Raw genomic sequence first — 49317 nt, forward strand, 5'->3', positions numbered from 1 at the left:
CTGCGCGACTGGCTGAAGTGCTCGCACAGCGCCTTGGACTGCTCGACGCCCTCGGCCTCCAGCAGCTGCTTGAGCAGCGGCACGCACGACCCGCACGACGTGCCCGCCTTGGTGCACGCCTTCAGCCCCGCGACGTCGCAGCAGCCGCCGGCGATGGCGCCGCTGATGTCGCCCTTGGTGACGTTGTTGCACGAGCAGATCTGCGCGGCAGGCGGCAGCGCGCCGACACCGAGTTGACCTGCGCCACCCTCGCTTCCGGCCGGTGCGATGAGGGCCATCGGGTCGCCGGGCAGCTCTTCGCCGACCATCGGCCGCAGCACCCCGTAGGCCGACGCGTCGCCGACCAGGATTCCGCCGAGCAGCGTCTTGGCGTCGTCGGAGAGCACCAGCTTCGCGTAGGTCTGGTTCACCGCGTCGTTGACGACGACCTCGAGGGACTTCGGGGTGCGGCCCATCGCGTCGCCGAAGCTCGCCACGTCCACTCCGAGCAGCTTGAGCTTGGTGGACAGGTCGGCCTCCGGGAACTCGGCCGCACCGCCGAGCAGTCGGTCGGCGACCACCTCGGCGCTGGTGTAGCCGGGGCCGACGAGTCCGTAGCAGCGGCCCTCGATGGCGGCCACCTCGCCGATCGCGAAGATGGCGGGATCGCGAGTGGCACAGGACAGGTCGGTCAGCACGCCACCGCGCTCGGCGAGCTCCAGCCCGGCGTCGCGGGCCAGTTCGTCGCGCGGCCGCACACCTGCGGCGAAGATGACCACCGCGGCGTCGATGAAGCTCCCGTCGCTCAGCGCCACCCGCATCGAGTCGTCCTCGGCGGAGCGCTTCAGCGGCCGGTTGCGCTGCGCCGGCCTGATCGACTCGGTGCCGACGTCGGTGTGCACCGTGATGCCCAGCTCGGTGATCATCCTGCCCAGCAGGGCGCCGCCCGCCTCGTCGAGCTGCTGCGCCATCAACCGCGGCGAGCGCTCCACGACATGGGCGTCCAGGCCGAAACCGCGCAGAGCGTTGGCAGCCTCGAGGCCCAGCAGACCGCCGCCGATCACCACACCCACCGGGGTGCGGCCGGTCTCGCGGGCCCGCACGGCGTCGGCGCGGATCGCGTCGAGGTCGTCGAGCGTGCGGTAGACGTGGCAGGCGGGCAGATCGCGGCCGGGCACCGGCGGCACGAACGCGTAGGAGCCCGTCGCGAGCACCAGGGCGTCGTAGCCGATCGTGGCGCCGTCGGCAGTGGTAACCGTCCGGGCGTCCCGGTCGATGGCGGTGACCGGGCTACCCAGCTTCAGCGTGACGCGGTCGTCGCCGGCGTAGTCGTTGCCGGGCAGCGCCAGCAGCGTGCGGTCCCAGTGTTCGGTGTAGGCGGTCAGCCCGACCCGGTCGTAGGCGGCGTCGGCCTCCTCGGCCACGACTGTGACCTGCCAGGTTCCTGCCTCGTCGCGCGCCCTGAGGGCCTCGACGAACCGGTGTCCGACCATGCCGTGGCCGACGACCACGACGTTCTTCGTTGACGGCATGTCCCGAGGCTAGGGAGCCGATATTGCCGCAATGTCGCCCTGTGTGACGCTGCCATCACGGTGTGCTCACGGGCAGCGGGGCGGGGGTGTGAGCCGGCCCGAGTGTGAACGTCACGACGTTTTCGGGCCGATTGCGTCGTGACGTTCACACTCGGCGCGAGCGGTCACTTCCAGCGGTCGAGCAACTCCTTGGCCCGCTTGGCCAGCGCGAACTGCAGGAACGGCCCGAAGCTGATCCGGGCGACGCCGAGCGGACCGAACGACGCCGGGTCGTCCTCGTCGGGCAGCCCGATCGCGTTGACCGGCAGCGGCAGCTCCGAGGTGAGCCGGCGCAGCGTGTCCGCGTCGTGGCGGCCCACCGGATAGAGCACGTCGGCGCCCGCCTGCGCGGCCTCGGTCAACCGTGCGACGGCCCGTTCGACGCGGTCGGCGTCATCGCCGTCCTTGCGCAGGAAGAGGTCCGTGCGGGCGTTGACGACGACGTGCACACCCGCGTCGTCGGCGGCCTTGCGCAGCGCGCCCACGAGTTCGGCGTGGTCGGCCGACGACCGCAGACGGCCACCCTCGGCGTGCACGGTGTCCTCGATGTTGAGTCCGACCGCGCCCACCCCGAGCAGTCCCTCGATCAGCCGCGTCGGCGCCTCCCCGTAACCGGACTCGATGTCCACCGACACCGGCACGTCGACGGCCTCGGTGATCTGCGCGACCCGGGTCAGCAGTTCGTCGAACGTCATGCCCTCGTTGTCGGCCCTGCCGATCGAGTCGGCCACCGGATGGCTGCCCACGGTCAGCGCCGCGAACCCCGCGTCCACAGCCAGCTTCGCCGACCAGGCGTCCCACACCGTCGGCAGGACGACCGGGTCACCTGGGCGGTGCAACGCCAGCAGCGCGTCCGCCCGCGTCTTCAGAATTTGCTTGTCCACCACGAAATCACTCCATCTGACGTGATCTGTCTCACGCCGCAGTCGGTGATGTGGCTAGCATCAATTGCGTAATGTGATTCACGACACCCTTCAGCCCAAGGAGGTCACTTGTCCAGCACAACCGAGTTCAGCGAGCTGCACGAACTCATCGGCGGCCTGCGCCGATGCGTCGCTTCGCTGGCGTCGAAGTACGGCGACTCGCCAGCGATGCGTCGCATCGTCAATGATGCCGAACGCATCCTCAACGACGTCGACCGCCTCGACATCGACGCCGAGGAGCTCGAGCTCGGTCGCGGGATGAGCCGCCACCACCACATCGGAGAGAAGATCGCCATCCCCGACACCCAGTACGACACCGAATTCTGGCGCGGCGTCGACGACGAGGGCCTCGGCGGCACCCGATGAGCCAGCGCTGGTGACATCTGCCCGCGCACCGCTTGAAACCCACCGCCGCGGGTAACCGCCCGGTTGGTCGACCTCGACAGATCTGCGAAAGGCAACAGTGAGCGCACCCACCGCCGACCGAGACGGCACCGGCGTCTTCTCATCGACACGCGCGGAGATCAAGCAGCGCACCCTGCGCACCGACCGCTGGTGGCAGTCACCGCTCGTCGTCGACCTGGGTTTCGCCGCATTCGTGATCTACGCGACGGTGCGGGCATTCCTGCAGCGGGACTACTTCGTCCCCGAGTACCACTACCTGACGCCGTTCTACTCACCGTGCATCAGCACCGGCTGCCTGCCCGAGGCGAGCGGTTTCTGGCCCCAGTTCGTGCCGGACTGGCCGATCTTCCCGTACGCGCTGCTGTCGCTGCCGTTCCTGCTGCTGTTCCGGCTGACCTGCTACTACTACCGCGGCGCCTACTACCGGTCGGTGTGGCAGGCGCCAACCGCCTGCGCCGTCGCCGAACCGCACGCCAAGTACACCGGCGAGACCCGCTTCCCGCTGATCATCCAGAACACCCACCGCTACTTCTTCTACATCGCGGCGCTCATCTCGGTGATCAACACCTACGACGCGATCATCGCCTTCCACTCGCCCAGCGGCTTCGGATTCGGCCTGGGCAACATCATTCTGGTGGTCAACGTGGTGATGCTGTGGGTCTACACGATCTCCTGCCACTCCTGCCGCCACGTCGTGGGCGGACGTCTCAAGCACTTCTCGAAACATCCTGTGCGCTACTGGCTCTGGACGAAGGTCAGCGTGCTCAACACCCGGCACAAGCTGTACGCCTGGATCACCCTCGGCACGCTGATGCTCACCGACTTCTACGTCATGCTGGTGGCCAGCGGCACGATCTCGGACCTGAGGTTCATCGGCTGAGATCACCCGACCGACAGCGCAATTCGAGACAACAGGACATGGAAGACGAGTGAGGACACATGGCTGAGGCCGAGCTGGAACGGCACGAGTACGACGTCGTCGTGATCGGTGCCGGTGGCGCAGGACTGCGAGCGGTGATCGAGGCCCGCGAGCGCGGCCTGCGCGTCGCCGTGGTGACCAAATCGCTGTTCGGCAAGGCGCACACCGTGATGGCCGAGGGCGGCTGCGCTGCGGCGATGAAGAACGCCAACCCGAAGGACACCTGGCAGATCCACTTCGCCGACACCATGCGCGGCGGCAAGTTCCTGAACAACTGGCGGATGGCCGAGCTGCACGCCCAGGAGGCGCCCGACCGGGTGTGGGAGCTGGAGACCTACGGGGCGCTCTTCGACCGCACCAAGGACGGCCGGATCAGCCAGCGCAACTTCGGCGGCCACACCTACCCGCGGCTCGCGCACGTCGGCGACCGCACCGGCCTGGAGATCATCCGCACCTTGCAGCAGAAGATCGTGTCGCTGCAGCAGGAGGACAAGCGCGAACTCGGTGACTACGAGGCCCGCATCCGGGTCTTCCACGAGTGCTCCATCACCGACCTCGTCCTGGACAAGGGGCCGAGCGACGATCCGAGCGCCGAGCACGAGGCGACCGGGGCGCAAGGCAAGAACGAGGGCAGGATCGCCGGCGCGTTCGGCTACTACCGCGAGACCGGGAACTTCGTGCTGTTCGAGGCGCCCGCCGTGGTGTTGGCGACCGGCGGCATCGGCAAGTCGTTCAAGGTGTCGTCGAACTCGTGGGAGTACACCGGTGACGGCCACGCGCTGGCACTGCGGGCGGGTTCGAGCCTGATCAACATGGAGTTCATCCAGTTCCACCCCACCGGCATGGTCTGGCCGCTGTCCGTCAAGGGCATCCTGGTCACCGAGGGCGTGCGCGGCGACGGCGGAGTGCTGAAGAACTCCGAGGGCAAGCGGTTCATGTTCGACTACATCCCGGACGTGTTCAAGGGCCAGTACGCAGAGTCCGAGGAAGAGGCCGACCAGTGGCTCAAGGACAACGACTCGGCCCGCCGCACCCCTGACCTGCTGCCCCGTGACGAGGTGGCCCGTGCCATCAACTCCGAGGTGAAGGCGGGCCGCGGCACGCCACACGGCGGCGTCTACCTCGACATCGCCTCGCGCATGCCGACCGAGGAGATCAAGCGGCGGCTGCCGTCGATGTACCACCAGTTCATCGAGCTGGCCGAGGTCGACATCACCAAGGACGAGATGGAGGTCGGGCCGACCTGCCATTACGTGATGGGCGGCATCGAGGTCGACCCGGACACCGGGGGCGCCGCCACCGCCGGGCTGTTCGCCGCCGGTGAGTGCTCCGGCGGCATGCACGGCTCCAACCGCCTGGGCGGCAACTCGCTGTCGGACCTGCTGGTGTTCGGCCGTCGCGCCGGTCTCGGCGCCGCGGACTACGTGCGGGCCCTGTCCGACGAGCGGCCGAAGGTTTCGCAGGAGGCGGTCGACGAGGCCATCAAGATGGCACTGGCCCCGTACGACACCCACGAGAATCCGGAGAACCCGTACACCCTGCACGCCGAGCTGCAGGAGTCGATGAACGACCTGGTGGGGATCATCCGCAAGGAGGACGAGATCCAGTCCGCCCTCGACAAGCTCGACGAGCTGCGCGCCCGCGTGCAGAACGTCACCGTCGAAGGCGGCCGGGCGTTCAACCCCGGCTGGCACCTGGCCATCGACATGCGCAACATGCTGCTGGTCAGCGAGTGCGTGGCCAAGGCGGCGATGCAGCGCACGGAGAGCCGCGGCGGGCACACCCGCGACGACTATCCCGAGATGGACTCCAAGTGGCGCAACACGCTGCTGGTCTGCCGCACCGACGACGTCGCGACCGTGGACAAGATGGTGCCGGGCGTGACGGTGGAGGCCGAGGAGCAGGTGCCGATGCGCGAGGACCTGCTCGGCTGCTTCGAACTGTCCGAGTTGGAGAAGTACTACACCGACGGTGAACTCACCGCGCATCCCGAACGGAAGGGCTAGACATGGCTGCCTACACCGCAAACCTGCGTGTCTGGCGCGGCGACGTCAGCGGCGGTGAGCTGCGCGACTTCCAGGTCGAGGTGAACGAGGGCGAGGTGGTGCTCGACATCATCCACCGCCTGCAGGCCACCCAGACCCCCGACCTCGCCGTGCGCTGGAACTGCAAGGCGGGCAAGTGCGGGTCGTGCTCGGCCGAGATCAACGGCCGGCCGCGACTGCTGTGCATGACCCGGATGTCCACCTTCGGTGAGGACGAGACCGTCACCGTGACGCCGCTGCGGACATTCCCGGTGATGCGCGACCTCGTCACCGACGTGAACTTCAACTACGAGAAGGCCCGGGAGATCCCGGCGTTCACGCCGCCGAAGGACCTGCAGCCCGGTGAGTACCGGATGCAGCAGGAGGACGTGAACCGCAGCCAGGAGTTCCGCAAGTGCATCGAGTGCTTCCTGTGCCAGAACGTGTGTCACGTGGTGCGCGACCACGAGGAGAACAAGGAGGCGTTCGCCGGGCCGCGGTTCCTGATGCGCATCGCCGAGCTCGACATGCATCCCCTCGACGTCGCCGACCGTCAGAACATGGCGCAGGAGGAGCACGGCCTCGGCTACTGCAACATCACCAAGTGCTGCACCGAGGTGTGCCCCGAGCACATCAAGATCACCGACAACGCGCTGATCCCGATGAAGGAGCGTGTCGCCGACCGCAAGTACGACCCGGTGGTGTGGCTGGGCAACAAGCTGTTCCGGCGGGGCTAGCGCCGACGTCGTCGCCAATGTGAAACGTGGGCGGAAATCCTCAGGGATTTCCGCCCACGTTTCACTTTCGCGGCCCACCGCCGGGGGCTCATCGGCGTACCCTCGGCAACAGCGGCCAATCAACGACGAAAGGCAGCCAGTCCATGACTCAGATCCACAGCGTCAACGACATTCGCACCGCCATCCGCGAGCTGTCCGCCCGCGCAGCGCTGGCACGCAAAGAGGGCCGGCCCGGCGACGCGGACGAGATCGAGCAGCGGATCCAGCACTACCGCGAGGAACTCGCCGCCCGGCCCTGACGGGCATCAGTCACCCAGCCGCCGGAAGGCGCTGCGGTGGAACACGATCGGCGCCACGTCGTCGTGCACCCGGATGTCGTTGACCCGGAGCACGACAATCGTGTGGTCGCCGGCGGTCACCAGCTGTTCGATGGCGCTCTCCAGCCACACGCTGGTGCCCTCGATGAAGACGGCGCCGGTCTCGGTCGAGACGGTCTGCAGGCCCGCGAAGCGGTCACCGGTCTTGGCAGCCAGGGTGCGGGCGGCGGCGTCGTGGGCCTCCCCCAGCACGCTGATGCCCAACGACGGCAGGCCCTTGAGCTTCGGCCAGGTGGTCGAGCTGTTCTGCACGCAGAACGACACCAGCGGCGGATCCAGCGACACCGGCACGAAGGTGCTGGCCGCCAATCCGACCCGGGCGCCGTCCACCTCGGCGGCGATCGCGATGACACCGGTCGGGAAGTGTCCGAACGCTTCGCGCAGCAAGGCCGGACTCAGGTCTGTGGCGCTCATGTCCTTCCCATCTTCACACAGCGGTCGTCTGTCCATGATGGCCGTCGACGGCGGCGCCGACCACAGTCGCGATCGCCGTGAACGCAAGCCCGCGCGACCGCCGGCGCCCAGCGGATCACGGGGGCGGGAGAAGTCGTCGCGCGGCCGGTAACGTGACGCCGACCATGTGGATACCGCTGCTGATGATGGCCGTAGCGGTCAGCCTGGAACCGTTCCGAATCGGCATGACGGTGCTGATGGTCAACCGGCCCCGGCCGGGCCTGCAGCTGCTCGCCTTCCTCACCGGCGGGTTCGCGATGGGCATCGCGGTGGGCGTGGTGGTGCTGTTCGTCCTTCGGCCCGCGCTGGGCTCCGCGCACTTCACCCTGCCCCGGGTGCAGATCGCCATCGGCGTCCTGCTGCTGGCCAACGCGGCGCTGGTGACGGCCGGCCTGTGGGGCGGTCAGCGCGACGACGGGGCGCCGGGCCGATTCCGGGGACCGCTGGCGACCCGGGCGCGTCAGCTGCTCACCGGCGGTTCGCTGTGGACGGCGGGCGTCGCGGGCCTCGGCATCGCACTGCCGTCCGTCGACTATGTGGCGGCGCTGGCGCTCATCGTCGCCTCCGGCGCCACCGCCTCAGTCCAGGTCAGTGCCCTGGTGTTGTTCAACGTCGTGGCCTTCGCGCTGGTCGAGATCCCGCTGCTGGCCTACGTGGTGGCCCCCGACCGCACCCGCGCCATGCTGGCGGCGCTGTACGACTGGCTGCGGTCCCACGGCCGCCTGGGCGTCGCCGCACTGCTCGCCCTGGTCGGCTGCGTGTTGGTCGGCGCGGGGATCGCCGGACTGTAGGCCGCTACGGCTTCGGCGGGTTGTTCAGCACGAACTGCGCACCGGACAGCAGCTGCGAGATCGGATCGGTGCCGCCGCCGCCGAACGATGCGTCGGTGGACGGCGCGGTGACCTCCGCGGGGTCGTAGCCGTTGACCGGATCCACCGTGATCGGCGCGGTCGCCGGATCGTTGTTGCGCGAGTATCCGGCGTCGACCATGGGCAGCAGGACACTGTCCAGCCTGTTCAGCGTCGGCTCGTCGACCCCGAGGTACTTGAACGCCATCACCAGCGGCAGATGCTGCTCGGGCACCATGTACGACGTCGTCTTCGCACCCTTGGAGTTGACCGTCGTGCGGATGTTGCGCTCCGGCACCTTGATGTTGCTCGGGTCGGTGAACGCCACGGCGGTGTGGCCGGTCGCGAGACCCGCGATCGCGTTCACCACGCTCATCCAGTTGTTGTCCGGCTGATCCGGCCAGTCCGCGATGCTGTCATAGGGCGAGATGAATTGGTGTGTGTCGTACTGACTTTCGACCGGCGCCGGGATGCGGTAGTCCAGTGACGGAACGACGGCGCCGACCGGGAACATCTGGGTCAGGAAGCCCTCGCCGAACGCGTGCTTGCCCACCGGGTCGCCGAACATCGCGAAGCTGAGCTGATCCCGCGGCGGCGCATTCGGGTCGTTCGCGAGCTGCGCCTGCACCTCGTTGAGCACCATCGCGCCCTCGGACAGGCCCATCACCGTGCCCGGCCCGCCCGCCTTGATGGTCGCGATGGTGTGCGGCGCCCCCACGGTGACCGATTCACCGACGCTGGGACCGTCGAGACCCAACCCCGGCAGGATCTCCTCGCCGACCGCGCCGATCCCCGGGAAGAACCGTTCGAGCGTGTGGCCCTGCACCTGCCCCGCCGGGTAGCGGACGATCTGCTTCTGTTCCTGGTTGTCGGGGAACCACTTCTTGCCGGTGTCCATGATGTATTGGTCGTACGGGATGCCCAGCACGTGCGCGCCACCGAGCGCGTAGCCCTTGCCGGGCGTCCCGATCCCCGGCGGCGAAGGTGAGGTGTCGGGCGCCCCGCGATCGGCCGTCCAGCCGGGCTGCGGTTCTTCGGCCGCCGCGGTACCGGTGCCGCCGAAAACGCCTGTGGCACTTACCGCCATCAACGCAGTGACCGAGACGAGAAGCCTCCGCATTACCACTCCCGCCTATGCGTGTGCACTGATCCGAACCCTACCTTGTCTTCCATTCGCCCAGGTCAGGCGTCGAGCCGGACGAACTCGTCCTGCCGGTACTGCTCGACGCACGCTGCGCGCCGGATCTTGCCGCTCGTCGTGGTGGGGATCGAGCCGGGAGGCACCAGGACGAGATCCCCGACGTTGAGGCCGTGGGCGTTGGAGATCGCGGAGGTGACATCGCTCTTGACGCCGCTGAGCCAGTGCCCCGCCTCGACCGTCGACTCGCCGCGCTTCTTCACCTCGATGACGGTGACCAGCTTCTCGGTGCTGTTCACCGGGACCGCGATCGCGGCGACCCGGCCGCCGGTGATCTGTTGCACCGTCGCCTCGATGTCCTCGGGATAATGGTTACGCCCCCGGATGATCAGCAGGTCCTTGATGCGGCCGACGATGAAAAGCGCGCCACCGGAGACGAATCCGAGATCGCCGGTTCGCAGCCATGGCCCTTCGACGGTGCCCGGCGACGGGTCGACGATCGTCGCCCCGAAGCAACGCTGCTCCTCCGGCGGCCTGCTCCAGTAGCCGGACGCGACGTTGTCGCCGTGTACCCAGATCTCGCCGACCACGTCCTGCGCGCATTCCCGGTTGGTGTCGACATCGACGATCCGGACCACAGGTGACTGCGGCAGGATGTAGCTCGCCAACGCGGAGCCGGCTCGGGGGGCACACCGCTTGGCGCGGCCCGCGGACAATTCGTCGACGTCGAAGTGCGCGGCATCCGCCGACTCACTCCAGGTGCCGGTGGCCACGAACACCGTCGCCTCCGCCAGCCCGTACGACGGGCGCAGCATGTGGTCCCGGAAGTCGAAGTGCGCGAACCGGTCTGCGAACCGTTCCAGGGTTGCCGGCTCGACGCGTTCGGCGCCGTTGATGATGCCCACCACCCCGCCGAGGTCGAGTCCGGCGAGGTCGCTGTCCTTGGTCTTGCGGGCGGCCAGGTCGAAGGCGAAGTTGGGCGCCGCGGAGAAGGCACGGGGGTTCTCCGCCAACGCCCGCAGCCACCGGGACGGCTTCTCCAGGAACGCGACCGGGCTCATCAGCGCACCGGGATAGCCGCTCAGGATGGGGGCGCAGACGCCGAGCACCAGACCCATGTCGTGGTAGAACGGCAACCACGACACGAATGTGCCACCGGTGGCCGCGTTCTGAGCATCGGCGAAGAAGGTGCGCATCAGCTGCTCGAAATTCACCTGCAGGTTGCGGTGGGAGATGATGACACCGGTCGGCAACCGGGTCGAGCCCGAGCTGTACTGCAGATAGGCCGTGCTTGGATACCCGGCCGCCTCGAGGCCCGGCCCGTCGGCGGTGACGTCGAGATTCAACGCGTCGACCGCGACGATCTTCGGCGCGGTGTCCATCTGGGACTGATCGACGTAGTCGCCGACGTCCTCGGCGGCAGCGGACGTCGTGAGCACGACCGCCGGACTGGTGTCGAGGAAGACTGAACTCACCCGCTCGTGGCTCGAGCCGCGATGCGGCAGCGGCAGTGGCACCGCGACGAGACCGGCCTGCATGGAGCCCAGGAAGGCAAGGATGTACTCCATGCCCTGCGGGGCGAGGATCACCGCCCGGTCACCCACCGAGGCGTGCAGCCGGATCTCGCGCGCCACGTTCATGGTTCGGCGCGAGAGCTGCGACCAGGTCACGGTCTCGGTGATCCCGGACGGGTCATCGGCGTACTCGGTGAAGGTGAACGCGACGTCGTCGGGCCGCATGCTGGCGCGCCCGTGCAGCATCGACAAGATCGTGGATGCGGGGACATCCGTGTCACTGAAATCCGTGGGGAGCTTCGTCATCCGTACTCCTGATCGCTCCGCTTCGTTCCGAAGCCTTGCATACATCGTGTGTGTGCGCTCGCCGCCCATGGCTAGGCACTCGGTTCCGGTGTTCGAGACACCGTCGGTTGCGCCGCAATTCGCGACGGCCAGAAGTTCGCCCGTCCCAGCAGTGCGGCGATGGCGGGCACCGTGATGGTGCGCACCACGAACGTGTCCAGCAGGATCCCCACCCCGATCACGAAACCGCCCTGGATCACGATGCCGATGCTGGAGAACAACAGACCGGCCATCGAGGCCGCGAAGATCAGACCCGCCGCGGTGATCACACCACCCGTCGAACCGAGGGTGCGGATGATGCCGTATCGCATGCTGTGTGGAGACTCGTCTCGCATTCGTGACACGAGCAGCATGTTGTAATCGGCGCCCACCGCGACCAGCACCACGAACGCCAACGGCGGCACGCTCCAGTGCAATTGCTGGTCGAGGAAGAACTGGAACGTCAGCACGCCGACGCCGATGGCCGCGAAGTACGAGATGACCACGGAGCCGACCAGATACAGCGGTGCGACGACGGCGCGCAGCAGCACCATCAGCGTCAACAGCACCACGATGATGGTCGCGGCGATGATGAACCGGATGTCCTGCTGGTAGTAGTCGCGGGTGTCGCGCAGCGCGACCGGATAGCCGCCCATCGAGATGGTGGCGTCGGCGAGCGTGGTGTTCGGCTGGGCGTCCCTGGCGATGTCACCGATCTGGTTGACCTGGTCCATCGCCTCCGAACTGAACGGGTTCAGCTTGGTCTGCACGAGGTACCGCACCGAGCGGCCGTCCGGCGAGACGTACGCCGCGGCGGCCTTCTGGAAGTCCGGCAGACCCAGCACCTCGGCCGGGATGTTGAAGCCCGCCTGCGCCGGGTCCGCGGCGTTGTTCCTCATCGTCAGCAGGAATGTCGACGCCTCGTTGAGTCCGGCGGCGATCACCTTGAGCTGCTTGACCAGTTCGTCCACTCCGCCTGCCACCTCCCGGCTTCCGCCGGCCAGTTGGTTCGCGCCCTGCTGCAGATCCTTCAGACCCGCCTGCGCACCTCCGGGGGAGTTCAGCCCCATCGCGTTGACCGCCCTGGTGACGTTCGCGAGGGCGCTGTTGAGCTTCTTCACCGTCGCGTTGAGGGTCTGCTTGTCGTCGACGCCCTGGAGCTGGTGTGCGAGGTCGTTGATCTGGTCGAGCCTGCCGTCGTTGTTCGCGTCGTTCAGCCGCTGGAACTGGCTGCGGGTGGCGCTGCAGGAGGGGTTCGCGTCACAGACCTGGTTGTTCTGCAGCGCGGCGAGGACGGGCCCGATCCAGGCGAACATGTCCCTGACGGCGGCGAAGTTGATGCCCATCGAGTTGGCGAGCACGTTGACGCTCTGCACCAGTTTCGCCGCGACCTCGACGTCGCGCACCAGCTTGTCGCCGCCGTAGTCGGTGCGCACCGAGGAGAACGTGTCGACCAGGCTCTGGATGCTCGGTGCGATCTGGTTGATCTGGCCGCGCACCTCGGCGAGCCTGTCGGCCAGTGTGTCGGCGCCGGCGGTCAGCCGGCCGAGATCGCCGCTGCGCTGGCCGATCTGCGCCGAGCCGTCGGCCAGCCGGTCACCGACCAGGCCGGCCTGATACGTGGCCCGGAACTCCGGCGGCACGTCGCCGAGGGGCCGGGTGACGCCGCTGATCAGGCCGATGTCGGGCAGCTGTGCGACGCGCGACGCCAGCTGCTCGAGGTCGGCCAGCGCCCGCGGGTTGCGCAGGTCGTGCGGTGACTGGATGAGGATGTACTCGGGGATCGACTGGCTGATCGGGAAGTGGCGTTCCAGCGCGGTGTACCCGATTGAGCTCGCGGCCGAGGCAGGCACGACCTTGCGGTCGTCGTAGTTGTAGTTCGCGAAGACGGCGATGCCGGCCAGCAGACCCAGCACGAGCACACTCGCCACGAGGTGCGGCACCGGCCTGCGCACGATGCGGATCCCGGAGCGCCGCCAGAACCGCGCGGTCAGTTCACGCCTCGGCTTGACCCAGCCGCGCGGTCCGGCGAGCACCAGGATCGCGGGCAGCAGCGTCAGCCCGGCGAGAAATGCCACCGCGATGCCGATCGCGGCCGACACCCCGACCGTCCGGAACACCCCCATCTGCGTGAAGCTCAACAGCAGGAAGGTCAGGCCCACCGTGGTGGCGGACGCGGTGATCACCTTCCCGATCGAGATCATCGCCGCCTTGACCGCCTGGTCGTAGTCCTTACCCGACCGCAGGTAATCGTGATATCGGCTGATCAGGAACACCGCGTAGTCGGTGCCGGCGCCGGCCATGATCGCGCTCAGGAAGACGATGGACTGGTTCGAGACGCCCCAGCCGGTCAGCTGGGAGAACGACGCCACCACCGCCTGCGCGATCACCAGGGACGACCCGATGGTCACCAAGGGCAGCAGCATCGTGACCGCACTGCGGTAGACCAGCAGCAGCACGGCCAGGACCAGGACGGCGATGGCGATCTCGATCGGCAGCCGATCCTTCTCACCCGCGACGGTGAGGTCGGCGACCGTGGCGGCGGGGCCGGTGAGGTGCACGTCCACCGAACTGCCTGCGACGGCGGTCTTGATGACGTCGGCCACCCGGTTGAACGATTCGAACGCCCGCGGGGTGCCCAATTCGCCTGCGAGACCGACCGGCAGGACCCACGTCGTCTTGTCCTCACTGGTGAGGAACTGACGCAGTTGTGGGGTGCCGACGAAGTCCTGGACCGACACCACGTCCGTCACGTCGTCACGCAGCGCGTCGACGAGCTTTCGATAAGTCGCCTCGTCGGCGGGTTTCAGCCCGTCTTCGTTGATCAACGCCACCAGCAGCAGGTTGTCGTTGCCGGGTTCCTTGAAGGCCTCGGTCATCTTCGCCGCGGTGACGCTCGACGGCGCGTCGCTCGGCAGGATCGCGAGCGGATTCCTCTCCGCCATCTCGCCGAGGGACGGGGACGACAGCGGCAGGACGACCGCCAGTGCGATCCACACCCCGATCACCGCCCACGGCCAGCGCACAACGAGGTCGGCTAGCCGTCGCATGTCGCCCTCATCCTCGCGCCGAATTCGCGCATCGCCGATTTCCCATGGCCATCATTTGCCCGCCGCTATGCGACGCGCCCCCAGTGCCCGGTGTCAGCAACCCGGCTCGTCACCGAGCTCATCGCCTCCATGTATCGCGTCACCGACTTCTCGGCGACGGCGTTGTCCGGATGCATGATCGCCATGACCGTGCCCTCGCCGTACCGGAAGATGTAGATCGTCAACTGGTAGGAGAACCGGTTGTCGGGATACATGCCGATGTTGTTCGCCAGGCCCATCTCGCCGGCCGCGAGAATGGCGTTTAGCGGTGCCGCGCCACCGTGCAAGAAGTTCGACACCGGGAAGTTCGGCCGCGGCCAGTTGAGCCACGGCGCCAGTTCCAGGACCCGGTAGTACGGCACCCTCGCCATGTCCAGGCCCGAGTCGAATGACGTCTGCGCTGAGCCCGCGGCATCGCTGAAGGAGGTCGCCGCGATCGGCACCGTGATCGGTATCAGGCCGGTGAACCAGCCCTGGGTCATGAAATTGTCGCCACCGGTGCGGGAATCCCTCGGGGTGAGCCCGTAGTACGTCAGCGCACCGGTGAATTCGTGCTCCACCAGGCCAAGGCAGGCGAACAGTCCGCCGACGAACCGGGCCCCCGCGGCGCTGCAGGCCGATTCGAACCGATCCGTCTGAGCCGCGTCCATCAAGACCTGAGAGGACCAGGCGCTGCTCATCGACTCGTTCGGATCACCGAGCGGCAGGGGGAATTCCGGGAAGCCGTCACTGTTGTCCTCGGCGAACTCGATCCACGCACGCACGCCGGGCGAATCCAGCGTCAACGTCGAGGTGAACTCACGCTCGCGAACACAGAAATCGTCGAAGCTGCCGGCGTCGGGCAGCGTGAGTGCCTGACCGGTGCCACTCATGGCGGAGTACATGCCGTTGGCTTCCATCATGGTCGTGCCGATAAGGGTGGCGTCTCCGTGCACGTGATCCATGGCGGCGAAGAACGTGAAGTGGTCTTCGTGCTGGACGATCCCGAACGTGAAGCAGGCCCACTCCAGCGGATTCGGGATTGCCACGACGTGGTCGCGGATCTCTTCGACCGTCATCTCGCCCTGATCGACCGGCATGAATTCGATGGCGTCCGGATTTTCGATAGCGTGCCTAATGAATTTGCCAGAATCGATCTGCTCGAACCAGCTCCGGAAGGTGTCGTGTCGCCGGATGTAAGAGTTGACGGCATGGTCCATCGCGGCTATGTCGCACGTGCCCGCCACCTCGCAGCTGGCGATGATCTGCCGGGAGAAGTTGAGGCCCGCAGCCTCCCGTTCGCAGTAGTTACGAAGGTGCTGGCTCTGCATGTAGCTAACCGGCACCGAGCTGACCGGAGCGCGGCTCGCTGTTTCCTGAGCGGCGGCCGTCGGATGCCAGGAAGTGACCGATCCCGGACTCAGTGACCATTCACCAAGTGCGCCAACAGTTATCTTCCCGATGCGCAAAACCCGGTCCCTTCGCTCACTTCTCCTCGGCCCGATTTCCGGGCTCGGCAAATCGTGCCGCGGCATCAACGTACCCGAGGTTCGGCCGCACCCGCCGTGCACGACCGGAGCCGGGACACGGAAGCGCGCATACCTCGGGTAGGCGTGCCATAGTGTGCGTCGGAGTTCACTCGATCTTGGTTCACGCGGTCGTTACTACTGTCGAGTAGGTTAGCTTGACTACTGCGTAAATTACCGCAAGGCCCCTCAAGGAGACAACCGCATGGGATCCGCTCAAAATCCGTCCGAGCCGACTCAGCGGTTTGCCATCGTTGGCTATGCGGCGCGTTTTCCCGGCGCGCCGGACGCTGACGGCTTCTGGGACGTGCTGCGCGAGGGCCGCGACGCGGTGTCGGAGATCCCCGCCGACCGCTGGGATGCCGACGCGTTCTTCGACCCGGAGCCCGGAGCCCCCGGCAAGGTAGTGACCCGCCGTGCCGGGTTCGTCGACGACGTGACCGGCTTCGACGCGCCGTTCTTCGGCATGTCGACGCGCGAGGTCAGGATGATGGACCCGCAGCACCGGATCCTGCTCGAGACGGCGTGGCGCGCGGTGGAGCACTCGGGCACCGCACCCACGGCCCTCGCCGAGACCAACACCGGTGTGTTCGTCGGCCTGGCCACCCACGACTACCTGGGGATGGCGTCCGACGAACTGACCTACCCCGAGATCGAGGCCTACCTGGCCATCGGGACGTCGAATGCCGCGGCCGCCGGCCGGATCAGCTACCGCCTGGGACTGCAGGGTCCCTCGGTGGCCGTCGACACCGCCTGCAGTTCGTCGCTGGTCGCGATCCACCAGGCATGCCAGGCGCTGCGCCTTGGCGAGTGCGACCTCGCGCTGGCCGGCGGCGCCAACGTACTCCTCACTCCCGCAACGATGATCACCTTCTCGAACGCGCAGATGCTCGCGCCCGACGGCAGGTGCAAGACCTTCGACGCCGCCGCCGACGGCTACGTGCGTGGCGAGGGCTGCGGTGTCATCGTCATCAAGCGCCTCGAGGATGCGCTCCGCGACGGTGACCGCATCCGCGCGGTGATCCGCGGCAGCGCGATCAACCAGGACGGCGCATCAGGCGGCCTGACCGTGCCGAACGGTGTTGCGCAGCAACGAGTCATCACCGATGCGCTCAAGCGCGCCGGCCTCGAACCCAGCGACGTCGGATACCTGGAGGCGCACGGCACCGGCACATCGCTCGGCGACCCGATCGAAGCGCAGGCCGCGGGCGCGGCGTTCGGCGCCGGACGCGACCCCGGCCGGCCGCTGCTGATCGGTTCGGCGAAGACCAACATCGGGCACCTGGAGGCGGCCGCGGGCATCGCGGGCGTCATCAAGGTCGTCCTCTCGCTCGAGAACGAGACCCTGCCCAAGCACCTGCACTTCGAGAACCCGTCACCGCACATCCCCTGGGACCGCCTCCCCGTCGAGGTGGTCACCGAGACGATGCCCTGGAAGAGCAACGGCCGGCCGCGCATCGCGGGCGTCAGCTCATTCGGATTCGCCGGCACGAACGCCCACGTCATCCTGGAGGAGGCGCCCGAAGAAACAGCACGGATCTCCGCGGCTCCGGTGCCCGATGTCGCCGCCGGGGCGGCTCCGGTGCCCGATGTCGCCGCCGGGGCGGCTCCGGTGCCCGATGTCGCCGCCGGGGCGCGGTTCAGCATCCTGCCGCTCTCCGCGCACACGCCCGCCGCACTGGTCCAGCTCGCCGACCGGTACCGCGGCTTCTTGAGCTCGCACCCCGAGGCCACTCTGGCCGACGTGTGCTTCACCGCCGGGGCGGGGCGGGCGCACCTCAAACACCGTGCCGCGCTGGTGGTCGACTCGCGAGAGTCCGCCGTCGAGCTGCTCGGCGCGCTGGCCGACGACCGCCCGGCACCGGGTCTGGTGCGCGGGGACTCCCAGGACGTTCCCAAGACGGCGTGGCTGTTCACCGGCCAGGGCAGCCAGTACCCCGGCATGGCCCGCGAACTGTTCGACACCGAACCGGTGTTCGCCGAGACGCTGAACAGGTGCGCGGCGGCAGTGGCCGAGGCTCTCGAAAAGCCCTTGCTCGACGTCGTTTTCGACCTCGACAGCCCCGACGCCGACGCGACGCTGCGGCAGACCTCGTATGCACAGCCCGCCCTGTTCGCGGTCGAGATGGGTCTGGCACGCCTCTGGCAGTCATGGGGATTCGACCCGGACGTGGTGCTGGGTCACAGCGTGGGCCAGTACTCCGCGGCGTGCGTGGCCGGCGTGTTCAGCCTCGAGGACGGCGCGCAGCTGATGGCCGAACGGGGCCGGCTGTTCGGAAGCCTGCCCGCGGGCGGACGGATGGTCGCGGTGTTCGCCGCCGCCGAGCGCGTCGAGGCCATCACCGACGAGTTCCCGGCACTGTCCGTCGCCGCCTACAACGGCGCCAACACCGTGCTGTCCGGACCCGCACACGATCTGGAGAAGGCGGTGGCCGGACTCGCGGCCGACAACGTCCGGTGCGACTGGCTCGACACCAGCCACGCGTTCCATTCGGCGCTGCTCGACCCGATCCTCGACCACTTCGAGTCGTACGCCGAGCGGTTCACGTACGCGGCGCCGCAACGGATCCTGATCGACAACCGCACCGGCGCCGCGCTCGGCAGGAGCGTCAAGCTCGACGGCGCATACTGGCGCCGCCACGCACGCCAACCGGTTGAGTTCGCAAAGAGTGTGCGCACCCTCGCAGGCCTCAACTGCAAGTTGCTGGTCGAGATCGGCCCGCGACCGGTGCTCACCGCCGCAGCGCTGAGCACCTGGCCCGACCCGGCCACCGCACCGCGCGTGGTCACCTCGTTGCGCCGGAACACCACCGACCACCGGCAGATCACCGAGGCCGTCGCCGACTCGTACGTGCTGGGCCACCTGCCCGACTTCGCCGCCATGGCGCAGCCGCACGCCCGCAAGCTCGACCTGCCCACCTACCCCTTCGAGCGTCGCCAGTACTGGTTCTCCGACGATCGGCCAGACAGCCGCACCGACGACCGGGGCACCCGCGAGCAGCTCCCACCCGCCGCCCGCACCCAGGCCGTCCGCCTTCTCGAAGACGGCCGGATCGACGAACTCGCCGCACTGCTCGACGGTCCCGGCGGCGATCAGCAGACCCTGCAGGTGCTGACCAGGCTTGCCGCACAACACAATCAGCAACGGTCGACGCAGTCCGTCGCCGACGGCCGCTACGAGTTCCGCTGGCTGGAATCCCCCGCGCCGGTCTCCGCCGGCGGGCCCGCCGGAGCCCACAGCTGGATCATCGTCGGCGACTCCGCCGACGCCGTCGCGCCCCTGGTCGCCGCACTCGACGCGCGCGGCCACCGGCACCGGACCGTCGGACTGCCGGTCTCCGATGCCGACTCCGAACAGCTCGTCGACGCGTTACGCGCCGCGGCAGCCGATGACTCGACGCTGCGCATCCTGCACGTCGCGGCACTCGACTCGGATTCCGACACCGGGCCGTCGATGCGATCACTGCTGCGGATGCAGCATCGCATCCTGGTCGGGACGCGGCGCCTGTTCCGCGCCGCGGCCGCGGCCGAACTGCGCAGCCCCATCTGGCTGGTGACCCGCGGCGCGCAGCGCATCACCGACGGCGACACCGTCGCACCGGATCAGAGTGCCCTGTGGGGATTCGGCCGCGCCGCGGCGCTGGAACTGCCGCACGTGTGGGGCGGACTGGCCGACCTGTCGGCCGGCAGTGGCGATAAGGCCGGCGAATGGTCCCGGTTGGTCGACCGGATCACCTCGGCGCACGACCCGGCTTCCCGGGAGGACCAGCTCGCGCTCCGCGACCAGGCGCTCTACGTCCCGCGGCTGGTGCGGCGGACGGAACCTGCGAGCGGCGCACCGCTGCAACTGCGCGCTGACGCCACCTATCTGGTGACCGGTGGGCTGGGATCGATCGGACTGGAGACCGCCGGATACCTCGCCGCCAACGGCGCACGACATCTCGTGCTGACCAGTCGCCGCCCGCCCAGCGACGCCGCCCGGCAGCGGATCGACGCACTGAACGAACAGCACGGCTGCGAGGTCCGGGTCGTCACCGCCGACGTCGCCGACGCACACGACGTCGCGCGCCTGCTGGCCGGCATGCAGGCGGGACTGCCCCCACTGGCCGGCATCGTCCATGCCGCCGGCGAGATCGGCACCACCCCGCTGAGCGATCTGGACGACGCCGAAGTGGACCGCGTCTTCGCCGGAAAGGTCTGGGGTGCTTGGCATCTGAGCGAAGCCGCCGCCGACCTGAAGCTCGACTTCTTCATCAGCACCTCGTCGATCGCCTCGGTGTGGGGCGGATACGGTCAGACCGCCTACGGCGCGGCGAACGCGTTCCTCGACGGGCTGGCCTGGCGGATGCGCGAGCAGGGCGTCCCGGGGGTCAGCGTCAACTTCGGACCGTGGTCGGCGGGTATGGCCGACGCGGACTCCCGCGCGCGGCTCGAGCAGCGCGGCGTACGGACGCTGTCGCCAGCCGATGCCCTGGCAGGTCTGGCCGACGTCGTGGCGGCCTCCTCGGCGAACGGTCCCGTGCAAGGAGTGGTCGCCCGGATCGACTGGGCCCGCTTCCTGCCCCTCTACCAGCAGGCGGGACGGCGGGCGTTCCTCGCCGAACTCGAGCGCGAGGTGCCCGCCCCGGCGGCCGACTCGGCGCCGGTCGTGACACCGTCGGGCAGGACCCCACTGGTCGAGCGGCTCACGAATGCGCCGCTGCAGCAGCGCAAGCGGCTGCTCACCGATTACCTGCGCGACGCGGTGGCGGAGGTGACGCGCGTCGACGCCGCCGAGATCCGTGAGGACGCCGGCTTCTTCGACCTCGGCATGGACTCGCTGATGGCCGTCGAACTCCGACGCCGCATCGAGCAGGGCGTCGGCAAGGACATCCCCGTCACCCTCGTGATGGATCACCCCCGGCTCTCCGACGCCGCCGACTGGCTGCTGGGAGACGTGCTCGGCCTCAGCGAGCAGGCGGCAGGCCCGTCCGAACCCCGTCCCGCGGCCCCGACGCGCGCGGACGATCCGATCGCGATCGTCGCCGTCTCGTGCCGCTTCCCCGGCGCACCGAACCCGGAAGCGTTCTGGGAGGTGCTCTCCGGCGGTGTCGACGCGATCCGCGAGGTCCCCGAGGACCGGTTCGACATCGACGAGTTCTACGACCCCGACCCGGATGCCCCCGGCAAGACCTACACGCGCTTCGGCGGATTCCTCGACGGCATCGACGGCTTCGACCCCGAGTTCTTCGGCATCTCGCCGCGCGAGGCCGTGTGGATCGAGCCGCAGCAGCGACTGATGCTCGAGACCGCCTGGGAGGGACTGGAACGCGCCGGTTACTCGCCGGCGTCGCTGCGCGGCAGCAAGACCGGCGTCTTCGTCGGCGTGGCCGCCAACGAGTACGCCCACCTGCTGTCGTCGGAATCCATCGACAAGATCGAACCCCACTTCATCACCGGCAACGCGCTCAACGCGATCTCCGGCCGGGTCGCCTTCGCGCTCGGGCTCGAAGGTCCGGCCGTGGCGGTCGACACCGCATGCAGTTCGTCGTTGGTGGCGGTCCACCAGGCCGTCCAGGCGCTGCGCTCCGGCGACTGCGACATGGCGTTGGCAGGCGGGGTGAACGTCCTGATCAGCCCGGTGACGGTGGTCGCCGCGTCGCGCGCCAGGATGCTGTCCCCCGTCGGGCGGTGCAAGACCTTCGACGCCTCCGCCGACGGCTACGTGCGCAGCGAGGGCTGCGGGGTGCTCGTGCTGAAACGGCTGAGCGACGCCGAACGCGACGGCGACCGGATCTGTGCCGTCATTCCCAGCACCGCGGTGAACCAGGACGGCGCCTCCAGCGGCCTGACGGTGCCCAACGGTGGCGCACAGCAACGGCTCATCGGCACGGCGCTCACCCGCGCCGGGCTGACCGGCGGCGACGTCGACTACCTCGAGGCGCACGGCACGGGCACCCCGCTCGGTGATCCGATCGAGGTCCAGGCCGCCGCGGCGGCCTACGGCGGCTCGCGGGACGCCGACCGGCCACTGCTGATGGGATCGGTCAAGACGAACATCGGTCACCTCGAATCCGCCTCCGGCGCAGCTGGTCTGATCAAGGTCGTGTTGTCGCTGCAGCACGAGCTGCTACCGCAGAGCCTGCACTTCGACAACCCGTCGCCGCACATCCCATGGGCCTCGCTGCCCGTGCGGGTCGTGGACAAGGCGATCCCGTGGCACGCCAACGGCAGGCCGCGGCGCGCCGGCGTGAGCTCCTTCGGGTTCACCGGCACCAACGCCCACGTGCTGATCGAGGAGGCGCCGCAGCCGGCCGCCGCCGACGTCGCTGCGGACGACGCCGAAGTTCCGGCGCCCGCCGGGCAGACCGGCCACGACGCACCCGTCGACGTACTGGCGCTGTCCGCACGGTCACCGGAAGCGCTCACGGCACTGGCCAGCCGGTACGAGGCCTGGTTGAGCACCCATCCGGACGCCGACCTCGCCGACGTCTGCGTCACCGCGGGCACCGGCCGTTCGCACTTCGAGCACCGGGCCGCCCTGGTGGTCGACTCGATCGCCTCGGCGCGCGACGGCCTGGCCGAACTGGTGCAGAACCGCCTGCGGCCCGGTGTCGTACGCGGTGAGCACACGCACAATCCGACAACGGCCTGGCTGTTCACCGGACAGGGCAGCCAGTATCCGGGCATGGCGCGTGAATTGTTCGACACCGAGCCGGTTTTCGCCGAGACCGTGACACGCTGCGCGGAGGCCGTCGAGGGCATCCTGCCCTACCCGCTGCTCGAGGTGCTGTTCGCGGCCGATCGCGAGACCGGAGAGCGGCTGCGGCACACGTCGTTCGCGCAGCCGGCGCTCTTCGCCGTCGAGATGGGCCTGGCCAGGCTGTGGCAGTCGTGGGGAATCAAGCCCGACGTGGTGCTAGGGCACAGCGTGGGCCAGTACGCGGCGGCATGCGTCGCCGGTGTCTTCAGCCTCGAGGACGGCGCACGACTGATGGCCGAACGCGGCCGGATGTTCGGCAGCCTGCCCGAAGGCGGTCGGATGGTGGCGGTGTTCGCCGACGCCAAGCAGGTCGAGCAGGTCGCCGGTGAGTACCCGCGCGTCTCGGTCGGCGCCTACAACGGACCCAACACGGTGCTGTCGGGACCGGCCGAGGATCTCGAGAAGATCGTCGCCACGTTCACCGACGACGCGATCCGCTGCACCTGGCTGCAGACCAGCCACGCCTTCCACTCGCAGCTGCTGGACCCGGTGCTCGACGAGTTCGAGTCCTACGCCGCCCAGTTGACGTTCGCCGCACCGACTCTCCCGCTGGTCTGCAACCGAACCGGCGCCGTGCTCACCGCCCAGACACCGCTCGACGCCCAGTACTGGCGGCGGCATTCCCGTCAGCCGGTGCAGTTCGCCGAGAGTGTGCGCACCGTGGCGGCCCTCGGATGCTCGGTGCTGATGGAGATCGGTCCGCAACCGGTGCTGACCGGCGCCGCCGTGCAGGTCTGGCCGGAGCACCTGGCCGCCCCGCGGGCGATCGTCTCGCTCCGCAAGGGTGTCGGCGACCGGCGGCAGATCGCCGACGCGCTGGCCGCCGCCTATGTGGGCGGCCACCAGCCCGACTTCGCGGCGCTGCACCGCGGGCTCCGCCGCAGGCTGGAACTGCCCACCTATCCCTTCCAGCACCGCCGTTTCTGGCCCAAGACGTCCGCGATCACCGGCTCCGACAGCAACGGCGCCGGCGTCTCCGGAATCCTGGGTAGTGCCAAGGACCTCGCCTCGGGCGACGTCGTCTACACGAGCAGGCTGTCGGTCAGATCGCAGCCGTGGCTGTCCGATCACGTCATCTACGGCACCGTCGTCGTCCCCGGGGCGACGTACGCGGCGATGGCGCTGGCCGCCGTCGGTCCGCCGGCGCGCGTGAAGGAGGTCTTCTTCTACGAGCCGATCATTCTGCCGGAGAAGGCGTCTCGCGAGGTACAGCTGACGCTGCACCCGGCAGGCGACGGCGGCGAGTCGAAGTTCCAGGTGCACAGCCGTCCGTACGGTGAGCGCGACGTCGAATGGTCGTTGAACGCCGAAGGCGCCGTGGTGACCGGTGTCTCCGGCGCCGGCGACGATCCGGATCCCGAGCAGGATCCGGTCGACGAGGCCATCGAGCGGTGCACCCGCATGCGTCCGCAGGAGTTGTTCGAGACCTTCGCCGACCTGGAACTGGCCTGGGGGCCGACCTGGTCGGGTTCGCTGAAGTCGCTGTGGCTCGGTGACGGTGAGGCGATCGGCGACATCCTCGTCGGACAGGAACTCGCCGAGCACCTCGGAACCGAACCGATGCACCCGGTCCTGATGGACCTGTGCACCGGTGTCGCCTTCCCGGCATTCCCAGCACTTCTCGCCGCCGAACAGGGCGTCAACGACCTGTTCCTGCCGCTGCGGTACGGGCAGGTCACGCTCAAGGAGAAAATGCCCCGGCGGTTCTACTGCCGCGCGAGGTGGCACAACAGCGGCCTCGACAGCGAGACGCAGGTCTTCGATCTCGACTTCCTCGACCGCGACGGCAGCCTGCTCGGCGGGATCCGCGAGTTCACCGTCAAACGCGCACCGCGCGAGGCGCTGCTGCGCGGCCTCGGCGGCGACGCCACCCGGCTGCTCTACACCCTCGGCTGGCACGAGGTGCCGACACCGCCTGCCGACGCAGACGCTGTCGCGCCCACTGGCACATGGCTGATCGCGGGATTCGGCGAACTGGCCGCCGAGGTGCCGGGCTGCATCCCGTTCGACCGGCAGGCCGATCCGGAGCTCCTGGGACAGGTGCTGGCGCAGGCCGTCGAGCGCGGCATGCCGTTCTCCGGCGTCGTCTGGCGCAGCACCGGGCCGAGTGCGCAGGAGTCGAGCGCCGACGCGAGCGGGCGGCTCGAGGCCGAGCTGTCCAACCTGCTCAGCGCTGTGCACACAGTGCAGAACGACGGCATGAAGCTGCCGGGCGGACTGTGGATCGTCACCGAGCGGGCCGTGGCCACCGAGTCCGGTGAACCGGTGGATGCGGTTCAGGCGGCGCTGTGGGGCTTCGGTCGCACCACGATCAACGAGGAACCGGCGCTGCGCGCCAGGCTGGTCGACTGCGACGGGTCACCGGAGGCGGTGCGGGCACTGGCCGCGATGCTGGCCACCCCGGTCGAGGAGCCGGAGATCGCAGTGCGGCAGGGGAAGCTGCTGGCGTCCCGGTTGGTGCCGTGGGCGCGCAGCGGCAATCTCACCGTGCCGCGCGGGAGCGACTACGTGCTGGCGCCGACGGAGCGCGGCGCGATCGACAACCTGCGGATCACCGAGAAGGACGTGCCGCCGCCGGACGAGGGTTACGTGCAGGTCCGCGTCGAGGCCGCCGGCCTCAACTTCCGCGACGTGCTCAACGTCCTCGGTCTCTACCCGGGCGACCCCGGACCGATCGGCGGTGACTTCGCCGGCGTCGTCACGCAATTGGGCGAGGGTGTCGGCGACGTCGAGGTGGGGCAGCGTGTCTACGGCTCCATGCAGGGTGCGTTCTCCAGCCGGTTCAATGTGCCGTCGCAGTTCCTGGCGCCGATCCCGGACGGGGTGAGCGCGGTGCAGGCCGCGACGATTCCCGCCGCGGCGCTGACGGTCCGGCTGTCGTTCGACTGGGCGCAGCTGAAGCCCGGCGACAAAGTGCTGATCCACGCGGCCAGCGGCGGCGTGGGCCTCGCGGCGGTCCAGATGGCACAGCGGTGCGGCGCGACGGTCTTCGCCACGGCCAGCACCTTCAAGCGCGCCACGCTGCGCAAGCTGGGTGTGGAATACGTCTACGATTCGCGCACAACCGATTTCGCCGATCAGATCCTGGCGGACACCGGCGGTGCCGGCGTTGACGTGGTGCTCAACAGCCTGACCAGCGAAGGGTTCATCGAGGCGACGCTGAAGGCCACCGCCCGCAACGGCCGATTCGCCGAGATCGCCAAGCGCGACATCTGGTCGCCGGAGCAGATGACCGAGGCCCGACCCGACATCGACTACGAGATCGTCGCGTTGGACACGGTGATGCTCACCGACCCCGATCGCATCCGCGACCTGCTCACCGAGGTGTCGGACGGACTGGCCGACGGTGAGTGGACTCCGCTGCCCGCGGAGATCTACCCGCTGACCGAGTCCAGGGCGGCGTTCCGGCGCATGCAGCAGGCGCGCCACATCGGCAAGATCGTCGTGCAGATCCCGAACCCGTTGCAGCCGAAGCCCGATCGGAGCTACCTGATCACCGGTGGGCTCGGTGCGATTGGTCTGCACACGGCGTCGCATCTGGCCCAGCTCGGCGCCGGTGACATCGTGCTGACCAGCCGGCGTGCGCCGGATGCGGCGGCGCAGAAGGTGATCGAGGAGATCACCGAGCGCTACAAGTGCCGCGTGCACGTCTTCACCGCGGACGTTGGTGAGGAGTCCGACGTCGTCGCGCTGCTCGACCGGATCCGCGCGGAATTGCCGCCGTTGGCCGGTGTGGCGCATCTGGCGGGTGTGTTGGACGATGCGCTGCTGTCCCAGCAGAGCCTCGAGCGGTTCCGGACGACGCTGGCGCCCAAGGCGTACGGCGCGTACCACCTGGACCGTCTGACAGCCGACGACGACCTGGACTTCTTCATCGTGTCCTCGTCGGTGTCCAGCCTGTTCGGGTCGCCCGGTCAGGCGAACTACGCCACGGCCAACGCATGGCTGGACGGTCTCGTCGCGCAGCGACGGTCCCGGGGCCTGCCCGCCACCGGCATCAACTTCGGGCCGTGGGCACAGGGCGGCATGGCATCATCGGAGGCCGCGACCGCCAACATCAGCGCCCAGGGCCTCGTCCCGCTGGATCCGGCGGCGGCGCTGAGCGCACTCGGCGAGGTCGTCGCGAACGGGACCGGCCAGGCGACCGTCATCCGGGCCAACTGGCAGCGTGCGGCGAAGGTGCTGGGCAGTTCGCGGCCACCGATCCTGGACCTGGTGCTGCCGAGCGCCGTCGGCGAGGTGACCGGTGACAGTGAGCTGCTCAAGCAGCTGCAGGAGATTCCCGTGCCGCAGCGTGCGGGCTTCGTGACGGAGTTCCTCCAGAAGGAGGTGCAGAACTTCCTGCGCCTGGCGTCGCCGCCCGCCGCGACGAGCCGGTTCCTGGACCTCGGCACGGACTCACTGATGGCGATCGAACTGCGCAACAGGTTGCACAGCCAGTTCGGCGGCGCGTTCACCATCAATGCGACGGCGGTGTTCGACTACCCGACCATCGGGGGGCTCGCCGAGTACCTGGTGGGTCAGCTGCCCGACGCGGAGGCGGCGGCAGAGCCGGCGCCCGCGGAGGCACCGGTGCCGGCAGCCGTCGCCGCATCCGGGCCGGAGTGACTACTCGGCCCAGCGGGCGGCTTCGGCGGCGGCGCCCAGCGCCGAGCGCAGCGGCACCTGCAGACCGTCGTAGATGCCCGGCTTCTGCTCGACGAGCCAGTTGAGGGCGCCGAGCAGCCGGTTGGCGGCGGTGGTGTTGCCGCCGTCGGCGCGGGTGCCGCCCGGCACGTCCGCGCGGGTGACGATCGTCAGCTGCGGGTCGCCGTCGATGATGACGCGGTGATCGCCGACGCCGCCCCGATGAGCATCGTCGGGCTGCGGCCAGTCCGGCGCGCAGGACGGGTGGATGCGGGTGATGTGCTCGATGACGATCCGCCTCCTGCCGCCGGACCACCCGACGACCTTGAGGAAGAAGGCGCCCTGCGTGCCCTTCTCGAAGCGGCCCATCACGGTGTCCACCGACTCGTCGAGGGGTAGCCGCTCGACCTCCTCGGTGATCTCGTCGATCTCGATCCCCAGGCCGCGGCCGATGAGCCGGACGTTGCCGCCCCAGACCATCGTCGGGATGGTCGGCAGCAGCATCATCGGGGTCTCGTCCATCGAACCGCCGAAGCCGCAGGACACCTTCACCGCGAACGGCTGGTTGTAGGTGGAGTAGTCGAAGATCTCCTGGCAGGTGATCGTGTCGATGCGGGTGCACAGGCTCGCGGCCGTCACCGCGAGGGCGTCGTTGCCCCATCCGGGGTCGACGCCGCTGACGAGCAGGGTGGAGCCGCCCTCCTCGGCGGCGGCGGTCAGCCGCTGCACCCACTCCGGCGGGGCGGACGCCGGGTCGTAGAGCGAGTACAGCGACGGCGTCACCACGTGCAGGCCGGCACGCAGGCACCGCTCGATGTCCGCGATCGCCTCTTCGGGCCGGATGTCGCCGGAGGCCATGTAGGCGACGGCGTCGCACTCCGTAAGCACACCGTCGACGTCGTCGGTGGCCGCGACCCCGGTGGGCGCATCGAGCCCGGCGAAGCCGGCGGCGTCGCGGCCGACCTTCTCGGCGGTCGAGGTGATGACGGCGGCGAGCTGGAGGCCGGGAAAAGCGGCGGCCGACCGGATCGCGGTCGAGCCCATGTTGCCGGTTCCCCACACTGCGACGCGAAGCATTGGAACACCCTAGCGGCCCGGACGTGACCATCGTCACACCGGGTCATCTGCGCAGGTCAGGGGTGCGAAATCGGGGTTTGGCAGCGTCCGGCCAACCGCCTGGTTGATTAGCCGGTGGAAATTGCTCGCGCGAGCTTTGCGTTGAAGTTACCGGGCGGTATAGTGACCATTAGTTACTGGTGGGTAACTTAACCGAAGTACCCAACCGCAGGTGGCAATTCTCGTCGAGGAGGACATAGTGAGCCACTACAAGAGCAACGTCCGGGACCAGGTATTCAACCTGTTCGAGGTGCTCGAAGTCGACAAGGCCCTCGGTGAGGGGGTGTACAGCGACCTGGACGCCGACACGGTCAAGGAGATGCTGGGCGAGATCGCCCGCCTGGCCGAGGGTCCGATCGCCGCGTCGTTCGAGGACGGCGACCGCAATCCGCCGGTGTTCGACCCCAAGACGCACACCGTGACGTTGCCGGAGTCCTTCAAGAAGTCGGCGCGTGCCGTCATCGACAACGACTGGGACAAGGTCGGTGTCGAAGAGGAACTCGGCGGCATGCCGATGCCCCGCGCGCTGGTGTGGGCGCTGCACGAGCACCTGCTCGGCGCGAACCCGGCGGTGTGGATGTACGGCGGCGGCGCCGGCTTCGCCAGCATCTTCTACAAGCAGGCCACCGACGAGCAGAAGAAGTGGGCGCAACTCGCCGCAGAGCGCGGCTGGGGCGCCACCATGGTGCTGACCGAGCCCGATGCCGGTTCGGACGTGGGCGCTGGCCGCACCAAGGCCGTCAAGCAGGACGACGGCTCGTGGCACATCGACGGCGTGAAGAGGTTCATCACCTCCGCCGACTCCGACGATCTGTTCGAGAACATCTTCCACCTGGTGCTCGCCCGCCCCGAGGGCGCGGGCCCGGGCACCAAGGGTCTGTCGCTGTTCTTCGTGCCCAAGTTCCTCTTCGATTTCGAGACCGGTGAGCTGGGCGAGCGCAACGGCGCCTTCGTCACCAACGTCGAGCACAAGATGGGCTTGAAGGTCTCGGCCACCTGCGAGCTGACCTTCGGCCAGCACGGTGTGCCCGCCAAGGGCTGGCTGGTCGGCGAGGTGCACAACGGCATCGCGCAGATGTTCGACGTCATCGAGCAGGCCCGCATGATGGTCGGCACCAAGGCCATCGCCACGCTGTCGACCGGCTACCTGAACGCGCTCGAGTACGCCAAGGAGCGGATCCAGGGCGCCGACATGACGCAGATGACCGACAAGACCGCTCCGCGCGTCTCGATCACCCATCACCCCGACGTGCGCCGTTCGCTGATGACCCAGAAGGCCTACGCCGAGGGGCTTCGCGCGCTGTACCTGTACACCGCCACCTACCAGGACGCGCCGGTGGCCCAGGCCGTGCACGGTGTCGACGGCGAGCTGGCGCTGAGGGTCAACGACCTGATGCTGCCGATCGTCAAGGGTGTCGGTTCCGAGCAGGCCTACGCCAAGCTGACCGAGTCGCTGCAGACGTTCGGTGGGTCGGGCTTCCTGCAGGACTACCCGATCGAGCAGTACATCCGCGACGCCAAGATCGACTCGCTCTACGAGGGCACCACCGCCATCCAGGCGCAGGACTTCTTCTTCCGGAAGATCGTCCGCGACAAGGGTGTGGCGCTGGCGCACGTGGCCGGGCAGATGGAGGAGTTCGTCAAGAACGAGTCGGGCAACGGCCGGCTCAAGGCCGAGCGCGCCCTGCTGGCCACCGCTCTGACCGACGTCCAGGCGATGGCAGCCTCGCTGACCGGTTACCTGATGTCGGCGCAGGAGGATCCCAAGGAGCTGTACAAGGTCGGTCTGGGTTCGGTGCGCTTCCTGATGAGCGTGGGCGACCTGGTGATCGGCTGGCTGCTGCAGAAGCAGGCCGCCGTGGCCATCGAGGCGCTCGACGCCGGCGCGACCGGCGACGACAAGGCCTTCTACGAGGGCAAGATCGCGGTCGCGTCGTTCTTCGCGAAGAACTTCCTGCCGCTGCTGACCAGCACCCGTCAGGTCGTCGAGAACCTCGACAACGACATCATGGAGCTCGACGAGGCTGCATTCTGATCTGATCCAACCAAGAGGCCCCCGGATCCGTCCGGGGGCCTTTTGCGTGGGGGCGTGAGATCCACGCCGTGCACGAGAAGTGCGGGAAGGGTGCTGCGAGAGATCAATCTCGAGAGCCTGCGGGAGGGCCGGCGGCAGTCTTGGGCGGCGCCGCGGGGATGCAGGCGGAAGAAGACATGAGGGCGGGTTCGGGAGGACTCATGGGGGCGTCTCTCTCGCGAGATACACGCCGCCGGCTGTTCACCCCTCGCCGGCTGTTCGGATCAGTCGCTCCCGAACCCGTCGTACGGCTGACTGTACGCCTCTGACACCCCTCGTACCAGAGGAAATACGTCGAACCGAAGTAAGTGGCCCCGTGTTGCCGTCGGGTCGGGGGGTCAGACGGCAACACGGAGCTATCCCCTGTATCGATCGGTTCGCCGGAGGCGTTACAGCCGCGCCGAATTAATCTTCACGAGTCGATATTCGGTGCCTCAGGCCTCGAGAATCGCCGCCACGCCCTGCCCACCGGCGGCGCAGATCGAGATCAGCCCGCGCACCGGCCGGCCGGTCTCCTTCTTCTTCTCCGCCAGCTGCTTGGCCAACTGGGCGACGATCCGCCCGCCGGTGGCCGCGAACGGATGCCCGGCGGCCAGTGACGACCCGTTGACGTTGAGCTTGGTTCTGTCGACACTGCCCAACGCTTTATCCAAGCCGAGGCGCTCCTTGCAGTACTCCTCGGACTCCCACGCCTGCAGGTGCGCCAGCACCACCGAAGCGAACGCCTCGTGGATCTCGTAGAAGTCGAAGTCCTGCAGGCTCAGGCCGTTGCGTGCGAGCAGCCGCGGCACCGCGTAGGTGGGCGCCATCAACAGGCCGTCGGCGCCGTTGACGTAGTCCACCGCGGCGGTCTCCCCGTCGACGTAGTACGCCAGCGGCTCGATCGAATGCTGCTGCGCCCAGTCCTCGCTGGCCAGCAGCGCCACCGAGGCGCCGTCGGTCAGCGGCGTGGAGTTGCCCGCGGTCATGGTCGCGTCGCCGAACTTGACCCCGAACACCGGCTTGAGCTTGGCCAGCTTCTCCGCCGACGAGTCCGCCCGCACGTTGTTATCGCGGTACAGGCCGAGGAACGGGCTGACCAGGTCGTCGAAGAAGCCGCGGTCATAGGCGGCGGCCATGTTGCGGTGGCTCGCGGCGGCCAGTTCGTCCTGCTCGACGCGCTTGATGCCCATCTCCTTGGCGGTGATGGCGGCGTGCTCGCCCATGGACATACCGGTGCGGGGCTCGCTGTTGACCGGGATCTCGATGCCCACCGACGCGGGCAGCTTGCCGACCAGCTTGAGCCGGTCGACGTTGGACTTGGCGCGGCGCAGGCCGAGCAGGTTCTTGCGCAGGTTGTCGCCGAACGCGATCGGGGCGTCGGAGGTGGTGTCCACCCCACCCGCCGCGGCCGCCTCGTAGCGGCCCAGCGCGATGCCGTCCGCGGCGGCCAGCGCCGCCTGCAGCCCGGTGCCGCACGCCTGCTGGATGTCGAACGCCGGGGTGTACGACGACAGCGCGCTGCCCAGCACGCATTCGCGCATCAGGTTGAAGTCGCGGCTGTGCTTGAGCACCGCGCCGCCGATCACGGCGCCGAGCCGCTCGCCCTCGAGGTTGTAGCGCTCGATCAGCCCACCCAGGGCGGCGGTGAACATGTCCTGGTTCGAGGCGTTGGCGTATGCGCCGTCCGACCGTGCGAACGGGATCCGGTTTCCGCCGAGGACGGCGACCCGCCGGCGGGAATTGGTGTCAGCCACGTTTGTCTGCCTCCGTTGTCGGTTATCCAGGGCTATTCGTCAGGGTCCTCTACGGGGCCATAGTACCCACGCTTCTTACTCTGGAGTAAGTTCGTACCCATGCCTTCGGATCTGTATTCCCAAATCGTCCACTCGGCACCCGGCTCGTTCCTCGCCAAGCAGCTCGGCATCCCGCAGCCCGAAACGCTGCGCCGCTACAAGGCCGGCGAACCGCCACTGCCCGGCGCGCTGCTGATCGGCGGCGACGGCCGCGTCGTCGAACCACTGCGCAGCGCACTGGCCGATGACTACGAGGTGGTGTCGAACAACATCGGCGGCCGCTGGGCCGACAACTTCGGCGGCCTGGTCTACGACGCCACCGGCATCACCGAACCCGAGGGCCTCAAGGGGCTCTACGAGTTCTTCACGCCCGTGCTGCGCAACCTCGCGCCGAACGCCCGCCTCGTCGTCGTCGGCACCGACCCCGACGCGATCTCGACCCCGCACGAGCAGATCGTGCAGCGCGCCCTCGAGGGCTTCACCCGCTCGCTGGGCAAGGAGCTGCGGCGCGGCGCGACGGCGTCGCTGGTGTACCTCTCCCCCGACGCCAAGCCCGCCGCCACCGGCCTGGAGTCGACGATGCGCTTCATCCTGTCCGGCAAGTCCGCCTACGTCGACGGCCAGGTCTACCGGGTGGGCGCGGCCGACGCCGCGCCGCCGTCCGACTGGGACAGGCCGCTCGCCGGCAAGGTCGCGCTCGTCACCGGTGCTGCGCGGGGCATCGGCGCCACGATCGCCGAGGTGTTCGCCCGCGACGGCGCCACGGTCGTCGTCGTCGACATCGAGGGCGCCGCCGACGATCTGGCGAAGGTCCGCGACAAGGTCGACGGCACCGCGCTGACGCTGGACGTGACGGCCCCCGACGCCGTGGACAAGATCGCCGAGCACCTCCGCGAACACCACGGCGGAACCCTCGACATCCTCGTCAACAACGCGGGCATCACCCGCGACAAGTTGCTGGCCAACATGGACGAGGGCCGCTGGGATTCGGTGGTCGCCGTCAATCTGCTTGCGCCGCTTCACCTCACCGAAGGTCTTGCCGACAACGGGGTGCTCGCCGAGGGCGGCCGGGTCATCGGCCTCTCGTCGATGGCCGGCATCGCGGGCAACCGCGGGCAGACCAACTACGCGACCACCAAGGCCGGCATGATCGGGCTGACCGACGCGCTCGCCGAGAAGCTGGCGGACAAGGGCATCACGGTCAACGCGGTGGCGCCCGGATTCATCGAGACGAAGATGACCGAGGCGATCCCGGTGGCCACCCGCGAGGTGGGCCGCCGGCTCAACTCCCTCTACCAGGGCGGCCAGCCCGTCGACGTGGCCGAGACCATCGCGTACTTCGCCAGCCCGGCCTCGAACGCGGTGACCGGCAACACGATCCGCGTCTGCGGCCAGGCAATGCTGGGGGCCTGAGACGTGACGCAACCCTCCGGACTGCGCAACCTGGCGCGTGCCGCCGCAGGCGCCCTGCCGTTCGTGCCGCGGGGCGACACCCTGCCCGACCGCACACTGACCGTCGACGAGCTGAGCATCGACGCCGCCAACGTCGCCGACTACGCGGCGGTCACCGGCCTGCGGTTCGGTGACCGGGTGCCGCTGACCTACCCGTTCGCGCTGACGTTCCCCACCGTGATGGACCTCGTCACCGGTTTCGACTTCCCTTTCGCGGCAATGGGTTCGGTGCACATCGAGAATCGCATCACCCAGCACCGGCCGATCCTGGTGAGCGACACCGTCGGGGTGTCGGTGCATGCGGAGAACCTGCGGGAACACCGCCGCGGACTGTTGGTGGACATCATCACCGACGTCAAGGTGGGCAACGACCTGGCCTGGCACCAGGTCACCACGTTCCTGCACCAGCAGCGCACCAGCCTGTCCGACGAGCCCAAGCCGCCGCCGCAGAAGCGGCCCAAGCTGGGCCCGCCGAACGCCGTGCTGCGCATCACGCCCGCGCAGATCCGCAAGTACGCCTCGGTCGGCGGTGACCACAACCCGATTCACACCAATGCGGTGGCCGCCAAGCTGTTCGGCTTCCCGAGCGTCATCGCGCACGGGATGTTCACCGCGGCCGCCGTATTGGCCAACATCGAGGGGCAGCTGCCTGACACCGTCGAGTACGCGGTGAAATTCGCCAAGCCGGTGATCCTGCCCGCCAGCGCGGGCCTGTACGTCAGCCGCGGCTCCGACGGCGGCTGGCAGCTGGCGCTGCATCACCTCAGCAAGGGCGACCCGCACCTGACGGGCACGATCACGGCGCTGAAGTAGCAGCCGTTGCTCCGCGTCAGGTGTGCGCGTCGGCCACCGACGGGGCGTCCTCGTGGGCCGGAGTGCCCTTCAGGCCGCGCCAGAACAGGTTGATCATCAGCTCGGCGGCCTCGTGGACGTCGGCGTCCCCGGTGCTGACCCGGGCGGCCACCGCCTCGCCCGCGCCCACGAGCGCGACGGCCATCATGTCGAAGTCGGTGTCCGGCTCGGGGTGCCGGGTGCCCGACCGCAGCAGCCTGCCGACCAGGTCGACGATCCGGTCGCGGCCCTCGCGCACGGTGTGGGCGAACGCCTGCGAGCTGGTGGCCTGCGTGTAGAGCACCATCCACGATGCCCGGTTGGCATCGATGTAGCTCAGGAACGACACCACCGCGTTGCGCAGCAGGTCCTTCGGGCTCTGCGAGAAATCGATCTTGCTGCGCACCTCGTCGACGAACCGGGTGAGCTCACGGGTCAGGCACGCGCCGAAAAGCTCTTCCTTCGATCCGTAGTACAGGTAGAGCATCGGCTTGGAGATCTGCGCCTCCGCCGCGATCGCGTCCATGGACGTCTCGTGATAGCCGTTCACCGAGAACATCTGCACGGCGGCGTCGAGCATCTGCTGCTCCCGGACCGCCCGGGGCAACCGCTTCGTTCCGCCTGCCATGACCTCAGGGTAAGCAATGGGTGGCCGGACGGCGTCCGCGGCGCGGTGGTTGAGCGAGAATCACAGCATGGCGCTGCCCGACGTGTTCCGCGGTGTCGAGGCCGACGTGCCGCGGGCGCTGGCCGACCGGCTACGAGAGATCGAACTCATCGACCACCACGTGCACGGCGCATTCGCGGTGCCCGTCGACCGGCCGGACTTCGAGGCGTCGCTCAACGAGGGCTCCCCCGACCCGGTGCCGGAGTTCATGACGCAATTCGACTCACCACCCGGCCTCGCGGTGCGCCGATGGTGCGCGCCGCTGCTCGGCCTGGCGCCGCTGGCGGGCGCCGACGAGTACTGGGAGCGACGCAGCGCGTTCAGCGCCGAGGAACTCGCCACCCTGATGCTGCCCGCCGCGAGGGTGGCGCGGTGGATCGTCGACCCCGGCTTCAAGGGCGACCGGATCACCACACCGGGCGGGCTCGCCGCCCTCAGCGGCAGGCCGGCGTCGCAGGTGGTGCGGTTGGAGACGCTCGCCGAGGACCTGCTGGCCGGCGGGGCCACACCCGAACAGTTCCCCGACGCGCTGCGGGCGGGCCTGGCGACGGCCGCGGAGACGGACGGCGTCGTCGGCGCCAAGACGATCGCGGCCTACCGCACAGGGTTCGACATCGACTGGACCCGGCCGACCGATGCCGACGTCGTGGCCGCCGCCGGTGAACTGGGCGCCCGACCGGCGCCGCTGCGGCTCGACAGCCCGGTGCTGACGGCGTTCGTGGTGCACGAGGCGGCCGCACACGGCCTGCCGCTGCAGGTACACGTCGGATTCGGCGACCGCGACCTCGACCTGCACCGCACCGACCCGCTGCTGATGCTGCCGCTGCTGCGCACGATGGCGCCGGTGCCCGTGCTGCTGCTGCACTGCTACCCGTTCCACCGCCAGGCCGGCTACCTCGCCCAGGCCTTCGACCACGTCCACTTCGACGTCGGCCTCGGCATCAACTTCCTCGGCGTGCGCTCGACGGCGCTGGTGGCCGAGGCGCTGGAGACCGCGCCGTTCGCCAAACAGCTGTACTCCTCGGACGCCTTCGGCCCGCCCGAATTGCACGTGCTGGGCTCGGTGCTGTGGCGCCGCGCGATGGGCCGGGTGCTCGGTGACTGGGTGCGCTCCGGCGACTGCAGTGTGGACGACGCGGTGCGCATCGTCGACATGATCGGCGTCGAGAACGCCACGCGCGTCTACGGTCTCTAGCTCAGCAGCGCGGGTTGGGGCCCTTCGCCGCGGCCATCCGCAGCACCGACGCGTCGACCGCCGCGGGGGTCAGCTCGCCCGCAGCCAGCGCCTTCTCCAGCCGGTCGAGCACCGCGGGGACCTCGCCGGTGCTCACCCACAGTGCGGTGTCGGCGCCGGCCTGCAGGCTGCGCAGCACCGCCTCGGCCACCCCGAACCGGTCGGTGATCGCCTGCATCGACGAGAGGTCGTCGGTGAACACGGGGCCGCCGAACGGCGGGCCGCCGTACTCGCCCGAACGCAGCAGCGCGTAGGCCGCCGGGCTGAGGCTGGCGGGGTCGCTCCCGGTCAGCCCGGGGACCTGCATGTGGCCGACCATCACGGCGACCGGCGCCTGGGTGGTCAGCGTCCGGTACGGCACCAGGTCGTTGGCCTGCAGGTCGGCCAGCGGCGGAGTGGTGACGCTGCCGGTGTGCGAGTCACCCGAACCGTGCCCGTGGCCGGGGAAGTGCTTGAGCACCGGCAGCACGCCCGCGTCGCGCAGCCCGCGGGCGTAGGCGCCTGCGTAGTCGGTGACGGTGATCGGGTCGGCGCCGAACGAGCGGTCGCCGATCACGGTGTTGTCGGCGTCCTCGGTGACATCGACGACCGGCGCGAAGTCGATGGTGATGCCCAGCCCGCGCATCTTGCGGCCGCGGTCGAGGGCGATGCCGTACACCTGCTCGGGCGACTGGCTGGCCGCCAGCTCGCGCGGCGACGGCTGGCTGCCGATCAGCCCGGCGAGCCGCGAGACCCGGCCGCCCTCCTCGTCGACGCTGACCGCCAGCGGCAGCGGGCCCGCCGCGCCCGAGATGTCGCGCAGCTGATCGCCCATGATCGACAGGTCGGTCCAGCTGCCGATCATGATCCCGCCCACGTGGTGGGCATCCACCACCGCCCGGGCGTCGGCGGCGCCGGTCACCCCGACCATCAGCAGCTGAGCAAGCTTGTCGCGGGTCGACATGCCCGCCAGCACGTCGCCACAGGCCGGTGCCGCGGGCGCCGCGGGCAGCGGGCCCTTGAGCGGCACGTTCGGTGCCGCCTGCGGGACGACGCTGTTGACGGGGCTCGGCTGCGGCGTCGAGACGGGCTGCTCGCCGGCCGGCGCACATGCCAGCAGCAGCCCGGCCATCGCCGCCAGCGCGCTCACGCGGGACAAGACCATAGGGCTCGACACTAGTAGCACGTGAACGCGTAATCGATCCCGTGGTCGTCGAGCCACGTCCGTTCGCCGCCGGCCATGATGGCGTCGACCCGGCTGCACACCAGGTCGACGACGTCGGCGTGCGGACCGGCGTGCAGTGCCCGCCGCAGGTCGGGGAACCTTTCGGGCGCGACGGTGATCCAGTATTCGTAAGTACGGCCGGGCTCGCCGAGGTACGCGAGATCGTGCCCGCTGAACACCAGCGCTCCCGCCGCGTCGAGGCCCACCCAGACCGTGCAGCGGCCGCCGCGCCAGAAGACCCGTTCCCCGTCCGTCACCTCCCATATTCTTGCGGTGTCCACGATCGGGAGTGAGGTGCCATGACCGCCGAAGCGCAGGATTCGGCCGCGCGCGTCATGGTGATCGCCTTCGACGGGACACTCAACGCCCGCCGCGCGGTGCGCTACGCCGGCCGGTTCCTCTCGGCCGAACGGGCCGTGGTGCTGACGGTGTGGTCGCCGGTGCTGCGCGGGCCCGGCCCGGTGTCGGTGGACCTCGACGGCCCGCCCGACCCCGACAATCCGGACGACGTCGACATCGCGTGGGCCGACGCGCAGCGCACCAACGACGACGGGGTGGAACTCGCGACGGCGGTCGGCCTGCCCGCCGAACCGATGTGCCTGGCGATGGCGGGCACCGTGTGGAACACGATCATCGACGCCGCGGACTCCCTGGACGCCGACCTGATCGTCACCGGCACCCGCGGCACCACCGGGGTGCGGTCCCTGCTGCAGTCCAGCGTCGCCGACCGCGTGCTGCGGCACGGCCACCGGCCGGTGCTCATCGTGCCGCCGGGGCGCTGACCTGCCCGTGCTACGTTGGCGGCATGGACAGGTTCATCGTGCCTTCCGCGGCCAGTATCGTCGTCGGCCTGCTGTTGGGTGCGGCGGCCGTGTTCGGCGTGACACTGATGGTGCAGCAGGACAACAGGCCTCCGCTGCAGGCGGGCGATCCGGCGTCATCGGTGCTCAACCGGGTCGAGTACGGCGACAGAAGCTAGCCCCCGGGTGGCCCGGGAGGATGGGCCGCCCACACCACCCGAGCGGTTCGAGCCGTTGTCACGGCGCTGGTTGTGGGTGGCCGCCGCGGCGGCGCTGATCCTGACGTTCGCCCAGTCGCCCGGCCAGATATCGCCGGACACCAAGCTCGATCTCACCGCGAACCCGCTGCGCTTCCTTGCCCGCGCGGCCAACCTGTGGAACAGCGACCTGCCGTTCGGCCAGGCGCAGAACCAGGCATACGGCTACCTCTTCCCGCACGGCGCGTTCTTCCTCGCGGGCGACGTCGTCGGCCTGCCCGGCTGGGGCACCCAGCGGCTGTGGTGGGCGCTGCTGCTCGTAATCGGCTTCTGGGGCGTGCTGCGGGTCGCCGAGGCGCTGGGCATCGGCACGCCGACGTCGCGCATCGTCGGCGCCGTCGCGTTCGTGCTGTCACCGCGCGCGCTGACCACGCTCGGCGCACTGTCGTCGGAGACGCTGCCGATGATGCTGGCGCCGTGGGTGCTGCTCCCGGTGATCCTGGCGTTGCGCGGGTCCGGGCCGGTCCGGCTGCTCGCGGCGCGTTCGGCGGTGGCCGTGGCGCTGATGGGCGCGGTCAACGCGGTCGCGACGCTGACCGGGTGCCTTGCCGCGCTCATCTGGTGGGCGTGTCACCGGCCGAACCGGCGATGGTGGCGGTTCACCGCGTGGTGGTTCGGCTGTGCGGCCCTCGCGGTTGCGTGGTGGGTGGTGCCGCTGCTGCTGCTCGGCCGCATCAGCCCGCCCTTCCTCGACTTCATCGAGTCGTCGGGCGTCACCACGCAGTGGATGTCGCTCACCGAGATGCTGCGCGGCACCGGCAGCTGGACGCCGTTCGTTGCGCCCGGCGCCACCGCGGGCAGCTCCCTGGTGACCGGGTCGGTCGCGGTGCTGGCGACGACGCTGGTGGCCGCGGCGGGTCTCGCCGGCCTGGCGATGCGGTCGATGCCCGCGCGCGGTCGGCTGATCACGGTGCTGCTCACCGGGGTGGCGCTGCTGGCCGCCGGTTACTCCGGCGGCTTGGGATCCCCTGTGGCACAGGCCGTCCAGGCATTCCTCGACGCCGACGGGACACCGCTGCGCAACCTGCAGAAGCTCGACCCGCTACTGCGGGTGCCACTGGCGCTCGGGCTGATCCACCTGCTTGGCCGCATCCCGCTGCCGGGCAGTGCGCCACGGCCGGTGGTGCGCGAGGCCTTCAGCCATCCCGAGCGCGACAGGCGGGTGGCGGTGGGCATCGTCGTGCTGGTGGCGCTGGCGGCGGGGACGTCGCTGGCGTGGACGGGCCGGCTGGCGCCGCCGGGCGCGTTCGACGGGATCCCGCCGTACTGGCAGCAGACCGCCGACTGGCTCGACGAACACAACACCGGCACCCCCACCGCAGGGCGGGTGCTGGTGGCCCCCGGCGCCCCGTTCGCCACCCAGGTGTGGGGCAGCAGCCACGACGAGCCGTTGCAGGTGCTCGGGAACAGTCCGTGGGGTGTGCGTGACTCGATCCCGCTGACACCGCCGCAGACCATCCGCGCGCTGGACTCCGTGCAACGGCTGTTCGCCGCCGGGCGACCATCCGCGGGGCTGGCGGATACCCTTGCCCGACAAGGCATTTCCTTTGTCGTTATCCGCAACGACCTGGATCCGGAGACGTCGCGCTCGGCCCGGCCGGTGCTGGTGCACCGCGCAGTAGACGGCTCCCCCGGCCTGACCAGGGTGGCGCAGTTCGGCGACCCCGTCGGCCCGGGCACCCTCGACGGCTTCGTCACCGACAGCGGTCTGCGCCCGCCCTATCCGGCGGTCGAGATCTACCGGGTGGACGCCGGAGCGGGCGCACCGAACCCCGCGGCGCCGTACCTCGTCGACACCGACGCGATGGCGCGGGTTGACGGTGCACCCGAGGCGCTGCTGCGGCTCGACGAACGCCGCCGCCTGCTCGGCCGGCCGCCGCTGGGGCCGATGCTGCTGACCGCCGACGCCGAGCGCGCGGGGCTGCCCGCCCCGCTGGTCACCGTCACCGACACGCCCGTCGCGCGCGAGATCGACTACGGCAGGGTCGACGACCACGCCTCGACGATCCGCGCACCGGGCGACACCCGGCACACGTTCAACCGCGTCCCCGACTACCCCGTCGACGGCGCAGACCCGGTGTACGCCCGGTGGACCGGCGGGCGGATCACCGTGTCGAGTTCGGCGGCCGACTCGACCGCGCTACCCAACGTCGCACCGGCCACCGGACCCGCATCGGCCGTCGACTCCGACACCTCGACCAGCTGGGTGTCGAATGCGCTGCAGGCCGCCATCGGGCAGTGGCTGCAGATCGACTTCGACCGCCCCGTCACCAACGCGACGCTGACCATCACCCCCAGCGCCACCGCCGTCGGCGCCCAGGTGCGACGGCTCGAGGTGTCCACGATCAACGGCACCAGCTCGGTGCGCTTCGAGGAGGCCGGCGAGCCGCTGACGGTCGCGCTGCCCTACGGCGAGACGCCGTGGGTGCGGATCACCGCGGCCGCCACCGGCGACGGGTCGGCGGGTGTGCAGTTCGGCCTCACCGACCTGTCGGTCACCCAGTACGACGCGAACGGCTTCGCGACGCCGATCACGGTGCGCCACACCGTCGACGTGCCGGGCCCACCGGCCGGATCGGCGGTCGCGCAGTGGGATCTGGGCTCCGAGCTGCTGGGCCGGCCGGGCTGTGTCGACTCCCCGGACGGGGTGCGGTGCGCGGCGACGATGGCGCTCGCGCCCGAGGAGTCGGTGAACCTCAGCCGCACGCTGACGGTCCCGCAGGCCGTCGCGGTGACCCCGACGGTGTGGCTGCGCGCCCGGCAGGGCCCGAAGCTGGCCGATCTGGTCGCTGCGCCGGGCGCCGCAAGGACCACCGGCGACGCCGACCTCATCGACGTGCAGGGATCGGCGTTCGCCGCGACCGACGGCGATCCCCGGACGGCGTGGATCGCTCCGCAACGCGTGGTGCAGCAACGCAACCCGCCCACCATCACCGTGCGCCTGCCGTCAACGACCGACGTTGCGGCGCTGCGCATCACGCCGAGTGCGGTGGAACCGCCGGCGCGACCCACGATGGTCGCGGTCAACCTCGGTGACGGACCACAGGTGCGCCGCTTGTCCGGTGAGGACGAGACCCAGACCATCGACCTGCACCCGCACCGCACCGACACGGTGACCGTGTCACTGCTGGACTGGAACGACGTGATCGACCGCACCGCACTGGGATTCGATCAGCTCAAGCCGCCGGGCATCGCCGAGGTCGAGGTGCTCGACCGCCGCGGAATGCCGATCGGCACGCCCGACGCCTCCGCTGACAGGTCGCGCACGATCACCCTGCCCTGCGGCCGAGGACCGATCATCGGCGTGGCCGGGGAGTTCGTGCCGACGTCCGTCCGCACCACCGTCGGGGCGCTGCTCGACGGCGAGCCGATCGCCGCGCGGCCGTGCCGCACCGACCCCATCGCGCTGCCCGCGGGCCAGCAGGAGCTGGTGATCAGCCCCGGCCCGACGTTCGTGGTGGACGGCGTGCAGTTGGCCGGCCCGCGTGCCGACGAGATACGGCCTGCAGCAACAACTCCCGTCCAGACCGGGAAATGGAGCGCCGACCGGCGAGAGGTCGACGTGCCCGACGCGGCGACCTCGCGGGTGCTCGTGGTGCCGGAGAGCGTCAACCCCGGCTGGCACGCCCGCACCGCCTCCGGGGAGGAACTGGAGCCGGTGACCGTCAACGGCTGGCAGCAGGGCTGGGTGGTGCCCGCAGGCACTTCCGGAACGGTGACGCTGGCCTTCGCGTCCAACGCGCTGTACCGCACCGGCCTGATCGCCGGGCTGTGCCTGCTGCCGGTGCTGGCGCTGCTGGCCTGGTTGCCCGCGCGACGCCGCCCCCGCCAAGACGACCCGGCAGTGCCGTGGCGGCCCGGCCCGTGGTGGGCTGGCGCGGCCGCGGTCGGCGTCGGTGGTGTCGTCTCCGGTGTGGCCGGCGCGCTGGTCGTCGGGGCCGCGCTGGCGGTGCGGTACGTGCTGCGGAACCGCGCGCGAATGCTCGACAGGATCACGGTCGGCACCGTCGCCACCGGCCTGATCGCGGCGGGCGCCGTGTTGAGCCAGACCCCCTGGCGCTCGGTCGACGGGTACGCCGGGCATTCGGTGGGTGTGCAGTTGCTGGCGCTGATCTCGGTGGCGACGCTGGCCGCGTCGGCGGTGCCGGATCGCCGCGAACCGGACCCGCCCGGCGCCGCACAGCCCTAGCATCGACGGTGATGCCGCAGCTCAACACCGCACGCGGAGCGCTCGATACCGCCGACCTCGGCGTCACGCTGATGCACGAGCACGTGTTCATCATGACCACCGAGATCGCGGTGAACTACCCCGAGGCGTGGGGCGACGAGCGCACCCGCATCGCCCGGGCGATCGACCGCCTCGACGAGCTCAAGTCGCGCGGGGTGGACACCATCGTCGACCTCACCGTCGTAGGCCTCGGCCGGTATGTGCCGCGGATCGCCACCATCGCCGCGGCCACCGAGCTCAACATCGTGGTCGCCACCGGCCTGTACACCTACAACGACGTGCCGTTCCGGTTCCACTTCCAGGGCCCGGGCACCGCGCTGGGCGGACCCGAGGTGATGACCGAGATGTTCGTCCGCGACATCACCCACGGCATCGCCGACACCGGCATCAAGGCCGCGATCCTCAAGTGCGCGACCGACGAACCCGGACTCACCCCCGGCGTGGAGCGGGTGCTGCGCGCCGTGGCGCAGGCGCACCGCCAGACCGGGGTCCCGATCTCCACCCACACCCACGCCGCCACCCGCCGCGGGCTCGAACAGCAGCGTGTCTTCGCCGAGGAGGGCGTCGACCTGTCACGCGTCGTCATCGGCCACTGCGGCGACACCACCGACCTGGCCTACCTCGAGGAGCTCATGGCCGCTGGGGCGTATCTCGGGATGGACCGCTTCGGCGTCGACGCCTACCTGTCGTTCGAGGACCGCGTCGCCACCGTCGCCACGCTGTGCGCGCGCGGCCACGCCGGGCAACTGGTGCTTTCGCACGACGCCTCCTGCTACTTCGACGCGCTGCCCGAGGCGACGCTGCCGGTGGCGATGCCCAACTGGCACTATCTCCACATCCACAACGACGTGCTGCCCGCGCTGCGCCGGCAGGGTGTGACCGAGGAGCAGATCACCACGATGCTGGTCGACAATCCGCGCCGGATCTTCGAGCGCCGGGGCGGGTACTGATGGCGCCGGTGGACCCGATCGGCACGCAGGTTTCGCAGCTGGCCGCGCAGGATCCCGGCGCACCCGCGGTCACCTGCGCCGGGCGCACCCTGACCAGGGCGGAGCTGGACGCGTCGACCAACCGGCTCGCCCGCGCTTACGCCGAACTCGGTGTGCGACAGGGCGATTACGTGACGGTCGTGGTACCGAACTCGATCGGCTGGGTGCAGGCCGTGCTGGCCGCATGGAAGCTCGGCGCGGTGCCGCAGCCGCTGTCGGCCCGGCTACCCGACGCCGAACTGGCCGCGCTGCTCGCGCTGCGGCCGCCTGCGCTGCTGGTCGGCCGGGCCGATCCCAACGGCGTCGCACCCAGCGTCCCGGCCGACTTCGAGCCCGACTCGACGGTGTCGGCGGACCCACTGCCGGAAGCGGTTTCGCCGGTGTGGAAGTCGATGGCCTCGGGCGGCAGCACCGGCAGGCCCAAACTCATCGAGGCAGGTAACGACAGCCGGGTGCCCGCGCTGATCGGTGTGCCGCTGGGCGCCGAACAGGGTGACGTCAACCTGATCTCGGTGCCGATGAGCCACAACACCGGGTTCACGACCTTCGCGATCGGCCTGCTGATGGGCCACCACATGGTGGTGATGCCGCGGTTCGACCCGCACGAGTTCCTGCGCCTGGTCACCGAGTACCGGGTCACGTTCCTGACCACGGTGCCGACGATCATGCAGCGGCTGCTGCCGGTGTACCGGGCCGCCGTGGAAGCCGACCCGGCCGCCTACGACCTGACGTCGATCCGGCGGTTCTGGCATCTCGCCTCGCCGTGCCCGCCGACGGTCAAGCGGGCGTGGATCGACCTGCTCGGCCCCGAAGTGGTATGGGAACTGTACGGCGGCACCGAATTACAGGCGCTGACGTTCATCTCCGGCGACCAGTGGCTGAGCCATCCGGGATCGGTGGGCACGGTGGTCGCCGGCGAGATGACGGTGCTCGACGACGACGGGAACACCTGCCCGCCGGGAGTGACGGGCGAGATCTACATGCGGCGCGCGCCCGGGAGCGCACCCACCTACCGCTACGTCGGCAGCACCGCGAAGAGCCGCGACGGCTGGGAATCGCTCGGCGACCTGGGCTACTTCGACGACGACGGCTTCCTCTACCTCAACGACCGGCGGGTCGACATGTTCACCGTCGGTGGCCGCAACGTCTATCCCGCCGAGGTCGAGTCGGCGTTGTCGGCGCATCCAGACGTGTTGTCCTGCCTCGTGGTCGGGATCCCTGACGACGACCTGGGTCAGGTGCCGCACGCGCTGGTGCAGCCCGCACCGGAGTCGGCGCTCGACGAGGCGGCGGTGACGGCGTTCGTCGCGGAGCGCCTCGCCGGATACAAGGTGCCCCGCACCGTCGAGTTCACCGACCAGCCGCTGCGCGACGACGCAGGCAAGGCCCGTCGGTCGGCGGTGCGCGACGCCGTCATCGCGAGGGCGGCGCGCTGACCCGGCGACCCGGCCGCGGCGCCGCCATGGTTCGGTACACACCATGAGCCCACAACTGAACCGGCGCCACGCCATCGGAATTGCCCTCGCGCTGACGGCCGGCGCCGCCGTCCGGCCCGGCCTCGCCGCGGCCATGCCCCCGATCGCCGATCCCGAAGTCCAGGGCCTCGAGGAGCGGTTCAACGCCGAGATCGGGCTCTACGCCATCGATCTGGTGTCGTCGGCCACGCTGATGAACCGGCCGGACCAGCGCTCGGCGATGTGCTCGACGTTCAAGGCCTATGCCGCCGGACGGCTGCTCCAACTCGCCGACCAGGGCGCACTGCGGCTCGAGGCCACACCGGTGCAGGTCGCCGCGGCCGACATCGTCGCCAACTCGCCTATCACCGAGAAGCGCGTCGGTACCACGATGACACTGGCCGAGCTGTGCGCCGCCGCGCTGATCAACAGCGACAACACCGCGGGCAATCTGCTGCTGCGCGCGATCGGCGGCCCGCAGGCGATCACGGCCTTCGCCCGCTCGATCGGTGACGATCAGACCCGACTCGACCGCTGGGAACTCGACCTCAACGACGCCGACCCCGGGGACCCCCGTGACACCACCACCCCCCGCGCGCTGAACGGCGGCTACCGCGCACTGCTCACCGGTGGCGTGCTCACTCCGCCGTCGCGGCAGCGGCTGCTGGACTGGATGCTGGCCAACGTGACCTCCGGCACCCGGTTCCGGGCCGCCCTGCCCGCGGGGTGGACCAGCGCCGACAAGACCGGCGCCGGCGACTACGGCACCACCAACGACTCCGGCCTGCTGCTCGGCCCGGCCGGCCAGCGGCTGCTGGTGACGGTACTGACCCGCTCGCGCGACGGCCGGGAGAAGGTACCGCCGCTCAACGACGCCGTCGCCGAGACCGTGCGCGTCACGCTGCGCAGGCTGGGGCACTGACGCGTCAGTGCGAGATCGGTTCCGCGGCCCCGGTGACGGCACTGTCGAGCGGCGGCACCGGCCTTCCGTCGACCCTGGGCCGCCGGTACTCCCAGCGCCGCAGCGCCACCCGGCACGGCGATTCGACCAGCGCATAGCTGACGGCGGCGATCGCGAATCCGAAGACGAGTGTGAGCGCCAGCACCACCGGCATGTGTCCGGTGAAGGCGAACTCCCCGATCACCGGGAACACCATCGCCAGGGCGGCGAGGTGCCAGACGAACAGCCCGTAGGACCACCGGCCCAGCGTCACCATCACGGCGCTGCCGAGCAGGCGGTGCGGGGTGTCCGGCCGGTCGAGCACCAGCGGCGCCAGCAGCGCGGCGGCCAGCACCGCGCCCATCGCCGTCTTCACCATGAACTGGTCGGTGGTGCCCGGGGTCAGCCCCTCGGGGCCCGCGACCGGCGACGCCGCGACGAGGTAGGCCGCCACCGCGACGACGGCCATCAGGATCCGCCTGCGTGCCAGCCGGTGCGGCCAGGACACCGGGGACACCGTCAGCTCCGCGAGCAGCATCCCGGCGGCGAACCAGGAGAAGAACGCCGGCGGCCAGTTCAGCGAGTTGACGCCGAGGGGGGTGCTGATCGGGATCAGCGCCCAGCCCAGGCTGGCGAGCGCCGCCGCCACGATCACCGGGATGCGTGCCCGCACCGGCACCCGCCGCGCCAGCAGCGCGAGCAGCGGCAGCACCAGGTAGAAGCTCACCTCCACCGACAGGCTCCACATCTGGGTCAGCCCGGCGGTCAGGGTCAGCGGCACGTAGATCTGCGTCAGCGTCAGGTTGGCCAGCCACACCGTGAGGTCGGCCCTGGCGTCGGGCAGCAGGGTGAGGATGACGACGACCGCGACCAGGTAGCCCGGCATGATGCGGACGACCCGCGACCGCAGGTAGTGGCCGGTCGGCGGGACCGGGCGCAGGCCCCTTGCGGCCGCGGCGTGCCCGCGCCACAGCAGGAACCCCGACAGCGCGAAGAACACCGCCACCGCGAGGTCGAAGCGGCCGAGCAGACGGCCGTCCGCACCGCCGGTGTGCCCGGTCTGGAACGCCACGTGGGTGACGACGACGCCGATGGCCGCGCAGGCGCGCATGCCTTCGACGGCAGGCAGGAAGTCGCGCTGCCCTCCCGATCCGGTCGCGGTGGCCACGGCGACCAGTGTGCCGGGCCGGCGAACGGGTAGTACCTCCACACCCCCCCCGAGCGGCCCGCGGGCCGCAACCTCGTAGTAAGTACCCGCCTTATTGTCTGCTGTTAGGGTCAGACGGGTTTTGCCGCGACCTCAGGCCATCCGGCCGGAGTCCAAGCCGAAGGAGGCACGGTTTGAACCGCGCAGTGGCGCTGCGTATTGCGGCTTGCGGACTCATGGGGCTCGGAGCTGCCCTTCTGATCGCCGCCCTGTTGCTGTCGACCTACACCAAGAGCAAGGTGGCGAAGGTCCCGTTGGACATCGACGCCACTCTGGTCAGCGACGGGTCGGGCACCGCCTTCGATCCGGCATCGCTGCTCGGTGAACGTTTCGTGGTCGACCGCGACGTGCCGTTGAGCCTGCAGCAGCAGGTCAGCGTCGAGGCCCCGTCCAACGCAGACGTGGTGACCCTTCAGGTCGGCTCGACGCTGCGGCGCACCGATCAACAGCAGGACAACGGACTGCTGCTGGCGATGGTGGACACCGTGACCCTCGACCGGTCCTCGGCGATGGCCGTCTCCAGCGAGAGCAATCCGGGTGGTGCGGTGCAGAAGCCCCGTGGCATCGACGACGACCAGCCGCCGACCAGCATCGCGCTGCCGCACGAGGGGCTGACCTACCGCTTCCCGTTCGACACCGAGAAGAAGACCTACCCGCTGTTCGATCCGATCGCGCAGAAGGCCTACGACGCCAACTACGACGGCGAAGAGGACGTCAACGGGCTCACCACCTACAAGTTCACCCAGAACGTCGGCTACGACGACGAGGGCAAGCTGGTCGAGCCGGTGAAGTACTCGTCGCTCTACGAGGACGACGCCGACAGCCAGGTCACCGCGCGGGCCGCTCTGTGGGGCGTTCCCGGCGACCCCGAAGAGCCGATCACGATGAGCCGCTACTACGCGGCGCAGCGCACGCTGTGGGTGGATCCGGTGTCGGGCTCCATCGTCAAGAACGAGGAGCACAGCTACCACTACTACGCGCGGCAGGCCCTCGAGCCCGAGGTCACCTTCGTCGACTACAAGGTGGCGTCCACCGAGGAGACCGTCGAGACGCAGGTCGCCGCGGCACGAAGCGAGCGCGACCGGGTGTCGCTGTGGGGCCGCATCCTGCCGATCACGTTCACTGCGGTGGGGCTTCTCGCCCTGGTCGGCGGCGCACTGCTCGGTTCGTTCAGCATCCGCGCCGAGTCGGCGCTGATCGACCCCGGACTCGACGAGGCCGATCACGGCTTCTTCGACACCATGGGCATCCAGGTGCCCGGCGCCGAGGCCAAGACCGAGAAACTCCCGGCGCAACGGCCGACCGACCTGCCGCCCGACAGACCGGTCTGATCGGGGCGCTCGTGCTGCCGGCGTACGCGCTGGCACTCGCGCTGGTGGTGACCGGGCCGCTGCTGGCGCCGGGATACCTGCTGCTGCGCGACGCGGTCTCCACTCCACGGTCGCACCTCACCGACGCCGCCCTCGGACTGTCCGACGCCGCACCCCGGGCGCTGCCCCAGGACTTCGCGGTGGCGCTCGGCTCCCATGTCGTCGACGGCGGCGTCGTGGTCAAGGCGCTGCTGGTGGCCGGCCTGTGGCTGGCGGGCTGGGGTGCGGCGCGGTTAACGGCGGCGGTGCTGCCCGATGCCGGGCGCGCCGGCCAGGCCGTGGCGACCACGCTGACGATCTGGAACCCGTACGTCGCCGAACGCCTGCTGCAGGGTCACTGGAGCCTGCTGGTCGGATACGGCTGCCTGCCGTGGGTCGCGGCGGCGGTGCTGCGCCGGCGCGAGGGTGCGGGCTGGTGGTGGCCGCTGGCGTTCTGGCTGGCGCTGGCGGGCCTGACACCGACCGGTCTGATGCTGGCCGCGACGGTCGCGCTGGCGGCGGCGTGTGCGCCGGGCGTGCGGTCCTGGCGGGTGCCCGCGGTGACG

31 protein-coding genes and 1 pseudogene (1 of these 32 only partly in view) are annotated in these 49317 nt (G+C 69.7%); 19 read left to right on the plus strand and 13 right to left on the minus strand.

The features are described from left to right. Both nirB and H7I41_RS04985 read right to left on the minus strand, forming a co-directional pair. A protein-coding gene (nirB, locus tag H7I41_RS04980; protein ID WP_264011462.1) for a nitrite reductase large subunit NirB crosses the window boundary here: on the minus strand, nucleotides 1–1511 show its 5' portion. The gene continues 1063 nt to the left of window position 1, outside the view; 1511 of the gene's 2574 nt are visible here — the first part of the coding sequence; the start codon lies at nucleotides 1509–1511; its stop codon lies beyond the left edge, outside the window. Between the two features lie 164 nt (nucleotides 1512–1675). Continuing rightward, on the minus strand, nucleotides 1676–2434 hold the full coding sequence (locus H7I41_RS04985; RefSeq protein ID WP_264011463.1) for an isocitrate lyase/PEP mutase family protein: 759 nt from the start codon (nucleotides 2432–2434) through the stop codon (nucleotides 1676–1678). Nucleotides 2435–2542: 108 nt separating this feature from the next. On the opposite strand from H7I41_RS04985, the gene H7I41_RS04990 reads away from it, so the two are divergent. From H7I41_RS04990 to H7I41_RS05010, 5 genes are all read left to right on the plus strand, one after another. After that, nucleotides 2543–2839 carry an Rv0250c family protein gene (locus H7I41_RS04990; protein ID WP_264011464.1) on the plus strand — a complete coding sequence of 99 codons (297 nt, stop codon included), beginning with the start codon at nucleotides 2543–2545 and terminating at the stop codon, nucleotides 2837–2839. A gap of 97 nt (nucleotides 2840–2936) precedes the next feature. Continuing rightward, the gene (gene sdhC, locus H7I41_RS04995) at nucleotides 2937–3758 is read left to right on the plus strand and encodes a succinate dehydrogenase subunit SdhC (RefSeq protein WP_264011465.1); all 822 of its coding nucleotides are present in this window, start codon (nucleotides 2937–2939) and stop codon (nucleotides 3756–3758) included. Nucleotides 3759–3817: 59 nt separating this feature from the next. Beyond that, a complete protein-coding gene (locus H7I41_RS05000; protein WP_264011466.1) occupies nucleotides 3818–5803 on the plus strand; it encodes a fumarate reductase/succinate dehydrogenase flavoprotein subunit in 1986 nt (661 codons plus the stop codon). A 2-nt stretch (nucleotides 5804–5805) separates the two neighbouring features. Next, the gene (locus H7I41_RS05005) at nucleotides 5806–6558 is read left to right on the plus strand and encodes a succinate dehydrogenase/fumarate reductase iron-sulfur subunit (RefSeq protein WP_264011467.1); all 753 of its coding nucleotides are present in this window, start codon (nucleotides 5806–5808) and stop codon (nucleotides 6556–6558) included. Between the two features lie 143 nt (nucleotides 6559–6701). Then, nucleotides 6702–6857 carry a hypothetical protein gene (locus H7I41_RS05010; RefSeq protein ID WP_264011468.1) on the plus strand — a complete coding sequence of 52 codons (156 nt, stop codon included), beginning with the start codon at nucleotides 6702–6704 and terminating at the stop codon, nucleotides 6855–6857. A 6-nt stretch (nucleotides 6858–6863) separates the two neighbouring features. On the opposite strand, the gene H7I41_RS05015 is transcribed toward H7I41_RS05010, so the two are convergent. After that, nucleotides 6864–7349: a flavin reductase family protein gene (locus H7I41_RS05015; protein WP_264011469.1), complete on the minus strand. Its 486-nt coding sequence runs from the start codon at nucleotides 7347–7349 to the stop codon at nucleotides 6864–6866. Between the two features lie 164 nt (nucleotides 7350–7513). Here H7I41_RS05015 and H7I41_RS05020 point away from each other — a divergent pair, with 164 nt between their 5' ends. Continuing rightward, nucleotides 7514–8179: a GAP family protein gene (locus tag H7I41_RS05020; protein ID WP_264011491.1), complete on the plus strand. Its 666-nt coding sequence runs from the start codon at nucleotides 7514–7516 to the stop codon at nucleotides 8177–8179. A 4-nt stretch (nucleotides 8180–8183) separates the two neighbouring features. Here H7I41_RS05020 and pe read toward each other — a convergent pair whose 3' ends face one another. The 4 genes from pe to H7I41_RS05040 all read right to left on the minus strand — a co-directional run bounded on the left by pe (nucleotide 8184) and on the right by H7I41_RS05040 (nucleotide 15749). Beyond that, nucleotides 8184–9356, minus strand: coding sequence for an acyltransferase PE (gene pe, locus H7I41_RS05025; protein WP_264011470.1), 1173 nt, complete (start codon nucleotides 9354–9356; stop codon nucleotides 8184–8186). A gap of 62 nt (nucleotides 9357–9418) precedes the next feature. Next, nucleotides 9419–11194 carry an AMP-binding protein gene (locus H7I41_RS05030; protein ID WP_264011471.1) on the minus strand — a complete coding sequence of 592 codons (1776 nt, stop codon included), beginning with the start codon at nucleotides 11192–11194 and terminating at the stop codon, nucleotides 9419–9421. A 71-nt stretch (nucleotides 11195–11265) separates the two neighbouring features. Further along, the gene (locus H7I41_RS05035) at nucleotides 11266–14262 is read right to left on the minus strand and encodes an MMPL/RND family transporter (RefSeq protein WP_264011472.1); all 2997 of its coding nucleotides are present in this window, start codon (nucleotides 14260–14262) and stop codon (nucleotides 11266–11268) included. 65 nt (nucleotides 14263–14327) lie between these two features. Next, nucleotides 14328–15749, minus strand: a complete 1422-nt coding sequence (locus H7I41_RS05040; RefSeq protein ID WP_264011473.1) for a condensation domain-containing protein — start codon at nucleotides 15747–15749, stop codon at nucleotides 14328–14330. A gap of 262 nt (nucleotides 15750–16011) precedes the next feature. On the opposite strand from H7I41_RS05040, the gene H7I41_RS05045 reads away from it, so the two are divergent. Next, a complete protein-coding gene (locus tag H7I41_RS05045) occupies nucleotides 16012–27156 on the plus strand; it encodes a type I polyketide synthase (protein ID WP_264011474.1) in 11145 nt (3714 codons plus the stop codon). Here H7I41_RS05045 and H7I41_RS05050 read toward each other — a convergent pair whose 3' ends face one another. Continuing rightward, nucleotides 27157–28251, minus strand: coding sequence for an NAD(P)H-dependent amine dehydrogenase family protein (locus H7I41_RS05050; protein WP_264011475.1), 1095 nt, complete (start codon nucleotides 28249–28251; stop codon nucleotides 27157–27159). A gap of 238 nt (nucleotides 28252–28489) precedes the next feature. Here H7I41_RS05050 and H7I41_RS05055 point away from each other — a divergent pair, with 238 nt between their 5' ends. Next, nucleotides 28490–30325 carry an acyl-CoA dehydrogenase gene (locus H7I41_RS05055; protein WP_264011492.1) on the plus strand — a complete coding sequence of 612 codons (1836 nt, stop codon included), beginning with the start codon at nucleotides 28490–28492 and terminating at the stop codon, nucleotides 30323–30325. Between the two features lie 473 nt (nucleotides 30326–30798). Here the strand turns inward: H7I41_RS05055 and H7I41_RS05060 are convergent, their stop codons facing one another. Beyond that, the gene (locus H7I41_RS05060) at nucleotides 30799–32100 is read right to left on the minus strand and encodes an acetyl-CoA C-acetyltransferase (protein ID WP_264011476.1); all 1302 of its coding nucleotides are present in this window, start codon (nucleotides 32098–32100) and stop codon (nucleotides 30799–30801) included. Between the two features lie 99 nt (nucleotides 32101–32199). On the opposite strand from H7I41_RS05060, the gene H7I41_RS05065 reads away from it, so the two are divergent. Continuing rightward, nucleotides 32200–33552 (plus strand): 3-oxoacyl-ACP reductase, encoded by a 1353-nt coding sequence (locus H7I41_RS05065; protein ID WP_264011477.1) that lies wholly within the window; start codon nucleotides 32200–32202, stop codon nucleotides 33550–33552. Between the two features lie 3 nt (nucleotides 33553–33555). Continuing rightward, nucleotides 33556–34404, plus strand: coding sequence for a MaoC/PaaZ C-terminal domain-containing protein (locus tag H7I41_RS05070; protein WP_264011478.1), 849 nt, complete (start codon nucleotides 33556–33558; stop codon nucleotides 34402–34404). Nucleotides 34405–34420: 16 nt separating this feature from the next. Here H7I41_RS05070 and H7I41_RS05075 read toward each other — a convergent pair whose 3' ends face one another. Then, nucleotides 34421–35050: a TetR/AcrR family transcriptional regulator gene (locus H7I41_RS05075; RefSeq protein ID WP_264011479.1), complete on the minus strand. Its 630-nt coding sequence runs from the start codon at nucleotides 35048–35050 to the stop codon at nucleotides 34421–34423. A 67-nt stretch (nucleotides 35051–35117) separates the two neighbouring features. On the opposite strand from H7I41_RS05075, the gene H7I41_RS05080 reads away from it, so the two are divergent. Next, the gene (locus H7I41_RS05080; RefSeq protein WP_264011480.1) at nucleotides 35118–36284 is read left to right on the plus strand and encodes an amidohydrolase family protein; all 1167 of its coding nucleotides are present in this window, start codon (nucleotides 35118–35120) and stop codon (nucleotides 36282–36284) included. A 1-nt stretch (nucleotide 36285) separates the two neighbouring features. On the opposite strand, the gene H7I41_RS05085 is transcribed toward H7I41_RS05080, so the two are convergent. Both H7I41_RS05085 and H7I41_RS05090 read right to left on the minus strand, forming a co-directional pair. Further along, nucleotides 36286–37467, minus strand: a complete 1182-nt coding sequence (locus H7I41_RS05085) for a glycoside hydrolase family 3 N-terminal domain-containing protein (RefSeq protein ID WP_264011481.1) — start codon at nucleotides 37465–37467, stop codon at nucleotides 36286–36288. Between the two features lie 11 nt (nucleotides 37468–37478). Then, nucleotides 37479–37784 (minus strand): hypothetical protein, encoded by a 306-nt coding sequence (locus H7I41_RS05090; RefSeq protein WP_264011482.1) that lies wholly within the window; start codon nucleotides 37782–37784, stop codon nucleotides 37479–37481. Between the two features lie 42 nt (nucleotides 37785–37826). Here H7I41_RS05090 and H7I41_RS05095 point away from each other — a divergent pair, with 42 nt between their 5' ends. The 6 genes from H7I41_RS05095 to bla are packed head-to-tail and all read left to right on the plus strand — an operon-like array spanning nucleotide 37827 to nucleotide 46177. Next, a complete protein-coding gene (locus tag H7I41_RS05095) occupies nucleotides 37827–38309 on the plus strand; it encodes a universal stress protein (RefSeq protein WP_264011483.1) in 483 nt (160 codons plus the stop codon). Between the two features lie 23 nt (nucleotides 38310–38332). Further along, nucleotides 38333–38506 (plus strand): DUF2613 domain-containing protein, encoded by a 174-nt coding sequence (locus H7I41_RS05100; RefSeq protein ID WP_264011484.1) that lies wholly within the window; start codon nucleotides 38333–38335, stop codon nucleotides 38504–38506. A 55-nt stretch (nucleotides 38507–38561) separates the two neighbouring features. Beyond that, a complete protein-coding gene (locus H7I41_RS05105; protein WP_264011493.1) occupies nucleotides 38562–42773 on the plus strand; it encodes a DUF3367 domain-containing protein in 4212 nt (1403 codons plus the stop codon). Between the two features lie 11 nt (nucleotides 42774–42784). Beyond that, nucleotides 42785–43762: a phosphotriesterase family protein gene (locus H7I41_RS05110; RefSeq protein WP_264011485.1), complete on the plus strand. Its 978-nt coding sequence runs from the start codon at nucleotides 42785–42787 to the stop codon at nucleotides 43760–43762. Beyond that, the gene (locus tag H7I41_RS05115) at nucleotides 43762–45237 is read left to right on the plus strand and encodes an AMP-binding protein (RefSeq protein ID WP_264011486.1); all 1476 of its coding nucleotides are present in this window, start codon (nucleotides 43762–43764) and stop codon (nucleotides 45235–45237) included. Before H7I41_RS05110 ends, H7I41_RS05115 begins: the two co-directional genes overlap by 1 nt. A 43-nt stretch (nucleotides 45238–45280) precedes the next feature. After that, nucleotides 45281–46177, plus strand: coding sequence for a class A beta-lactamase (gene bla, locus H7I41_RS05120; RefSeq protein WP_264011487.1), 897 nt, complete (start codon nucleotides 45281–45283; stop codon nucleotides 46175–46177). 4 nt (nucleotides 46178–46181) lie between these two features. Here bla and H7I41_RS05125 read toward each other — a convergent pair. Continuing rightward, nucleotides 46182–47385, minus strand: a pseudogene (locus H7I41_RS05125) (acyltransferase family protein); the annotation flags it as partial. 151 nt (nucleotides 47386–47536) lie between these two features. Here H7I41_RS05125 and pgfA point away from each other — a divergent pair. Then, a complete protein-coding gene (gene pgfA / locus H7I41_RS05130) occupies nucleotides 47537–48733 on the plus strand; it encodes a cell envelope lipid trafficking protein PgfA (protein WP_264011488.1) in 1197 nt (398 codons plus the stop codon). Nucleotides 48734–48747: 14 nt separating this feature from the next. Further along, on the plus strand, nucleotides 48748–49317 hold a 570-nt coding region (locus H7I41_RS05135), incomplete at its 3' end, for an MmpA family trehalose lipid delivery protein (RefSeq protein ID WP_505011358.1).

The sequence above is a fragment of the [Mycobacterium] manitobense genome (assembly GCF_025821665.1).
GTDB classification, from domain to species: domain Bacteria; phylum Actinomycetota; class Actinomycetes; order Mycobacteriales; family Mycobacteriaceae; genus Mycobacterium; species Mycobacterium arseniciresistens.

Coding starts and splice junctions, on each gene's coding strand:
- H7I41_RS05080 (WP_264011480.1), top strand. CDS start 35,118: ATGGCGCTGCCCGACGTGTTCCGCGGTGTCGAGGCCGACGTGCCGCGG.
- H7I41_RS05020 (WP_264011491.1), top strand. CDS start 7,514: ATGTGGATACCGCTGCTGATGATGGCCGTAGCGGTCAGCCTGGAACCG.
- H7I41_RS05100 (WP_264011484.1), top strand. CDS start 38,333: ATGGACAGGTTCATCGTGCCTTCCGCGGCCAGTATCGTCGTCGGCCTG.
- H7I41_RS05065 (WP_264011477.1), top strand. CDS start 32,200: ATGCCTTCGGATCTGTATTCCCAAATCGTCCACTCGGCACCCGGCTCG.
- H7I41_RS05015 (WP_264011469.1), bottom strand. CDS start 7,349: ATGAGCGCCACAGACCTGAGTCCGGCCTTGCTGCGCGAAGCGTTCGGA.
- H7I41_RS05050 (WP_264011475.1), bottom strand. CDS start 28,251: ATGCTTCGCGTCGCAGTGTGGGGAACCGGCAACATGGGCTCGACCGCG.
- H7I41_RS05110 (WP_264011485.1), top strand. CDS start 42,785: ATGCCGCAGCTCAACACCGCACGCGGAGCGCTCGATACCGCCGACCTC.
- H7I41_RS05005 (WP_264011467.1), top strand. CDS start 5,806: ATGGCTGCCTACACCGCAAACCTGCGTGTCTGGCGCGGCGACGTCAGC.
- H7I41_RS05030 (WP_264011471.1), bottom strand. CDS start 11,194: ATGACGAAGCTCCCCACGGATTTCAGTGACACGGATGTCCCCGCATCC.
- H7I41_RS05010 (WP_264011468.1), top strand. CDS start 6,702: ATGACTCAGATCCACAGCGTCAACGACATTCGCACCGCCATCCGCGAG.
- H7I41_RS05085 (WP_264011481.1), bottom strand. CDS start 37,467: ATGGTCTTGTCCCGCGTGAGCGCGCTGGCGGCGATGGCCGGGCTGCTG.
- pe (WP_264011470.1), bottom strand. CDS start 9,356: ATGCGGAGGCTTCTCGTCTCGGTCACTGCGTTGATGGCGGTAAGTGCC.
- H7I41_RS05075 (WP_264011479.1), bottom strand. CDS start 35,050: ATGGCAGGCGGAACGAAGCGGTTGCCCCGGGCGGTCCGGGAGCAGCAG.
- H7I41_RS05000 (WP_264011466.1), top strand. CDS start 3,818: ATGGCTGAGGCCGAGCTGGAACGGCACGAGTACGACGTCGTCGTGATC.
- bla (WP_264011487.1), top strand. CDS start 45,281: ATGAGCCCACAACTGAACCGGCGCCACGCCATCGGAATTGCCCTCGCG.
- H7I41_RS05095 (WP_264011483.1), top strand. CDS start 37,827: ATGACCGCCGAAGCGCAGGATTCGGCCGCGCGCGTCATGGTGATCGCC.
- H7I41_RS05115 (WP_264011486.1), top strand. CDS start 43,762: ATGGCGCCGGTGGACCCGATCGGCACGCAGGTTTCGCAGCTGGCCGCG.
- H7I41_RS05035 (WP_264011472.1), bottom strand. CDS start 14,262: ATGCGACGGCTAGCCGACCTCGTTGTGCGCTGGCCGTGGGCGGTGATC.
- H7I41_RS05045 (WP_264011474.1), top strand. CDS start 16,012: ATGGGATCCGCTCAAAATCCGTCCGAGCCGACTCAGCGGTTTGCCATC.